General features: G+C 43.1%; 53 protein-coding genes, 2 pseudogenes and 1 CRISPR repeat array. Of the genes and pseudogenes, 15 read left to right on the forward strand and 40 right to left on the reverse strand.

Annotation, left to right across the window (positions count from 1 at the left end; all coding sequences use genetic code 11):
* Positions 1-697: pseudogene (locus ACERC8_RS04655) on the forward strand (transposase); the annotation flags it as partial.
* Positions 698-732: 35 nt separating this feature from the next.
* On the opposite strand, the gene ACERC8_RS04660 reads toward ACERC8_RS04655, so the two are convergent.
* The 14 genes from ACERC8_RS04660 to cps2T all read right to left on the reverse strand — a co-directional run bounded on the left by ACERC8_RS04660 (position 733) and on the right by cps2T (position 16,183).
* On the reverse strand, positions 733-1,500 hold the full coding sequence (locus tag ACERC8_RS04660) for a glycosyltransferase family 2 protein (protein WP_373658732.1): 768 nt from the start codon (positions 1,498-1,500) through the stop codon (positions 733-735).
* On the reverse strand, positions 1,490-1,846 hold the full coding sequence (locus ACERC8_RS04665) for a DUF2304 domain-containing protein (RefSeq protein WP_373658733.1): 357 nt from the start codon (positions 1,844-1,846) through the stop codon (positions 1,490-1,492). The genes ACERC8_RS04660 and ACERC8_RS04665 overlap by 11 nt, the downstream gene beginning before the upstream one ends.
* Positions 1,846-2,568, reverse strand: a complete 723-nt coding sequence (locus ACERC8_RS04670; RefSeq protein WP_373658734.1) for a glycosyltransferase family 2 protein — start codon at positions 2,566-2,568, stop codon at positions 1,846-1,848. Before ACERC8_RS04670 ends, ACERC8_RS04665 begins: the two co-directional genes overlap by 1 nt.
* A 24-nt stretch (positions 2,569-2,592) precedes the next feature.
* On the reverse strand, positions 2,593-3,579 hold the full coding sequence (locus ACERC8_RS04675; RefSeq protein ID WP_373658735.1) for a glycosyltransferase family 8 protein: 987 nt from the start codon (positions 3,577-3,579) through the stop codon (positions 2,593-2,595).
* Positions 3,576-4,715 (reverse strand): lipopolysaccharide biosynthesis protein, encoded by a 1,140-nt coding sequence (locus tag ACERC8_RS04680; protein ID WP_373658736.1) that lies wholly within the window; start codon positions 4,713-4,715, stop codon positions 3,576-3,578. Before ACERC8_RS04680 ends, ACERC8_RS04675 begins: the two co-directional genes overlap by 4 nt.
* Positions 4,716-4,835: 120 nt before the next feature.
* Positions 4,836-7,343, reverse strand: a complete 2,508-nt coding sequence (locus tag ACERC8_RS04685; protein ID WP_373658738.1) for an LTA synthase family protein — start codon at positions 7,341-7,343, stop codon at positions 4,836-4,838.
* A 10-nt stretch (positions 7,344-7,353) separates the two neighbouring features.
* A complete protein-coding gene (locus ACERC8_RS04690) occupies positions 7,354-8,841 on the reverse strand; it encodes a DUF2142 domain-containing protein (RefSeq protein ID WP_373658739.1) in 1,488 nt (495 codons plus the stop codon).
* Positions 8,842-8,850: 9 nt separating this feature from the next.
* Positions 8,851-9,828 (reverse strand): glycosyltransferase family 2 protein, encoded by a 978-nt coding sequence (locus ACERC8_RS04695; protein WP_373658741.1) that lies wholly within the window; start codon positions 9,826-9,828, stop codon positions 8,851-8,853.
* Positions 9,821-11,059: a glycosyltransferase family 1 protein gene (locus ACERC8_RS04700; RefSeq protein WP_373658742.1), complete on the reverse strand. Its 1,239-nt coding sequence runs from the start codon at positions 11,057-11,059 to the stop codon at positions 9,821-9,823. Before ACERC8_RS04700 ends, ACERC8_RS04695 begins: the two co-directional genes overlap by 8 nt.
* A gap of 1 nt (position 11,060) precedes the next feature.
* On the reverse strand, positions 11,061-12,071 hold the full coding sequence (locus ACERC8_RS04705) for a glycosyltransferase family 2 protein (protein WP_373658743.1): 1,011 nt from the start codon (positions 12,069-12,071) through the stop codon (positions 11,061-11,063).
* Positions 12,072-12,084: 13 nt separating this feature from the next.
* A complete protein-coding gene (locus tag ACERC8_RS04710) occupies positions 12,085-13,287 on the reverse strand; it encodes an ABC transporter ATP-binding protein (protein ID WP_373658745.1) in 1,203 nt (400 codons plus the stop codon).
* Positions 13,287-14,102, reverse strand: coding sequence for an ABC transporter permease (locus tag ACERC8_RS04715; protein ID WP_373658746.1), 816 nt, complete (start codon positions 14,100-14,102; stop codon positions 13,287-13,289). The genes ACERC8_RS04710 and ACERC8_RS04715 overlap by 1 nt, the downstream gene beginning before the upstream one ends.
* Positions 14,089-15,039, reverse strand: a complete 951-nt coding sequence (locus tag ACERC8_RS04720; RefSeq protein WP_373658747.1) for a glycosyltransferase family 2 protein — start codon at positions 15,037-15,039, stop codon at positions 14,089-14,091. Before ACERC8_RS04720 ends, ACERC8_RS04715 begins: the two co-directional genes overlap by 14 nt.
* Positions 15,029-16,183: a beta 1-4 rhamnosyltransferase Cps2T gene (cps2T, locus tag ACERC8_RS04725; protein ID WP_373658748.1), complete on the reverse strand. Its 1,155-nt coding sequence runs from the start codon at positions 16,181-16,183 to the stop codon at positions 15,029-15,031. The genes ACERC8_RS04720 and cps2T overlap by 11 nt, the downstream gene beginning before the upstream one ends.
* Positions 16,184-16,367: 184 nt before the next feature.
* Here cps2T and ACERC8_RS04730 point away from each other — a divergent pair, with 184 nt between their 5' ends.
* Together ACERC8_RS04730 and gorA are read left to right on the forward strand one after the other, a co-directional pair.
* A complete protein-coding gene (locus ACERC8_RS04730; protein WP_373658749.1) occupies positions 16,368-17,828 on the forward strand; it encodes an HlyD family secretion protein in 1,461 nt (486 codons plus the stop codon).
* A 115-nt stretch (positions 17,829-17,943) separates the two neighbouring features.
* Positions 17,944-19,296 (forward strand): glutathione-disulfide reductase, encoded by a 1,353-nt coding sequence (gene gorA, locus ACERC8_RS04735; RefSeq protein ID WP_373658750.1) that lies wholly within the window; start codon positions 17,944-17,946, stop codon positions 19,294-19,296.
* A gap of 65 nt (positions 19,297-19,361) precedes the next feature.
* On the opposite strand, the gene ACERC8_RS04740 is transcribed toward gorA, so the two are convergent.
* The 5 genes from ACERC8_RS04740 to galE all read right to left on the reverse strand — a co-directional run bounded on the left by ACERC8_RS04740 (position 19,362) and on the right by galE (position 24,728).
* Positions 19,362-19,691 carry a metal-sulfur cluster assembly factor gene (locus tag ACERC8_RS04740; RefSeq protein ID WP_373658751.1) on the reverse strand — a complete coding sequence of 110 codons (330 nt, stop codon included), beginning with the start codon at positions 19,689-19,691 and terminating at the stop codon, positions 19,362-19,364.
* A gap of 14 nt (positions 19,692-19,705) precedes the next feature.
* Entirely contained in the window at positions 19,706-20,182 is a 477-nt protein-coding gene (locus ACERC8_RS04745) for a GNAT family N-acetyltransferase (RefSeq protein ID WP_373658752.1), read from the reverse strand.
* Positions 20,183-20,697: 515 nt separating this feature from the next.
* Positions 20,698-21,807, reverse strand: a complete 1,110-nt coding sequence (rpoD, locus tag ACERC8_RS04750) for an RNA polymerase sigma factor RpoD (protein ID WP_373658753.1) — start codon at positions 21,805-21,807, stop codon at positions 20,698-20,700.
* 8 nt (positions 21,808-21,815) lie between these two features.
* The gene (dnaG, locus tag ACERC8_RS04755; RefSeq protein WP_373658784.1) at positions 21,816-23,600 is read right to left on the reverse strand and encodes a DNA primase; all 1,785 of its coding nucleotides are present in this window, start codon (positions 23,598-23,600) and stop codon (positions 21,816-21,818) included.
* 111 nt (positions 23,601-23,711) lie between these two features.
* On the reverse strand, positions 23,712-24,728 hold the full coding sequence (gene galE, locus ACERC8_RS04760) for a UDP-glucose 4-epimerase GalE (protein ID WP_373658754.1): 1,017 nt from the start codon (positions 24,726-24,728) through the stop codon (positions 23,712-23,714).
* A 192-nt stretch (positions 24,729-24,920) separates the two neighbouring features.
* On the opposite strand from galE, the gene ACERC8_RS04765 reads away from it, so the two are divergent.
* From ACERC8_RS04765 to ACERC8_RS04775, 3 genes are all read left to right on the forward strand, one after another.
* Positions 24,921-25,049 carry a DUF4044 domain-containing protein gene (locus ACERC8_RS04765; protein WP_018367432.1) on the forward strand — a complete coding sequence of 43 codons (129 nt, stop codon included), beginning with the start codon at positions 24,921-24,923 and terminating at the stop codon, positions 25,047-25,049.
* Positions 25,050-25,237: 188 nt separating this feature from the next.
* Positions 25,238-26,551, forward strand: coding sequence for a GTPase ObgE (obgE, locus tag ACERC8_RS04770; protein ID WP_373658755.1), 1,314 nt, complete (start codon positions 25,238-25,240; stop codon positions 26,549-26,551).
* Positions 26,552-26,866: 315 nt separating this feature from the next.
* Positions 26,867-27,025: a hypothetical protein gene (locus ACERC8_RS04775; protein WP_373658756.1), complete on the forward strand. Its 159-nt coding sequence runs from the start codon at positions 26,867-26,869 to the stop codon at positions 27,023-27,025.
* A 26-nt stretch (positions 27,026-27,051) separates the two neighbouring features.
* On the opposite strand, the gene ACERC8_RS04780 is transcribed toward ACERC8_RS04775, so the two are convergent.
* Entirely contained in the window at positions 27,052-28,539 is a 1,488-nt protein-coding gene (locus ACERC8_RS04780; protein WP_373658757.1) for an ATP-binding cassette domain-containing protein, read from the reverse strand.
* Between the two features lie 509 nt (positions 28,540-29,048).
* Between ACERC8_RS04780 and ACERC8_RS04785 the strand changes: the two genes are divergently transcribed.
* The 3 genes from ACERC8_RS04785 to ACERC8_RS04795 are packed head-to-tail and all read left to right on the forward strand — an operon-like array spanning position 29,049 to position 31,159.
* On the forward strand, positions 29,049-29,954 hold the full coding sequence (locus tag ACERC8_RS04785) for a permease (RefSeq protein ID WP_373658758.1): 906 nt from the start codon (positions 29,049-29,051) through the stop codon (positions 29,952-29,954).
* Entirely contained in the window at positions 29,951-30,766 is an 816-nt protein-coding gene (locus tag ACERC8_RS04790) for a TIGR03943 family protein (RefSeq protein ID WP_373658759.1), read from the forward strand. The genes ACERC8_RS04785 and ACERC8_RS04790 overlap by 4 nt, the downstream gene beginning before the upstream one ends.
* 15 nt (positions 30,767-30,781) lie before the next feature.
* Positions 30,782-31,159, forward strand: a complete 378-nt coding sequence (locus tag ACERC8_RS04795) for a glyoxalase (protein ID WP_373658760.1) — start codon at positions 30,782-30,784, stop codon at positions 31,157-31,159.
* 102 nt (positions 31,160-31,261) lie between these two features.
* Here the strand turns inward: ACERC8_RS04795 and ileS are convergent, their stop codons facing one another.
* The 20 genes and pseudogenes from ileS to ACERC8_RS04895 all read right to left on the reverse strand — a co-directional run bounded on the left by ileS (position 31,262) and on the right by ACERC8_RS04895 (position 52,773).
* Positions 31,262-34,024, reverse strand: a complete 2,763-nt coding sequence (gene ileS / locus ACERC8_RS04800) for an isoleucine--tRNA ligase (RefSeq protein ID WP_373658761.1) — start codon at positions 34,022-34,024, stop codon at positions 31,262-31,264.
* 454 nt (positions 34,025-34,478) lie between these two features.
* Positions 34,479-35,213: a DivIVA domain-containing protein gene (locus ACERC8_RS04805; RefSeq protein WP_373658762.1), complete on the reverse strand. Its 735-nt coding sequence runs from the start codon at positions 35,211-35,213 to the stop codon at positions 34,479-34,481.
* A 10-nt stretch (positions 35,214-35,223) separates the two neighbouring features.
* Positions 35,224-36,009 (reverse strand): RNA-binding protein, encoded by a 786-nt coding sequence (locus ACERC8_RS04810; RefSeq protein WP_373658763.1) that lies wholly within the window; start codon positions 36,007-36,009, stop codon positions 35,224-35,226.
* The gene (locus ACERC8_RS04815; protein WP_018367443.1) at positions 36,010-36,264 is read right to left on the reverse strand and encodes a YggT family protein; all 255 of its coding nucleotides are present in this window, start codon (positions 36,262-36,264) and stop codon (positions 36,010-36,012) included.
* 2 nt (positions 36,265-36,266) lie between these two features.
* Positions 36,267-36,917, reverse strand: a complete 651-nt coding sequence (gene sepF, locus ACERC8_RS04820) for a cell division protein SepF (protein WP_373658764.1) — start codon at positions 36,915-36,917, stop codon at positions 36,267-36,269.
* An 11-nt stretch (positions 36,918-36,928) separates the two neighbouring features.
* A complete protein-coding gene (locus ACERC8_RS04825) occupies positions 36,929-37,594 on the reverse strand; it encodes a YggS family pyridoxal phosphate-dependent enzyme (protein ID WP_018367445.1) in 666 nt (221 codons plus the stop codon).
* Between the two features lie 2 nt (positions 37,595-37,596).
* Positions 37,597-38,901, reverse strand: coding sequence for a cell division protein FtsZ (ftsZ, locus tag ACERC8_RS04830; RefSeq protein WP_373658765.1), 1,305 nt, complete (start codon positions 38,899-38,901; stop codon positions 37,597-37,599).
* Positions 38,902-38,922: 21 nt separating this feature from the next.
* The gene (gene ftsA, locus ACERC8_RS04835) at positions 38,923-40,296 is read right to left on the reverse strand and encodes a cell division protein FtsA (RefSeq protein ID WP_373658766.1); all 1,374 of its coding nucleotides are present in this window, start codon (positions 40,294-40,296) and stop codon (positions 38,923-38,925) included.
* A 146-nt stretch (positions 40,297-40,442) separates the two neighbouring features.
* A complete protein-coding gene (locus ACERC8_RS04840) occupies positions 40,443-41,132 on the reverse strand; it encodes a 5'-methylthioadenosine/adenosylhomocysteine nucleosidase (protein WP_373658767.1) in 690 nt (229 codons plus the stop codon).
* Positions 41,133-41,141: 9 nt separating this feature from the next.
* On the reverse strand, positions 41,142-41,366 hold the full coding sequence (gene macP, locus ACERC8_RS04845) for a cell wall synthase accessory phosphoprotein MacP (RefSeq protein WP_018367449.1): 225 nt from the start codon (positions 41,364-41,366) through the stop codon (positions 41,142-41,144).
* Positions 41,359-41,916 (reverse strand): NUDIX hydrolase, encoded by a 558-nt coding sequence (locus ACERC8_RS04850; protein ID WP_373658768.1) that lies wholly within the window; start codon positions 41,914-41,916, stop codon positions 41,359-41,361. Before ACERC8_RS04850 ends, macP begins: the two co-directional genes overlap by 8 nt.
* Before the next feature lie 32 nt (positions 41,917-41,948).
* Positions 41,949-43,328, reverse strand: coding sequence for a bifunctional UDP-N-acetylglucosamine diphosphorylase/glucosamine-1-phosphate N-acetyltransferase GlmU (gene glmU, locus ACERC8_RS04855; RefSeq protein ID WP_373658769.1), 1,380 nt, complete (start codon positions 43,326-43,328; stop codon positions 41,949-41,951).
* A 389-nt stretch (positions 43,329-43,717) separates the two neighbouring features.
* The gene (locus ACERC8_RS04860) at positions 43,718-44,047 is read right to left on the reverse strand and encodes a hypothetical protein (protein ID WP_373658770.1); all 330 of its coding nucleotides are present in this window, start codon (positions 44,045-44,047) and stop codon (positions 43,718-43,720) included.
* Between the two features lie 82 nt (positions 44,048-44,129).
* On the reverse strand, positions 44,130-45,095 hold the full coding sequence (locus ACERC8_RS04865; protein WP_373658771.1) for a Gfo/Idh/MocA family protein: 966 nt from the start codon (positions 45,093-45,095) through the stop codon (positions 44,130-44,132).
* 23 nt (positions 45,096-45,118) lie between these two features.
* Positions 45,119-45,835: a CPBP family intramembrane glutamic endopeptidase gene (locus ACERC8_RS04870; RefSeq protein WP_373658773.1), complete on the reverse strand. Its 717-nt coding sequence runs from the start codon at positions 45,833-45,835 to the stop codon at positions 45,119-45,121.
* A 91-nt stretch (positions 45,836-45,926) separates the two neighbouring features.
* Positions 45,927-46,181 carry a DUF3977 family protein gene (locus tag ACERC8_RS04875; RefSeq protein ID WP_373658774.1) on the reverse strand — a complete coding sequence of 85 codons (255 nt, stop codon included), beginning with the start codon at positions 46,179-46,181 and terminating at the stop codon, positions 45,927-45,929.
* A 97-nt stretch (positions 46,182-46,278) separates the two neighbouring features.
* Positions 46,279-49,347: direct repeats of the CRISPR family, unit length 36 nt; unit sequence GTTTTGGAGCCATTCGAAACAGCACAGCTCTAAAAC.
* Between the two features lie 131 nt (positions 49,348-49,478).
* Positions 49,479-50,176, reverse strand: a pseudogene (locus tag ACERC8_RS04880) (3-oxoacyl-ACP reductase).
* Entirely contained in the window at positions 50,169-50,405 is a 237-nt protein-coding gene (locus ACERC8_RS04885; RefSeq protein WP_373658775.1) for a DUF2829 domain-containing protein, read from the reverse strand. Before ACERC8_RS04885 ends, ACERC8_RS04880 begins: the two are co-directional and overlap by 8 nt.
* Positions 50,406-50,500: 95 nt before the next feature.
* Positions 50,501-51,646: a tyrosine-type recombinase/integrase gene (locus tag ACERC8_RS04890; RefSeq protein WP_373658776.1), complete on the reverse strand. Its 1,146-nt coding sequence runs from the start codon at positions 51,644-51,646 to the stop codon at positions 50,501-50,503.
* Positions 51,647-52,041: 395 nt separating this feature from the next.
* Positions 52,042-52,773, reverse strand: a complete 732-nt coding sequence (locus tag ACERC8_RS04895; RefSeq protein WP_373658777.1) for a helix-turn-helix domain-containing protein — start codon at positions 52,771-52,773, stop codon at positions 52,042-52,044.
* A gap of 161 nt (positions 52,774-52,934) precedes the next feature.
* On the opposite strand from ACERC8_RS04895, the gene ACERC8_RS04900 reads away from it, so the two are divergent.
* The 6 genes from ACERC8_RS04900 (at position 52,935) to ACERC8_RS04925 (ending at position 55,011) form a co-directional block, all read left to right on the forward strand.
* Positions 52,935-53,132, forward strand: a complete 198-nt coding sequence (locus tag ACERC8_RS04900; RefSeq protein WP_373658778.1) for a helix-turn-helix domain-containing protein — start codon at positions 52,935-52,937, stop codon at positions 53,130-53,132.
* A gap of 10 nt (positions 53,133-53,142) precedes the next feature.
* The gene (locus tag ACERC8_RS04905; protein ID WP_373658779.1) at positions 53,143-53,766 is read left to right on the forward strand and encodes a Rha family transcriptional regulator; all 624 of its coding nucleotides are present in this window, start codon (positions 53,143-53,145) and stop codon (positions 53,764-53,766) included.
* A 382-nt stretch (positions 53,767-54,148) separates the two neighbouring features.
* Positions 54,149-54,424, forward strand: coding sequence for a hypothetical protein (locus tag ACERC8_RS04910; RefSeq protein WP_373658781.1), 276 nt, complete (start codon positions 54,149-54,151; stop codon positions 54,422-54,424).
* Positions 54,414-54,644 (forward strand): hypothetical protein, encoded by a 231-nt coding sequence (locus ACERC8_RS04915; protein WP_373658782.1) that lies wholly within the window; start codon positions 54,414-54,416, stop codon positions 54,642-54,644. Before ACERC8_RS04910 ends, ACERC8_RS04915 begins: the two co-directional genes overlap by 11 nt.
* Positions 54,604-54,801, forward strand: coding sequence for a hypothetical protein (locus ACERC8_RS04920; protein ID WP_044758025.1), 198 nt, complete (start codon positions 54,604-54,606; stop codon positions 54,799-54,801). Before ACERC8_RS04915 ends, ACERC8_RS04920 begins: the two co-directional genes overlap by 41 nt.
* A gap of 3 nt (positions 54,802-54,804) precedes the next feature.
* Positions 54,805-55,011: a hypothetical protein gene (locus ACERC8_RS04925; protein WP_373658783.1), complete on the forward strand. Its 207-nt coding sequence runs from the start codon at positions 54,805-54,807 to the stop codon at positions 55,009-55,011.
* Positions 55,012-55,115 lie beyond the last annotated feature (104 nt).

The raw sequence follows: 55,115 nt of genomic DNA on the forward strand, positions 1-55,115 counted from the left end.
CGTGTCAAAGTCATCACCATGGACATGTTTAGCCCTTATTACGACATCGCTAAGAAACTATTTCCTATGGCTAAAATCGTTCTCGATCAGTTCCACATTATCCAACACATGAGCAGGGCCATGAACAGGCTACACATCCAAGTAATGAACCAGTTTGATCGAAATTCCCACGAATACAGAGCCCTCAAGCGCTACTGGAACCCTCGCTCTCTCGTTTTCCAGCTCGGGCTAAACTAGTCCCCTGGACTAGTTTACTCCAACAAGCCAGTCGAAAGCTCAGCGATAAACGCTTTTATCGCCCAACTTTTCGCAGGCACTTGACTAATCAGGAGGTTGTCACTAAGCTGCTCGGCTATTCCCAAGAGCTTAAAGAACACTACGATCTTTATCAACTATTCCTGTTTCATTTTCAAGAAAAGCAAGCTGAACAGTTTTTTGGGCTAATTGAGGAGACGATTTCAAGCGTTAATCCTGTCTTTCAGACAGTTTTTAGAACATTTTTGAAGAATAGGGACAAGATTGTCAATGCCTTGGAATTGCCCTACTCTACCGCCAAGATTGAAGCAACCAACAACATCATCAAGGTGATTAAGCGCAACGCCTTTGGTTTCAGAAACTTTGAAAAGACAAAACTCGCATTTTCATTGCCATAAACATAAAACGAGAGAAGACAAGAACTGTCCTCTCTCGGTGTTAAATTGGTCAACCCACTACAGTTGACAAAGAGCCCAACTAATTTGTTTCCTGACTCTTAACATAGTAACGAAGCAACAACTTAGCAAACCATTTAGGCCAAAAAAGTTTATACATGAAGTAGTCTTCAGCAGTACGGTTATTATTTTCAATGTTATTAGTCGTCTCCGACTCCTCATGGATTCTATGAAACATCAGAGGTTCTGAAATGTATTCAAATAGCCCTTGTCTTTGCGAGATTTGGTACCAAGCATACCAGTCTAGTGATACCTTTAATTGCTCATCAAACTGGAAATCTGTTACATTTTTCAAATCATAGGTTACTGCTGGGCAGCAAATGGGATTGCCAAAAGCCAAAATGCGGTATCGCCACCATTTTACCTGTGGAAACATGGCAAGGCATCTCAACATCAATCGCTTGATGTGTAAATTCGTGTTAGCAGGTATCTCCACACTATCTTTTAACTCAGCATAATCAGAATATAAAATCAGACTATCCTCTCTAGCTTGTGACAAAACTTTTTGACCGTATTCAGGAAGATAGACATCATCCTGATGTGCAATGGTAGCATAGCGTGTTTTAACAAAAGACAAGGCATTATTCCAGTCCTTACCGATACCGCCACCTTGACGAGTAAAGACGGGAATAGCTTCAGTCTCACAAATCCGATAAATATAATCGCTTGGCGTACTTGTGTAAAGAATAATCTCCGATTGTAGTGTCTGAGCTTTTAAGGAACGTATACAGTCCAACAAATAAGGGCTATCTCCATAAGCACAAATGACATAGGTATGATTAGTTGCCATTATTTTCTTCCACATCTTTCAACCGTTTTTTCAAGAGTGACACTTCTTGAACCAAGCATTTCAGGTCTTCTTTTTGCTTAGAAATCATCACTGTGTGCATGAAAACCGTCACTAAGAGAAAGAAAACCGCTAAAACAAGCAAGAAATTAGACACCAATTCAAAGCCAAGCAGTCGTCCAATCCAAATCGGAATGCCATTAAAGAGAGAAATAAGCAGTAAAACCAAGCCAATCACTAACCAGATAAAAGCCTGCTCAAAGAGCAAGGCATTTTTATTGATTTGCCGAATGACCAGATACAAAAAACCTAGCGCCACAAGAAACATGATCAGAGATAACATAGGCATTACTCACTCTCCTTCATAAAGGCTGCAATCAAGATAGAGGAGCAAACCTCTATCATATAGCAGATAGATTTAAGTGGTGTGATTGATGATTCGCCACCTTGACGTTCAAACATATTAGCAGGAGCTTCCATCACTCGGCATTTTCGTTTCAATAAGTGGACAATTGATTCAGGCTCTGGATATTTTCTCGGATAGCGTTTTGCAAAATACGCGATCACTTTTTTATTCCCTAATCGATAACCAGATGTTGTGTCATAAATTTTTTTACCAGTTGTCCATCTAATCATTTTTGAAATAACGCTAATCCCAAAACGACGCATCGTGGTTGTTTGAAATTCTGAGACCTCTTCTCCTACAAATCGCGACCCAATAACCAAGTCTGCTTGATCAGAAATAATAGGGTCTAGTAAGACACGGAGCGAGCGAATATCATGTTGACCGTCGCCGTCAAACTGAACAGCAACATCATAACCATTGTCTAAAGCATAACGATAGCCTGTTTGAACAGCTCCACCTATACCTAAATTCATGACGAGATGAACAGCATTTAATCTGTTGTCTTCTATGATTTGCTTTGTCCTATCGGTTGACCCATCATTGATGACCACATAATCTAATTGAAGCTCTGAGGACAATTCTTTCTGATGGTCTAAAATGGACTGAACCGTCTGTAAAATACTAGCCTCTTCATTATAGGCTGGGATAATTAACAAAATTTTCATTTTTTCTCCATTTTTTAGACAATACTATTTCTTTTTTAATTGTCTTTTACGATAAGACATCATTGCTGGAATAAGTGAATTTATAATTTTATAACGTAACATGGGAAAAAAACGAGTTACATTATTGAATAAATAAAAACATTTAAAATAAAATTCCCATCCAGTCTCCATTTCTGTATCTTTCCAAGGTGTTTTCGATAAATAACGGTGGTACTGGTTACTAAATTTATGATGATTCCCTCTTCTCCATGGCCGCTCTTCTCCTAAAAAATGGATAATAACCGGATTATTAAGTGCTAAATGATAATTCTGCTCAGACATGAAGTCTATAGGTTTCGTCAATTTTTTCAAGACATGATACGGATACGACCAATAAATATTAAAGAAATTATATCGAATAGATAGGACATAAACCTGTTCTCTTAATGCCCCATTCAAAGCGTCTTGATCATTAGCAAAAAGTCTACCTTTATGCTTCTCATAAAAAGATAACACTTGTTTCCCTATATTTTCATCACGCCATTTTTTTAAGTCAATTAATAATACCCCCGCATTACAATAAAGGCGATTATTTAATTTTAAATCTAATTTTCGCTGTTTGTCCACAGTTGGTTCAGGAGACATGCCGATTACATTTCCAAAAAGATTCGTTTCAAATAACTCTTCTAAATCATCTAAAACCAAAGTATCGCCATCCAAATATAAAACTCGTTCAATATCATCTGGTAATAATTTATCTAAAAATAATCTAGCTAATACAATTGGATGCCAGCCATTTGTATCCACTGTAAAATCCAAATAATTTTTTATATTGCCTAATTCAATAAAATATATTTGTTGCCCATATGACGACACAAAATTCTTCAAAAGATTTTTATTGATATCAGAAATACCGTCCGAAACTAAATAGAACTTTATTTTTTTTGAAAACTTATTATTTTCTAGAATAGAGCAGATACATGTTGCAACTTGTGGGACAAAACCATTATTTAATGTAAATAAAATATTCATTGGTTACCCTTTCTTAAATTCCATCGTACAATCGTATAAATCAAAATACTAAGCAATAAATAAAACATCATGACTAACAAAAAGGATTGTGCAGCTCCTAAAATACCTAAGCTAGTTATCATATTTTTAGTAATTATCTTAGAAACGATAAATGTTAATAAGTACGCCAGTAATAAATACCTTTGTTTCCTAAAAATTGTTAATATTATATCTACAATCATAGACAAAACGTTTAATCCACCTGCAACAAGCAACAAGGTCAAGGCTAATCTATTCTCTGATAAGTTTATACCATAAACTGCTCCAAGAATCTCAGGTCCAATAATAAAGCTTGAAGCTATTATTAATAAAGATAACAAAGCCATACCTCCAAAAAAGGTATTAACTTTCTTAAAAAAAATGGTTTGCTCATTATTTAACCAATGTTCTGAAAGTTGAGTTGTAAATGGTCTAAATATAAAAAATAGCAATGATAGAACAAATACCGGCATAAACAAAATATTAAAATCTCGTTGTATCCCTGAATTTAAGAGTCCCTGTTCAAGTAAATTATCAATAACTAATTTAGGCTCATTATATATAGCTGTTATCAAATACCCATTAATAAATAAAGGAAAGCAGGCTCCTAAAATAGACCAAGCTGATATTAAATGATGAAATTTAAAGCTTTTTAGAATATAATCTGGAAATTCTTTCTTTTGAATGGCAATATCTAGTGGAAAAATGAGAACAAAGTTAACTAAAAAAACTAAAAAACTAGATAGCAACAACTCATTCGTAAGTGCTAATCCAATTCCAAAAACAATCAATGTAGCAACATTTCTTACAAATTGGATTTTTCCTGATAAATCCGAACGCGACTGTTGTTGAAAAAAACCTTGGTAAACATCCGAGACTGCTTCACATGCTCTATAAAGAATTAACATTAAAATTACTACTACTTTATTATAGTTATAATCTGTATAAAATAAATATCCAATAGCAGTTATAACCATTACTAGAACCGTAAAAATTCTTGTTAGCAAATAAGCTTCAAAAGAATAAACTTCATTTGTATCCGTTGATTGAAAATTACGAATATAAAAATACCCTAAAACATAAAATTGTTGAGCTAGAGCATAAGCAAAACTAAACATGTCTGTTTGACTAGCTGATAAAAAACGAGTTGAAAATAATAACATTAAAATTGATACAACTGATGAGGATATTGTACCGATAGTATTCCAAATATAATTCTTTTTTTTGATAATTATTTCCTACTTTCTTGAAATTCTGCCACCTTTGACTTCAAAAAAATCTTTATGGCGACTAAGATAACCTTTGCCGACGGTGATATCATATTGGAGCAACTGCATATCTCGGCGTACCACCTCCTGTTCTTCCGTCAAGTTACTTGTCTGGCTACTTACCTCTTGCAAATAACGAGTCAATAGAGCCTGATAAGGTGTGACCTTAGAGTTCGTATGCTCTAGCAACTCTGCAATAAAGTTATTAGCCCCAACTTTCGGGTAATTAAGGCGACGCTTAGGGTCTCTGTTTGTCCAAATGAAGTAATCAGTAAGGTGCTGATTGTCTGGTTGATCTTTAAAAATATCCAGTGGATATAAGCCTGGTAAGTGGTCTCCATAGAAGACAACCGTCACAGTTTGATCAAAAGTTGATAATTTTTCTAAAAAATCTTTTGTTGCTAGATCTGTATGGGATAACAGACGGGCATAGCTCGTCAAATTATTATTTTCAGCTTCGGTGAATGCTGGTCCTTGTGCAGTCATAGCAGCAGGCTCACTAGCTGACCATGGCGCATGGTTTTGCATAGTGATAACAGAAAAAAATTGTGACTGATCTTTATCCAAAAGATTTAGGACGTTGTCATATGTGGTCTTGTCGCTGATATGAACACCAAGATACTCCGGATTCTCAATACTATCTTTTGAACCAGATAAAGCAAGAAACTTTTCAAATGTCAAGGAATTATAGAAGACCGAGCGGTTATAACCAGTCGCACCGTACGGGTGGATAACAAAGCGCTGGTCAGGAGCGTACTGGCGACTAATTGATGGTAGGTAATTCATCTTAGGCACAACCTCCGTATAGAGGATAGACACTGATGGTGAATAGAGTTCATAGGCCAATCCTGTGAGGGATTGAAATTCCAGATTGGCTGTACCACCACCATAGAAATCGCTCCACATCAATCCGCCAGTCGTCTGTTCTGTCAAAGAGGTGATATAAGGGAGGGCAGGCTTAGATAGGTTAATCCCTTCAATCCGTTCTGGATTTGCCAAACTTTCACTTAGCACAAAGATTACGGTTTGATCTTCTAGGCGATTTTGACGGTCCTCATTTATCTGTTCTGCCTCTTTGCGGTATCGTTCTTCCAAGTCAGCTAATGTTTCCTGACTATACTGCTCCGGTTTATCCATGACTGGCTTGGTCAGCTGTTTAACCCAAACAAAAGCCAATGATTTATAACGTGCCGCCATATCGAATCCAAGCCAGTTTAAATCAAGTTCATTGTTTAGGCGTGAGATAATTGGAACATTATCAGCAACCTTAAAATGCTCTTCTTTTTTGAAAACTGATGAAATATGATTAAAAAACAGGAGAAAAGCTACAGCGAGACTAATGCGCCCAATCCAAGTTCTGACTAACTTTCCTTTTAGCACACGTCGTCTTAGAAAGATATAAGCACCAACTGCTAGTAGCAGACCGATGATCAACTTGGCTTTCGTTGCAGGGGCAATAAATCCTGCTAAAAAGCTCAATTCTTTGACCCATGCAATATCTGTAATCAATAATGGTTCTGCCCTCATGGTGAACTTCATCTCATTGGCAACTGCTATAATAGCAGCCAAGGGCAATATCAAAAGAGTGCCAAGAAAATAACGATTGACCAGCAGGTAAATCATCAAGAAAGTAAGGGTGAAAAAAGTTATCTGAAAACTCATGGCACCAGGTGCCATAATGTAACCATAATAAGATCCGTCACCACGATAGGCTTCTTGAAGGGCAAGATTGAGCACAACTGCCGAGGCAAAACTAGTAAATAGAGCTAAGCCCAGATGACCACGATTTTGTCTCAGTCCACTAAGTCCTCTCGTTAGCGCATAAGCAAGAATGACAAACACCACATAAATCGGTAGAAAAACTTGCCAAATACCTTGAGATACGGTCATACCATCATCAAGTAATCGCATAAAGTTAGGCGATAAGATTGTCAGCAATCGGCCATCTTGTAACGGTAATAAGGCAAACAAAACAGCTAGCGCCAAATCTGATACAATCTCTCCTTTAACAAAGGAAAAACGTGGCAAAAAACGATGGCAGATGACTCCAAGCCCAATTAACAAAGAAAATAACAATAGTAAGTGCTGATGGTGTGACTGACTTGCTAACTCTTTCAAATTAGCTTCAGGATCATTAACGTAATAAGCGGTTGTCACTAGACCGCTCAACAAGGGATAAAGGTAATAAACAAAAGCTAGTTTTAACAGTTGAAAAAGCCATTTTCCACTCGATAGAGCTGTGGCTAATGCAACGATACCTAAGCAAAGAGGAAATAACCACTGACTAGAGAGTAGTTGTATATGACGAGAGGTAATGTCTAACTCTAACAGGGATTGGAGCACCTGGTAAACAAAAAGGGGGATAGAGGCTAGAGCAACAAAGCATAAACCAGCTAGGGTTGCTAAGTTCGAACGATTTAATAACAAATAATTAAGTAGACCAGGCAACTGACTTCTTTGCCGATCATCAATAAACATAAGAAAACTCCTAGAGCTGAGTATATAGGGCAACACTGATGGTCAAAATCATCAAAAATGTATTGACATACTGTAAAATGGCAACAAACTTCTGATTATTTTCCTCAGAAAGTGGCGACAAGTTAAAGTTTCGATGAATCCAATCACTCAAGAAAAGCGGCAAGATTGCCAAAGGAAAGAAATAGTAACGTCCCTGCACACCACCAACAAAAACATCACCTTTGTGATAAACACGCGGGTCACCTGTAATGGCATAAATCGTCAACAAAGAAATTCCGATAAGCAGTCCACCGGTTAACACTTGAAAAGACCACGGGAGACGAATTTGTGTTTTCAAACTCACCAAGATATACATGGTAAAAAATAATACAACTGTCATCGACATTAAGAAGCCTGAATCGTGGGTGATGTATTGCAGGGGACGACTGATAAAGTGATCAACAAGTACAAACGGTGCGCTAGCCAGTGTTCGTAAAATTGGCAAGGGATGTGTCAGAAAATAACCAATTCCTGGGGATTGTTCAGATGCAAATGTTGAGACCTTGAAAACATTAATTATCCCTGAGTAAACAACTGCTATAATCATGATTAGCAAGAAATTAATAGCAGCAAATGGCTTAACTTGTTTTTCCGAACAGTATTTATTAGGAACAAATAAGGGAAGCAAAGCTAATAAAACATAGGGAAATTTTGCAAAAACCAGTAAGAAGGCCAATCCTTGCAGAAGCATTGTTTTTTTCAGGGTTAACTTCTCATAACCAGCTAGGATATTGCTCAAGTGCGCGATAAACAGCAGACTAACGCCATAATATAAATAATCATAGTGAAAACCAGCTGTAACGTATAAAGCTGATGGCAAAGTTCCCAGTAGATAGATGCCTTCCTTATAGACTTTACTCGCGTGAATGGCAAAGAAAACTAATAAGGCATAAGCAATAACTGTTCCTATGCGACCGAGATAATAGGATACCTTTACCTTACTTGAAAGCAACTCACCCAAATTCCAGCCAATTGTACCTGGTAAGTAAGCGGGGTTATCAAAACCAACCGGTTCACCAGCTACTGTACTGTCTTGATGCTCGACTGCATCAAAATAATCCTTGCCTTGATAATTCGAAGCATTACGAATCGGATCATGACGAAAAACAGCATCGTAATCTTTCAGCTCTTCTTTATCATACTTGAAAAAAAAGCTGCCAGATAAACCAATCGTGTTCTTCAGATGCGTTTCTTCATCTAAGGCATACTGTACAGGTCTGATTAAGGCAACCACTGTTCCAAAAATAGTAATGAACAAAAAAGCATTTCTAGCCAATCTCTTTGCTTGAGTAAAATCAGTTACTAGAAAATAAAGTACAATACCTAACACCACCCAAGAAAAGCGGATATCATACTGAAAATCAAACAGTATTGGTAACGTAACTGGCGCAAGAAAAACAATTAGCAAACCAATGATCATAAAAATTGCTTTTTTTATTAACTGAGAAGATTGAAACACAGGATATTCTCACTTTCTTTGTTCTTCTAATGAATAACGGCTATTGTCCTTAGTCATATCCACTCGATTGGCTAATCGAATACCACGCCATTTCTCCAAGTGAAAGAGCGGATTAATAAAAGTCCAATAGAGTTTTCGTTTCCATGAATAATCTTTATCTTTGAGAATTTTCGACATATCTTTCAGACTACCTCTGAGTGTTTCCTTAATAAGAGACGCGAAAGAGACAGGATGAGCATGTCCGCCACTATTAAGACGAACATTATAGGTCTCATCAAAAATTCTCTGACGATACTCTGACAAAAGAACGTCATTGGAATGCTCGACAACAGCTTTACCGTTGTAAGCTTTGATATAACCAGCGTCTACAATGTCCTTGCCGTATTCATAATCTTCAGAGTACTTCACTGGGCGATAGCCAATTGTATCAACCAAAAATTTACGTGGCGCTGCCGAGCAAACATCACTATAAAAGGATTCTTTAGTGTATAGTCCTTTTTGCTCGGCATTTGTCCTAGTCCACAGAGTCACCGCATCATCAGCCCCCTGCTCTCGGAAAACAGTCTGAATATCATACTTCATGGCCGGAAAACAGCCTAACCGAGGTTGTTGACGCCCCAAAACGGCAACAATCTTATCATTGATAGCAAAAGGTGCAAGCATCTCTGTCAACCAATTAAAATTAGCCGGCACCGCATCTTGACTGAGGTAAACCATAATCTCACCTTGAGACACTTCGGCAGCCATCTGACGTGTACCTCCATGTGAGTATTCACTCTTTTCTAATTGAATCAGTCTGAGATTACCGTGCGTCTGAGCAAAACGTTCGATAATATCAACAGACCTGTCCTTTGACCCCGAATCAGTGATTAAAACATCCCAGTCAAAATCTGTTTGCTGCTGATAAAGAGCTGTCAAAGTCTCTTCCAAATGGTCATGTTCTCCATTGTAAACAGGGATAAATACCGTTGCTTTTATCTTAGACATCTAACACCTCACGACGGATAATAGCCTCCACTTTACGATAACTCTCCTCCCATGACAAGGTCTCGTACTTATCACTCATAGCCTTAGCGTAATCTTCTTTGTCCTCCCGCTCTGCAGCAGAGCAAAGTTGGTCAGCGAGTGCTGTTGGGTAGGCTTCCGCATAGGCGATGTCTTCTAGGTCACCTAGCACCATCGTGTTGTTGTCACCTGTATTCATGACAGGGACACAACCTGCTACCAAAAGCTCCAAAGGCAAGAGAGACACATTTGTCAAAGACAAGACCAAACACGCCACACTTTCTTGGTACAATTTGGCTAGCTCTTCTTTGTTTAGAATGCCTCGATCAACAAAATCAAACGGAATGCTGTAGCCAGACATATCTTGACCAAAAAACTCAATGGTGTAGTCAGGGTGCTTATCTTTAAAAATTTTCAAGGCCATCACTCCCAGCTCAAAACCACGTCGTTCAGTATGAGCACGAGCATAGAAAGCAATTTTCTTTTCTTTTTTAATAATACCTTTTGGACGATAAATATTACTATCTGCCCCAAAATCGAAATAGTCTGCAGGCATACCATATTGACTGATTTTCTGCGTTAGCCATTTGCCGGCTGTAATCCCATAAAAACCAAACTTGTACGTTGCCTCAGCTAGCATGTAACGTGAACCAACCCCAAAAAAGATTGGTTCAAAATCTTGAACAAAATAAAATTTGTGAAGGTTTGATCCCTTAAGGTTAAAAACAGGATAAGCTGTTTCCCAGCTAGTAGCAAAGACCACATCATGTTCACCAAAAGACGAGAGATCACCAACAGCAACATCAATGCCATACGAACGTTTGAAAATCTCCTGAGCTTCCTTTGAAGACTGCTCAATCGTATTATTGTGGTAAATATAGAATGTGACCTGATGTCCTTTGCTCTGCAGGTAGTTAACAAAACGCGAAATCGTCGTATGCCCTCCCCCTCCAGGACCAACAGGAGGAGATACCCATGCGATAGATAGGTTATCTTTTTTTACCTTAGAAGGCCGCTGATAAGGCTGATTAAGGTAATCAGCAGCAATAATATCCTCAAATTGGGGCATAGCAGGTAATCTGTCTATTGATACTTTTGAAGGTGTCGATACAGCTTGACCAATCAGACGGTGTTTAACTTGCCATTTTAACTTTCGTAAAACAGCCTGCCCCCCCTCTTGACGATAGGTTTTAACAATTTTATCAAATACCATTCTAATCCTCTCCGCTTTGTCCTTTTAAAAGAGCTATAATCCGACTTGGGATTGCCCATCGACGAGATGTAATCACACGATTATATTTGCCCAATAAAATGCCGTATTGGTCAGTCAAACGTTGACATTCTGTCTCGGCATTTAGGAGTTGCTCTTTAAGATTCAGAATATCTTGATCACGATAGGCAATCATATCAGCTTGTTCAAAGGCTCTCATCTCTTGCCATGCTTCTCTCTCCACTTGCAGACGAGCGATTTCTAAAATATCCTTATCTGGATATTTTTCTAAGTACTCCAACTGTGTCTTCTTCAAACCTTCAACACGATAGCGAATCTTCTCACGGTCAGTCGGTCTAGAATCCGAATTTTGTGTCATGCGATAAGCCACTGTTGCTTCTGGCAAAAAGAGTGGCTCTATATGTTGAAATAATTCCAGTTGAATATTAAATGTATCATCAACCGCATTCGGATCAATCGTTGCATTTACCATTTGCATAAGCCGAGTCTCCACTAACCAAGATGATGGTAAGGTCATGCCTTTAGTGGCCAACATTTTCGCATAAGTGTTAGCATAGTCGATTGGCCCATTGATAAAGACATGCTCGTAAACAATATTCCCATATTCATCAACTATATGAAAATCAGTATTACACCACTTGGACTGAGGAACGGCTTCTAACAAGTCTACTTGTTTTTGTAACTTCAACGAGTCCAACCAATAGTCATCCGCATCACAACGTGCAATGTATTTGCCACGCGCCTCTTGACAAATAGCAACCCATGTTTTGGTAATTCCTAGATTACTGTCATTAAAAAATAAGCGAATAAGATCAGGGTGCTTACTGGCATAATCTGTTAGTACCTCCCTTGATTGGTCTGTAGAACAGTCATCAACAACAATAATCTCGTAGGGAAACGTTGTTTCTTGCGCCAAAAAACTATCCAGAGCTTGTGGCAAGTATTGGGCATAGTTATAGCTCGTACAAATAATTGAAACCATGACGTCTGCCATCTCAGGAACCTCCTTACCCTTCTATCTGCCAGTGACCGTTGCGCTGAATCATGCCTGTAGCAGAGTCTAAACCTGACAAATCATCAGGTGCCAAATCTTTGCGACGAACAAAAATTGTCGGACTGTTCTCATAATTTGCAAATGCCAACATCTGACGATTTTCACCCAACACCGTCACTTCCAAGCGTAGATTGGCATCGTTTAGTGCTGCCAATGAGCAAGTATATCGGTAACTTTTTTGTCCTTTGGTATAACTCTTTTGATCCCAACTGTTATCATTATAGATCCAAATCTTCCGATCAATATCTGTCAATGAAAAAACAACAAAATTTTCAATATTTTGTGTCACCGTGTAAGTCACAGAAAATTCGACAAAATCCTCTGGGCTGATTTGCTGGTTCGACAACAGTTTCACTTGTAAATCCGTTACAACATTGTCACTTTCTGTCTCATGACTATCGTTTTGTTCAACCGTAACGTTATCCACACTATACTGATTAGCCACATCAAACGGATCGCCGTAGGCCTTGACCAGACCATTTTCGACTAAGACCGCTCGGTTGCAGTATTTCTTGACCGCACCCATATCGTGGGTGACGAGAATGGTCGTCTTTCCACTATTCTTACGCTCAAGGAAATAATCGTTACACTTGCGCTGAAAGGCCTCATCTCCGACCGCAAGAACCTCATCAAGAATCAGAATATCACCTTGCGCCTTGATGGCAACGGAAAAAGCCAAGCGTACCTGCATGCCGCTCGAATAGTTCTTGAGTTTCTGGTTCATAAACTCTCGGAGCTCAGCAAAATCAACGATGTCATCATACATGGCGTCAATCTGTTCGGTCGTAAAACCCAACATGGCACCATTCATATAGACATTTTCCCGACCTGTCAACTCTGGGTTGAACCCAACCCCTAGCTCGATAAAGGAGACGAGCTTGCCATCAACCGTCACCGTGCCCTGCTCAGGCACGTAAATCTGAGAAATAATCTTGAGCAAGGTTGACTTGCCTGAGCCATTTCGTCCGACAATGCCAAAGAAATCGCCTTCCTTGACCTCAAAGTTGATGTCTCTGAGAACATGCTGCTCCTTGTAACCTTTGATGCCTTTAAAACGGTTGACCAGAGCTGTCCGTAAACTTCTGGTCTCCTCGGTCGGCAGTCTAAAAAATTTGCTGACGTGGTCTACTTTGACCACTGTTTTTCTATCTGTCATTACAAAATCTCCGCAAAACGCTTGGCTTCTTTTTTGAAAATAGCAGAGCCTATCACTAGAACAAGGACTGGCAAAAGATAAGACACCAGACCCAACCATGACCCCTCGTAGAGTTGCCAGCCCCGAAAAGATCCACTGTAAACAATAAAATGCCTAATGTCCTGAATAATCTGAGCCATAGGATTGAGCATCATGACTTTTGCCATGAGTGGTGTCCACGGATTCTCACGCTGTAAAAAGAAATTAAGCGAGTAAATCACTGGTGTAGCATACATGCCCGCCTGCATGATGACTTCCCAAACCGGTCCAATATCTCGGTACTTGACAAAGAGACTAGACAACATCAAGGCTAATCCTATGGCTAGAACAAACAATTCAAGAAAGAGAGGCACCAAGACCAGAACAGACCAGCTAAGTGTAACTCCATTGAGTAGAGCAAAGACCAAAACAACAAGCAAGTTGATGCTGTAGTTAATAGCTGCCCCGACCACTGCTGATAAGACGATAATTTCTTTAGGAAAATTGAGCTTACGCAACAAATCCCCCCGTGACACAATAGACATCATGCCCATATTGGTCGCTTCCGCAAAGAAATTCCACGTCACCATGCCAAACAAGACGCCAATAGCATTATGTGGTGTCCCATCATCCAACCGTAAAAAGCGGATAAAGACCACATACATGATAGAAAAAAGCATCATCGGCTTCAAAATTGACCACAAATGCCCAATCACACTCCCTTGATAACGGAGCTTAAAGTCTGTTTTAACCATCTCCCGCAAGAGGATACGGTGTTCTTTGCTAAATAGATTCATCTCTTTTCTCACTTAAATAACCAAACTTGGTTAAGATTAGGGTCGTAAAGACCAGGGTATGAAACCAGCGGTTCTTGGCAAAACCATAACGCCACAAGGTCGCCCAGCGTTGCCTCAAAGGCTGGTTCATCAGTCCAACATAGGCTTCAACCATTGCTTTTTTGTCTTGGGGCAATGGCAGAGCTAGGAGTTTCGCCGCCTGTGCTTGACTGCTTTTGATGAGCCACCAGTATTTGGCCACTAAAACCTGCGGTCTTAGCCAATTTTTCATGCGCTTGCGCCAGGTTCTCGCCCCAAGGACATTGTTGTCGTGCTGACGATAGAGCTGAGTAACTTGGTCAACATAGACCAGTTTGCCCATGCTGCTGGCTACTAGAGCCAGATACCAGTCATGCATGAGCAGATCATCAGCTATTTGCCAGAGCTCCGCCAAAGCATGGTTAATCATCATGGTGCCACCAGTCACCGTATTCTCCGTCAACTCCTGATGGAGCTCGGTGTTCGCATGATGCGACTGAGTGGCAATCATGCTCTCATGAAGAACCGTTAATTCCTGATTGACAACCTTGAGGTCTGTGTAGACCAGGAGCGGTTTAGTCATGTCTTCTTGTTTCGCCTGTGACAGGGTCACTCCCAGCTTATCGGGCAACCAAACATCGTCTTGATCGCTGAAAAAATAAACATCTGCAGGCTCATGCTTCACCAAGCTGTAGAAGCTTTTAATAACACCCAGATTACGCTCCTCATCTGGATTGACCCAGCGGATGCGCCTGTCCTTAGCAACAAATGCTGCTATCACGGTTCTTGTATCGTCGCTTGAGCCGTCATCTCGGATGAGAAGCTGCCAGTCAGCATACGTCTGCGCTTGAATGCTCTCGATTTGCTGGGCTAAAAAACGTGCCCCGTTGTAGGTTGATAAGAGAATATTAACCTTCATTTAAAAACAAGTCCTCATACTCTCCAACAATTTTTTCCCAAGTGTACTGGTCACGGATAATGCCCTTAGCCATCTGTCCCAGAACTGTAAAATCAGTCTGACCATCCACGTCGTCAATCAGACCAGCTAAACTGCCATCTTGCTTGGTCCAGTAATGGCTACTTTGACCTGCCACCGTGCGGTTGAAGGACACATCTAACACCAAGTTTAGGTCAGTCTGTGCTAAGGCTTCTAGCAGACTAGGATTGGTTCCTCCGACCTCATGACCATGGATATAGGCAAAGGCCTGCTGGCGGATATAAGCCACAAGAGGCTTGTCATAAACTGTCCCGACAAACTTGATCCGAGAATCACGGTCAAATCCTGTCGCCTGCTTCAACCGTTCAAAATAAGCACTGCCCTCTTGGTTACAAATAATGACCAAATCTCTCTGGGTACGACTTTCCATAAACTCGCGAATAATGGTTTCGTAGTTATTTTCAGGGACAAAACGCCCCAAGATCAGATAGTAATTTTTTTCTCTCAAGTTATGCTGGTCAAAGTAAGCCCGCACCTGCGCATCTGTCGGCGTCAGAGGGGTTGGTTCCACTGTCGTGCCATAGGCGATGCAAGTCGTCTTAGCTTTGGGATAGGCTTGCTTAATGTAATCTTCTATACCGATATTGTCAGCGATAACTAGGTCAGCCGTCTGGCACATGAACCGCTCAGCCAGTTTCAGGTAGGCACGAACAGGACGCGGCCACTTGGTGCGTCGCCATTCCAGACCGTCAGGGTTGATGTAAAACACTCCCCCTACTGACCAAATCTGACGAGCTAAGAGAGGCATGATGCCACCTATGGTATTACCCAAAAGGTAAAAAATCGGGCGCTCCCAGCCTTTTGTTTTGACTAGTTTTAGGGCGTATCGGACCGCCATCAAGTCATAAGCCATGACACGTGCTGCTCCCAGTTGAGGTGGATTGATGGTAAAGCAGTCTGCCCCTCGGTAGGAGAAATGAGTGCCATGGTCGCTATCAGACAGGCAGGCCACATGATAGGTTACGTCTTTTGATTGCTGGTGAGTCACCAATTCCTCAACAAAGGTTTCAAAGCCACCGTACTTAGCCGGCAATCCTCTGCTGCCGATGATAAACACATGACGCATCCGCTTCTCCTTTCTTTGTTGATTAAGCAGAATATCACTCTATTATACCATAACATTAAGCCATAGAACAAGTTAAAAAGTTATCACGATAAAAACTGAACAAACAGATAAAAGTCACTGTCTTTTTCGGTCATAACCTCCTAAAATATGGTACAATAGGGTCATTATATCTATGGAGGAAAATGTGCCAAAACGAATCAATCGCGTCAGGAGACGACGACAAGTTACTCTTAACATCACCTTACTAAGCCTGTTGCTTGTCAGCTCACTTACCCTTTACAATGTCGTTCGTCAAATAGAGAACGGGCAAACCCCCAGTGTCAAAACCCTCTGGCAAATCAAGTTACAAGACCCAAAACCTACTTTTGCAGTTGGGCAACAGGTTATTCTCCTTAAATCAGCCAGCAAAAACACCGACGGCACTCCCTTAGATACCCTGAAAAATAACATAGCGCAGGTCATTTCCAGTAAAAAAGTAACGATTGATGGGAATAACCTGATTGTCTATGATTTGAGCTATAACCAAGGCAAGATGATGAGCGGGGTCGCCGAAACTCAATTACGTGCCATTGATACCGCCTATCGTCTCGGTGAGACAGTGACTATTGCCAATCATCCAGAAGACGGTGAAAAGGAAGACGGACAAGTCAACGGTATCCAACTCAAAGAGATTGATGGCAAGGTGCAATACCGCTATGATGCCACTTTCCCAAACCTCGGTCAGCTAACTGACCTTGCTGAAGAAGATTTCGTTTGGGTGACCACCTTAGGGTTTCGTGAGGATAACACAGCCACTGAAAACAACAAAATTCTACAAGAGGCTTTGAATACTGCCCAAACAAAATCAAGCTCACGTTTGCTCTTTCCTCCTGGTCGCTTCGCCATTGGAAGCCAAACCCCTGAGACAGATTATATTACTTTGACCTCAAATGTAGAGCTCCGTGGTCAGGACACAACCTTAGTTGTTGACGGCTCAGCACGCTGGTTCGGGCTGACAACAGGCCCTGAAGCAACCGATGGGCTCTCACATTTTACCATTCAGGGGCTAACAGTCGAAGCCAAAGATTTAACACAGGGCAATCAGTTTATCCTCATGGCCAATCATGGCTACGATTGGCAGATTTTTAATAACCGCTTCACCATGGTACAGCAACTATCCAGCCATATTTTTGATCTCGGTGGGGTACAACAGGCCGTCTTTTCGGACAATGTGTTTGAAGGCTACGCTCCCGAACTAACAGCTGTCACAGAAATTGGCAACCGTAGCATCCATAATTTTATTGCAGAAGCTATCCAGCTAGACGCATCATCAAACAATGGCGAATGGGATGGTGGGATGCTAAAAGCTATCGACCCAAATTATCAGGTCAACAACCCTAACCAACTGGTGAGTAACCACATTACAATTCAAAACAATCACTTCCTGCCCTATATCGGTTCAGACGGTCAGATTATTGCCTACGGCGGGAGCGTCGGTCAACATTCGTCAGAGGTTGGTCAGGTAACCATTACAGATAATACCTTCACCTCAACCTTATCCCGACGGTTCATCACAAGTGTCCTCGAGGGCAATCGTTGGGTCTTTGAGCCCATCCATCTCCAGTCCAATGCTGATAATCTCATCTACGCCAATGTCTTTAACTAATCAGACCACAAAGATGGACTAACCACAGATGAACAATCATAATCGTAGCAGAAAATTGTCTGCGATGATTTTTTGTGCTAAAGTAGATTTATTAGTAAAGTAAGGAGACGTTCTCATGGTAAAAGAATATGATTACATCGTGATTGGAGCAGGTAGTGGTGGTATCGCTTCTGCCAATCGTGCTGCAATGCACGGTGCCAAGGTTGTCCTATTTGAATCAAAAGATATTGGTGGCACCTGTGTCAACCTAGGCTGTGTCCCTAAAAAAGTCATGTGGTATGGGGCTCAGGTGGCCGAAGCCATCAACCACTACGCTGCCGATTACGGTTTCGATGTGACGACCAACAACTTTGATTTTGGGACGCTAAAAGCTAACCGCCAGGCCTACATTGACCGTATCCATGTGTCTTACGATCGTGGGTTTGACAACAACGGTGTTGAGTTAGTTCAGGCCTACGCTAAATTTATTGATGCCCATACGGTTGAAGCCAACGGTGAGCGCTACACTGCTCCCCATATCCTAATTGCAACTGGTGGTCATGCGGTCGTTCCTGATCTACCAGGAGCAGAGTATGGCATCACCTCTGATGGCTTCTTTGAGCTAGATGCCGTGCCTAAACGAGTAGCAGTTGTTGGCGCAGGCTACATCGCCGTTGAAGTGGCTGGTGTCCTCCACGCCCTGGGGGCAGAGACCCATCTCTTCGTCCGCCAGCACGCGCCATTGCGGAACTTTGATAGCTTTATCATCGACGGTCTAGTCGAGGAGATGGCTAAAAACGGTCCGAGCCTCCATACTTTTTCTGTGCCTAAAGAGGTGGTCAAAAACGCCGACGGTAGCCTGACACTTTTTTTGGAAAATGGGCAGAGCTACACTGTCGATACCCTCATCTGGGCTATCGGTCGCAAACCAAACATCTCAGGATTCAATCTGGAGGCCACTGGCGTAGCCCTCAACAATCGTGGTTATATTGCGACTAACGAGTTTGAGGAGACCAACATTGACGGCATCTACGCTCTAGGTGACGTCAATGGTAAAATCGAGCTGACACCAGTTGCCGTGGCTGCAGGTCGTCGTTTGTCTGAGCGCCTCTTTAACGGTCAAACAGGATTGAAGCTAGATTACACCAACGTTGCCACTGTCGTCTTTAGCCACCCAGCTATCGGCACTGTCGGCTTAACTGAGGAAGAAGCTAAGAACACCTACGGAGAAGACCAGATTAAAGTCTATACCTCAACCTTCACCTCCATGTATACCGCTGTCACCAGCCATCGTCAAATTTGCAAGATGAAGCTGGTTGTGGCAGGTGACAAGGAGAAAGTAGTCGGTCTTCACGGTATCGGCTATGGGGTCGATGAGATGATTCAAGGTTTCGCCGTGGCGATTAAGATGGGAGCAACCAAGACAGACTTTGACAACACTGTTGCTATCCACCCAACTGGTGCAGAAGAATTTGTCACCATGCGTTAAATATCTCAAGAACGATCAACAAAAAATGAACCTAAGTCACCTGTAGGTTCATTTTTATCATAGCTTTATAATGTTATTCCCAGAGCAATACGTGCGTAACGGCTCATGCGCTGAGGTGACCAGGCGGGGTACCAGACCAACTTGACCTCAGAAGAGGTCACCTCTGGTATGGTTTTCAACACATCATACATCTGGTCTGTAATCAAATCAGCTAAAGGACAACCCATGGTCGTCAAGCTGATATCAATTTCTGATCGGCCATTTTGCTCAAAGCGAATCTCATAAACCAGTCCTAAATTGACAATATCAATGCCTAATTCAGGGTCGATCACCTCTTCTAAAGCCTGCAAAATGCGGTTTTTGATGTCTTCAATCTCTTGGTCCGTGTAAGCCATTTCCTCTTCCTCTTCTAATGTGTCTTAACCGTTTCCTCAGCTAACAAAGGCTTCCCCATTGTTAATATTTTTTGCTTGCCACTCAATGTAAAGCCCTGAGTGTTGTAAAAATCAACAGCTCGGCGATTGTCAGCCAAAACCCAAAGAAAAATTTTTGAACAGTTTGACAAGTGCTTTATCCCTGCCTCTAGCAATAATGTGCCTATCCCCTGTTTCTGGTGTGAAGCTAGAATGCCAATCGCTGAAATCTCACCCTCGTCAGCCGAAACTTGACGACAAGTCATAAAACCGATAGGCTCCTGATTCAGCCAGGCCAAAAAAGTAGTTTTAGTGTCTAATCTATCCCTCGTGCGCTCCATGAGCTGAGGCAAACTAAGGGAGTTTAAGTAGTCACCACCAACCAAACCTTGATAGGTCTCTTGAAAAATTGCTAATTGGATAGCAGCTTTCTGAGGAATATCAGACACAGACATAGGGCGTATGCTTATCATTATATCTACTCCTAAAAAACAGGCACAAAAAGAATAAATTAAGGTCTTAAGCTGTCTTCGATTCGCTCAGCAGTACAAGGGTTTTCTGACATGAATCGCACTTTCTAACGCTAAGGGTTCCCTAGCCAACATTTTTCGGGGTAATCCGGATAATGTTGTGACAGGCGATAACGCCACACTTTCGTCAGACGAAATTGAACGCTAAAATGTTACAATTTCTACCTTCGGTTCGCTACCAACTTTCTAAGCTCATCGCTCAGAAGGTTCTCTAGAATAATGACATCGTTCTAGACCATGACTATCATCAGCTAAACAGGCCTACCTCAAATAACATGACGCAGTAGTTGGCTGGACTTTCTACGCCCTACAGGCTATGAAAACCCTAAAAGAATGAGGGAAATATTGCTTCCCTCATTTCCAACCTCAAACAGTCACTTCCCTGACTGTTTGAGCCTTGCGGAGGTAAGGCGACGACATCCAGCCCTTCCCTTAGGCTACCGATGTGTGTTTCACTCTCACTCATCAATAAAGTCTTTGAGTTGCTTGCTACGGGACGGATGGCGGAGTTTGCGTAGCGCTTTTGCCTCGATTTGACGAATGCGCTCACGGGTCACGTTAAAGACCTTGCCCACATCTTCCAGCGTGCGCATCTTGCCATCGTCCAGCCCAAAGCGCAGACGCAGCACGTTTTCCTCGCGGTCAGTCAGGGTATCTAGGACTTCGTCCAATTGCTCGCGCAGCACCACGCGCGTGGTGTAGTCAACAGGGTTCTCAATCACTTCATCTTCGATGAAATCGCCCAGATGGCTGTCATCTTCTTCGCCGATTGGAGTTTCAAGAGACACAGGTTCTTGAGCAATTTTCAAAATCTCACGCACCTTATCAGGAGTCATATCCATCCGCTCTGCGATCTGCTCAGGTGTCGGTTCCGTTCCTAGTTCTTGCAAGAGATTGCGTTGTTCCCGTACCAGCTTGTTGATGGTTTCAACCATGTGAACAGGAATCCGAATGGTTCTGGCCTGATCGGCAATGGCACGGGTAATGGCCTGACGAATCCACCAAGTGGCATAGGTTGAAAATTTGAAGCCTTTGGCGTAGTCAAACTTATCGACGGCCTTCATGAGCCCCATGTTGCCCTCTTGGATCAAGTCGAGGAACTGCATACCCCGACCAACATAGCGCTTGGCGATGGACACCACTAGACGCAGGTTGGCTTCTGCCAGACGTTGCTTGGCTTCGACATTGCCTTCCGCAACCAGGAGAGCCAGTTCTTTTTCTTCTTCGTTGGACAAGAGCGGCACGACACCGATTTCCTTGAGGTACATGCGGACAGGGTCATTGACCTTGGCAGAATTACTACCAAGCAATTCTTCGTCGCTCAATTCTTCAGGTTTGATTTCTTCAATTTGGTAGGTAGTTGACGGATTGCCTTCCTTATCGGTGATCGCAAGACCACCGTCAGTCAGTCTTGTCAAGAGGTCATCAATCTGATCCGCATCCAAGCTAAAGGGAATCACGAGCTGCTCAGTGACCACATCGTCTACAGCTGTCCCTGCTGCCTTATGTTTACGAATAAATTCTGCAACTTGAACGTTAAAGGTTGAAATGTCTTGTTGTTTTGTCATACAAACTCCTATTCTAAACGCCTTTTTTGGGCGATGAGGGCTGCCAGAGCATCTTCTGCCTCTAGCAAATTCCCTTGTTTACTGTGTTCACGAACAGCACGCTGGTGCTGGGCAAGTTCTTGCTGGCTCAAATAATGTTGCCGCCAGTAGAGCAACTCTTCAATCTCACCCTCGGGCATGACCTCTGGAAAATGTTCTGCTTGAACATCATAATAGGCCTGTCGACTGTCATCAGAAAGCTCAGACAGCATCTGGGAGTCAATCACCTCCTCAGCCAACAAGTTCTCATATAAGGTTTGAAGAGCGGGTGTTACAAAGGCAAAATCCTCGTTATACCTGAACTCTTGCAAGAGATGATGCTGAGTCGATAAGCGATAAAACAGCTGTTGCTCAGCCCTGACTAGCCCTCCTTTTTGCGAAGAAGTTTGAGGAAGCTGCTGCCAGCTAGCAGGCAAGGGCTTAGCAGGTGACCGATTAGGCTCAGGTTGCTGTAGGCGCTGCTGATTGACAGCTTGCTCAACCATAAAATAATCAAAGTCAGGCAGCAAATCCGCCACTAATTGGCAGTAACTAGACTGAGCTATGATTGACGACTCACGAGCAATGAGCTGTGCCATCTGCTCCACATAAGCAATCTGGGCTTGAAGATTGTCTAGATTATCTGGCAACCAATAGTGAGCATAGAACTCTACTTGACTGATTCGGGATTGGGTCAGAAAACGGGCCAATTCTTCTTCAGAATGCTTTTGTAAAAAATCATCAGGGTCCAGCTGTTCAGGCAGTCGAACAATTTCTGTTGTCAGATTGGTTAACAGAGTTAAGGACTTGTCGATAGCAGCTTGCCCAGCCTGATCGCCATCATAGGCTAAAATGACTTTCTTGATATAAGGCTTTAGGTGCGCAATATGTTCTGGTGTCAAAGCTGTTCCCATGGTCGCTACAGCGTTTGTGACCCCAGCCCGATAAGCAGCGATAACATCCATGAACCCTTCCATCAGATAGAGTTCACCTGTTTTTTTCGCCACGCTTTTAGCCTTATCTAAGTGGTAGAGTTCATAGGATTTATTAAAAATGGGCGTTGAACGCGTATTTTTATACTTAGCCTGCTGATTCGCTCTGCCATTGTCCCGCCAAATCCGCCCTGAAAATCCAATAGGTCGACCACTATCATCAAGCAGAGGGAACATAATCCGATCACGAAAAGCATCAAAAGCACGATCCTCACTCCAGTTAAATAGCCCTGAATCACTCAATGTTTTTTCATCATGCTTTTTGGATAGGTTTTGATAAAGGTAGTCAGACTCATCTGGCGCAAGACCGATGCCAAAATACGTCAGCAACTCATCTGTCAAGCCTCGCTTAGCAAGGTAAGCTTTGGCGGCTGCTCCTTGCGTGGTTGTCATCAGAACCGCCTGATAAAATTTAGCGGCATCGCGATTGATGTCATAGAGCTGTTGATGAGGGTGCTGTGATTGCTGCTGAGGTAACGACTGCTGCCTGACTAAAGGAATCCCAGCCCGTTCCGCCAAAATGTGAGCTGCTTCGGTAAAACTAACTTGCCGATACTCTTCCAAGAATTTGAAGACATCGCCTGACTTGCCACAACCAAAACAGTGATAAAACTGCTTATCCTCCAAAACGTTGAAAGAGGGTGTCTTTTCTTTGTGAAATGGGCAGAGCCCCAAAAACTGTCTCCCCTGTTTAACAAGCGGCGTCACCTCGTTAATCACATCAACAATGTTAACACTAGCCTTGATATCCGCAATTTTTTCCTTGGTTAACAGGCGAACCACCTCCTCCAACAGCTGTTGATGTTTTATATTCAATTATACCACAAGGAGAGGTTTTGGTAAACGAACAAGCGGTGACGATGAAAAACAGGACAAAATGCCCTGTATCATCCATCAGTCTTCAAACCCTTGAGGGTGTTTGCTCTGCCATCTCCAGGCGTCATCACACATCTGCTTGATGCCAAGCGTCGCTGTCCATCCTAGCTCACGACTGGCCTTATCGACCTTGGCATAGCAAGTTGCAATGTCCCCTGGACGTCTTGCCACAATCTGATAAGGAATGTCGCGACCCACTGTTTCTGACATCTGTTGAATAATCTCTAGAACTGAATAGCCCTGACCTGTCCCAAGGTTGTAAATCGATAGCCCGGTCTCGGGTGCTAGGCGCTTCAAAGCAGCAACGTGTCCTTTAGCTAAATCCACCACATGAATATAATCTCGGACACCAGTGCCATCAACGGTATCATAATCATCCCCAAAGACACTGACTTGCTTCAGTTTTCCAACAGCCACTTGGGTAACATAAGGCAGGAGATTGTTTGGAATCCCACGTGGATCTTCTCCCAAATCACCGGATACATGCGCTCCAATCGGGTTAAAATAGCGGAGCAACACGATGTTCCAACTCTTGTCAGAATGGTAGAGGTCCGTTAGAATCTCTTCCAACATCAGCTTTGTTCGACCATAAGGATTGGTCGCTGACAAGGGAAATTCTTCCGTAATTGGAACGGTATGAGGGTTACCATAAACAGTTGCCGATGAGCTGAAAATGATATTTTTGCAGCCATAATCTGCCATCACCTTGAGCAAGTTAACTGTCCCTGAGATATTGTTATCATAATAGTCCAGCGGAATCTGTGAAGACTCTCCGACAGCTTTTAGACCCGCAAAATGAATCACATGGTCAATCGCTTCTTTTTCAAAAATCTGGCGCAAGAGCTCCGCATCTCGAATATCTCCCTGATAAAAGGTGACCTGCTGTCCAGTCAATTCTTCAACAACAGCTAAACTTTTAACGTTTGAATTACGCAGATTGTCCAGCACAATCACTTGATGCCCGATTTCTAGAAGTTCCACACAGGTATGGGAACCGATATAGCCTGTTCCCCCTGTCACCAAAATCCTTGCCATGCCAACCTCCTTATGTTAACTGATTTTCTTATCTCTAGTATATACAATTATCCCTTGATTTGTCAATCTAAAACCATGCTTCCCTACTTTGAATATCCCAATTTTAAGAGGCTACTTTAGCATTTTGCTTTGCGATTTTTTTAAAATTATGGTAAAATGGCAGAGTATAGTAAACAATGAATGAGGTGACACATGGCTTTTGGTGATCAAGGTCCACGTAAAAAAACATGGTTCGAACGCTTGACGCTCTTCGTCGTTCTTTTGATGGTTCTAGTAACCATTGGGAGCTTGATTTTGAGCGCTTATTCAGCCATCCGTTAAAACGCTACCCAGCGTTTTTTCATTGGTGTGGACAATAGCAGAGCAGCAACAGCTCAAGAAAGTTGTCGGCTCGACACGCTAAAGACCAGATTGGCTTAACAAGATTAGTTAAGTCATCAAGTGAAGCAAAACTCAGACTTGCTGTACTTGTCCGACCAGACTTCAACTAAAGAAAGAATAACTAAACTATGAGTATGTTTTTAGATACTGCCAAAATCAGCGTTAAAGCTGGACGTGGTGGTGATGGAATGGTGGCTTTTCGCCGTGAGAAATACGTGCCAGATGGCGGTCCTTGGGGCGGTGATGGCGGTCGTGGGGGCGATGTGATTTTCATCGTTGATGAAGGCTTGCGGACCCTGATGGATTTTCGTTACAACCGCAAATTTAAGGCTCCATCCGGCGAAAAAGGCATGACCAAGGGCATGCACGGCAAGGGCGCTAAGGATCTCTATGTGCGTGTTCCTCAAGGAACGACCATCAAGGACGCAGTGACTGGCAAAGTCATCACAGACTTGGTCGAACACGGTCAAGAATTTATCGTTGCCAAAGGCGGTCGCGGAGGGCGTGGTAACATTCGTTTTGCAACACCACGCAACCCTGCACCAGAGATTGCTGAGAATGGTGAGCCTGGTGAAGAGCGAGACCTCGAGCTGGAATTGAAGATTTTGGCTGATGTTGGTCTGGTTGGTTTCCCGTCCGTCGGCAAATCAACCCTGCTCAGTGTGGTTTCTGCAGCTAAGCCTAAAATTGGGGCTTATCACTTTACCACCATCGTGCCTAACCTTGGCATGGTCAGAACCAAGTCTGGCGATAGCTTTGCCATGGCTGACCTACCAGGTCTGATTGAAGGTGCTAGTCAGGGTGTGGGCTTGGGTACTCAGTTTCTCCGTCACATCGAGCGGACACGCGTCATTCTTCATGTGATTGACATGTCTGCTAGTGAGGGGCGAGATCCCTATGAGGACTACGTCGCCATCAACAAGGAGCTAGAGACCTACAACCTGCGCCTCATGGAGCGACCTCAGATTATTGTGTCCAACAAGATGGATATGCCAGAGGCTGAGGACAATCTGGCTCTCTTCAAGGAGCAACTCGCTGCCAACTACGATGAATTTGATGAGTTACCACAGATTTTTCCAATTTCAGGGATTGCTCATCAGGGGTTGGATGCTCTTTTAGAGGCAACCGCTGACTTATTGGCCAAGACAGACGAGTTTCTCCTTTACAACGAGGACGAGATGTTGGATGAGGAAGCCTACTACGGCTTCACCGAAGATCAGAGACCATTTGACATCAGCCGTGACGACGATGCGGCTTGGGTGCTGTCTGGTGAAAAACTGGAACGCCTCTTTGTCATGACCAACATGGAACGCGACGAATCCATCATGAAATTTGCCCGCCAGTTGCGTGGTATGGGGGTCGATGAAGCCCTCCGAGAACGCGGTGCCAAAGACGGTGATACCGTCCGCATCGGCAACTTTGAGTTCGAGTTTGTGGATTAGTGAAAGAGTCCAGTGGACTCTTTCAGCTACTCGCCCTAAAATGAAAAAGCGAGTAGGGCTTCGTGGGACCTTATCAACCCGAGCCTAAAAATTGGAGAGCGAGCCTAGAAGCGACAAAATAAACAAAGGCTGTAACAACCTAATCAAGCGCGTTGCCTAAAAAACAAGAGCAATGAGAGATTTGTTTGCAAAAAAGGCTCCTTTGACTGATGCTATGGCAAATATATTGGCTGAAATTCTCGCTCATCGTCTCGTTTTTCATTGAGTAAATGGCAAAATAACTTGTGCTAAAATCTTATCAAGGGAGGGTCAAGCATGGGCGATAAACCGATATCTTTTAAGGACAAGAATGGTAATTTTGTGTCAGCTGCTGATGTTTGGACAGCTGAAAAATTAGAGGAGCTGTTCAACACGCTCAACCCCAACCGTAAACTGCGTTTGGAGCGCGAGCGATTGAAACAAGATAATACCTAAGCAAACGGTTGGACTTCCCAACCGTTTTAATGATGTTCCAAATCTAATAGTTGCCAGTCCAGAGCGTTTAGCAAAGCTCTATCGTGCGTCACGACAATAATGGCACCCGGATAAGCTTGTATGAGTCTTCTAAACTCTTCTTGAGATGTCGGAGACAAATGCCGAGTCGGTTCATCTAGCAAAATAATCTGGTTTTTCTCTAAGACCATTTTCGCAAGACAAAGTTTGGCCTTTTGTCCGCCAGAAAGCTCACCGACAGCATGCTGAATTTCCTGTCTCGTGAACTGGAGGCTAGCCAACAGGCTTCTAGCCGCCTCTTCGCTCACTCGCTCTGTTAATACCTCTAAGGCGGACGTCTGTTCTGGCAAGATTTGATGGTAGTCCTGCGGCATATAGCCCACTGAAAGATGTTCTCGCTCAATCAGTTCATCTCTAATAGTCATCAGCAATCTTGTCTTACCGACACCATTTTTTCCGATAATAGCAAGCCTATCCTGCCCTCGTAAGCTCAAACTAAGGCATTGCCCTGTCAATAAAGGCTTGTGTTCCCAGAACAAGAGTTTTTTTTGTTTTGGAAGAGGGGTAACGTCAGAAAAGAAAAGGTTAATGCTATCCGTGTCCTCAGGAAAATCTATAAATTCTTGACTTTCTCGGTCAAATCGCTTCGCCTGAGATTTCAACGACTTCATCTTCTTAGCTAAAAGACGCCCAGCGACATCATTTTTAGTCTGACGCAGCTGATGCTCAACACGTTGTTGCAGTTGTTGGTTTTTCATGAGGCGTTTGGCAGACTCATCTCGCTGTTTGGTGGCAACCTGAAGCTGTTTTGTTAGGGCTTCGCTACGCTCTTTTTTATAGTTATCATAGGTCCCCTTATAAAGTGTCCAGCGAGCCTCACGGCGTTTTTTTACTAATTCTAAATGAAGAATGTGACTGGCTGCTCTGGCTAATAATTCTTCATCATGAGAGATAAAGATAACTGTCTTATCTGTTTGTCGAATAAAATCTTCTAACCAAATCAAGGTTGCCAAGTCCAAGTCTCCACTTGGTTCATCAAGCACCAACAGATCAGGATTCCCAACTAATATCTTGAGAAGTTGTAACTTGATTTTTTCACCGCCAGATAAGCTAGACAGGCTCTCCTGCTTTTCCTCGAAACGCTCTATCGGTAAATCAAAACGTTCCACATACTTCCAAAAAAGAGCAAAATCAAATTGTTCAATAGCCATATCGGCATAAATAAAATCTGTCACTGTCTGGTTTAGCAACTGTTCAGGCAACCTCTGCGGAAGATAGCCGATACGGTTAAAGTGACTGCTGATATGCCCTGTCACATCAGCATAAGACTCAGTGAGATGAGAGGCAAGTATTGCTTGAATTAAGGTTGATTTACCCGTCCCCTCCTCACCGATAATAGCTAGTTTGTCACCAGGATTGACAACTAAGGATAGGTTTTCAACAATAACTTGTAAATCTTTTTTATGGGTAATAGTAACATCTTTCAGTTGTAACATCGTTCCTCCTTTGGTGTGTCTCAACATAAAATTCCCTACTTATCCAGTAGGGAATACGTCAAAAATCATGCCAAAAGAGGCACTCTATGGACGCACAAACAAGCCTAGTCAAACTAGGAAAACCTACCAGATAACACTTATCAGTAGACTTACTTGTTCACGTCCTCTTACCTCCGTCTAGTATTAACAATAGTCTAGCAGATTAAATAAGTCCTGTCAAACAAAATCCTATCTGAAAATAATCTCCCCTATTTTACCACAAGCTGAATCGTTGACTGTCGCTTGCCATCAGGTTAGCTGTCCTAATAAGCAATATTCCTCACATAGCATACTCTTCCTTTTGACTCAAGCAGAAAAAACAGCATTCATGATACCTGTCCATTCATCCGTTTTAATAGTTCTTTTCGACCCTGTGTTCTCTCAGTAGTTTAACTTTTATTAGCTAAACAAGCCTTTTTTAGTGTATAATAGGTTTAATCATTATAAGGAGGCTAGGAGATGTCCATTTTATGACCATTTTTTCTCAACTTCCCCATTCAGTCTTACAATTATTTGCCATTTTTTTATCAATCATTATTGAAGCTCTGCCATTTGTCTTTTTAGGCGCTATTTTGTCTGGTTTTATCGATGTCTTTGTCACCCCTGACCGTCTTCAATCTTGGTTGCCAAAAAACAAAGTGCTTAGCATTATCTTTGGTACCTTTATCGGTTTTGTTTTTCCATCGTGTGAGTGTGGTATTGTGCCGATTGTTGGTCGTTTTCTCAAAAAAAAGGTCCCTAGTTACACTGCTATTCCCTTTATGGCGACAGCTCCTGTTATTAACCCCATCGTCTTATTTGCAACGTACTCGGCTTTCGGGCATTCTTTTAGGATCATGTTCTTGCGTTTCTTGGGCTCAAGTCTGGTCGCTATTGTTTTGGGGCTTTTACTTGGCTTTGTTCTTGAACCTGATATTCTAGACAAGCAAGCAGAAATCCCCCACCTACACCACTATAGTCAGCTAAGTGTCGCACAAAAAGTATTTGCCGCACTGGCACATGCTATTGACGAGATTTTCGATGTCGGTCGTTACTTGGTTTTTGGAGCCTTATTGGCCGCAAGCATGCAAATCTATATCCCTACTCGGTTATTCTTTGCTATTGATAATCATCCGCTGATAGCGATTCTCTTGATGATGCTGCTAGCTTTTGTCATGTCGCTCTGTTCAGAAGCAGATGCCTTTATTGGGGCTTCCTTGATGTCAAATTTTGGACTTCCTCCTGTTATTGCATTTTTACTTTTTGGACCAATCATCGATATAAAAAATCTCTTACTCATGTTTCGGGTCTTCAAAAAGCGCTTCATTGGGCAATTTATCGGTGTTTCTGGGGGAGTTGTCTTAATCTACTGTCTTATCTTGGAGGTCATTGGATGAAACGTTTTATTATTCTAGCAGGTTACTGTGAGTTGGGGATGTACCTTTACTGGACTGGTAAACTGGATCAATACATCAATACCCGCTACACTTATCTCGCCTTTTTGTCAATGGGAATTTCCTTCATTTTAGCTGTGGTGCAACTCATAATATGGGTTAAACAGTTAGATAAGCATCAGCATAAACAGCTGGGCTGGGGAAGTCTGCTGACTTTAGCTATTCCTTTACTTATTGGTTTTTTCATTCCAACAGTCACTCTTGATGCCACTACCGTCGCTAGCAAAGGCTATCAGTTCCCCTTGGCGGCAGAAGTTGATGCGGATAGCCAATTGCAAAGCGCTGATGGTACAGATATTCAGTATTTAAAGCCAGATACTAGCTTATTTTTTACAAAAAAGAATTACGAGCTCCAGATGGCAAAGAGCCTCTCGCGCTACCAGCAGAGAAACCATATTACGATTACCAATGACAATTACATGGAAGTCATGGAGCTAATTTACCTTTTCCCAGATTACTTTATGGGGAAAACAATCAGTTACTCAGGTTTTGTCTACAAGGACCCCGAAGCCGAAGGGCAGCAGTATCTCTTTCGGTTTGGCATTATTCACTGCATCGCTGATTCGGGTGTTTATGGTCTCTTGACAAAAGGCAATGAAATGAGTTATGATGATAATACTTGGATACAAGTGAGTGGTCAGCTAACTAAAGCTTACAATCAAAGATTAGATTTTTACCTGCCCGCCTTAGATATCACAGAAAGCTCTGCCATATCACCACCAGAAAATCCTTATGTTTACCGACAGTTTTACTAGATTAAAGGAGAAATGATGTTTAATAATCCATACAAAACCATGATTTATGTGGCAGATGTTGAAGCCGAAAAAAATTTTTGGAGTAAGATGGGATTTATCATTGTCAAAGAAGATATCATCTTAGAGTTTCCGACATTTGAAATGAAAATCTCACCGGATAGCCAAACTAGTTTTGTGGTCTATTCTACAGCTTTCATTGAACAGTATTCGCCAGAGTTGCTTGGTAATCAGCCTAATTTGCTCTTTTTCACTCATAACATCGAGATGGTTTACCAACTTGTCAAAACGATTAGTCCAGCGGTGAGTGACTTAAACGAACTACCTTATAAAAACTTTAGTTTCGAGTCACCAAACAGGCAATTTTATACTGTTCGCGAAGAAGAAAGCTATTAAATTTTTCTATTTACCAATAAACAAGGCAACTATTGTGTTGTAAAAAGTTACTATCTAATATCAAAAATCAGGGAAATAATATTTCTCTGATTTTTATTTATTTTACCCTTCAAATCCTTCTGCGACTGCTTCTGGAAATTCAGCTTCGATGATAGCGGCACAGTGGTCACAGATGGTGGCACCGTAGGCACGCTCTTTGGTCGTTTCATCAATGCGGCGGCAACGCTGACAGACCTCACCTGCAGCACGCTCGACACTAAAGTTGTTTTCAGTAGCTTCTACAAGGGTTAGCTTGGAGACGATAAGAAGCTGGGCTAGATCACAGTTGAGGGCTTCCAGCGCTGCTTTTTCACTGGCTGTCACTTGAGCCGTAAGGTGGGCTTCTAGCGATTTACCGATGATTTTCTCATTGCGGGCTTCTTCCAAGGCTTTTTGGGCTCTGGTGCGGAAGTCCATAAAGTCGGTCCACGCTGCTAAAATAGCGGCGCTATTGTCATATTCAACCGCCTCTGGCAGGTCGGTCAGCTGAACAAAGTCTGCGGTCTCGTGCTCCAGATAAGACCAGATTTCCTCTGCGGTGTGCGGTAAAATTGGGGTCAAGAGCTGGGTCAGCTTCACCAAGATATCGTAGAAGACTGTCTGCATCTGGCGACGCGCTGTGCTATTTTCCGCTTCGATATAGACCACATCCTTGGCAAAATCCAGATAGAAAGCGGACAATTCAACCGTGATGAAGTTGACCACGCTCTTATAGATGGTCATAAAATCATAGCTGTCATAGGCCGCACGGACAGTTGCCACAAGCGCATTAAAGGCTACGGTCATGTACTGGTCAACGCTACGAAGGTCATCAAAGGCGACTGTATCTGTCGCAGGATTGAAATCGCTGGTATTAGCCAGTAGGAAACGCAAGGTATTGCGGATTTTACGGTAGGTTTCAGACACCTGACCGAGGATGTCCATCGATACCCGCACGTCGTTTGAGGTATCAACCGAAGTCACCCAGAGGCGGAGAATCTCAGCCCCGTATTGCTTAGCGACATCGTTTGGCGAGATAATATTGCCCTTGGACTTGGACATTTTCTCGCCCTTACCATCAAGGACAAAACCTTGAGAGAGAATGCTCTTGTACGGCGCATGCCCATTGACAGCGACAGAAGTGATTAGAGACGAGTTGAACCAACCACGGTACTGGTCTGAGCCTTCAAGGTAAAGATCCGCTGGATAGGCAAGGTTGTCACGGGCATTCATCACCCCATTCCAAGAGCTACCAGAGTCAAACCAGACGTCCATGATGTCGGTTTCCTTGGTAAACTCCCCGTTTGGTGAGCCTGGGTGGCTAAAGCCTGCTGGCAGGAGGTCTTTGGCATCACGCTTCCACCAGATAATCGAACCTTCTTTTTCAAAGAGGTCTGCCACGTGGTCAGTGACTTCCTTGCTCAGGATTGGTGAGCCATCTTCGGCGTAGAAAATCGGTAGCGGGACACCCCAAGCTCGTTGACGGGAGATCACCCAATCCCCACGGTCACGGATCATGTTGTAAAGGCGGGTTTTACCCCAACTTGGGTTGAAGGTCGTTTTCTCGATATTATCCAGGATGTCCTGACGGAATTTAGACACAGAAGCAAACCACTGCGGTACTGCCCGCCAGATAATCGGCTTCTTGGTCCGCCAGTCAAATGGGTAAGAGTGGTTGATGACTTCCTTGGCAAGAAGCAAATCACCCAACTTCTCCACAACCGCCGGCACGACCTTGTCATAAAACTGCCCCTCAAAATCAGGACCCGCCAGCTCATTCATCAGCCCACGCTCGTCAACCGTCACATAGACCTCAAGACCGTACTTGACACCGACATTGTAGTCATCCTCACCAAAGCTCGGTGCCGTATGGACGACACCTGTACCAGACTCGGTCGTCACATGGTCACCCAGAATCACCAGCTCATCCACTTGGGCATCCCACGGGTGCTCGGTCACGATATACTCCAGCTCTGCTCCCTTATGCTGTTGTATAATAGCAAAGCTGTCCCAGCCAAACTTGTCTGCCAGTTTGTCAACCAAGGCTTCAGCAAGGAGGTACTTTTTAGAAGAAGCTTCTGGCTGTACCACCACATAGTCCATGTCCGGTCCGACAGTCAAGCCACGAGAGGCTGTGATGGTAAATGGGGTCGTTGTCCAGACCACGATGTAGGTATCCGTATCCAGCACGCCTTTGCCGTCCTTGACCTTATTGGCATAATAGAGCGAGGTCGAGTCGAGGTCGTGGTATTCAATCTCTGCCTCTGCCAGAGCAGACTCAGATGACCATGACCAATAGACAGGCTTAGCACCACGGTAAATATAGCCCTTGTCCGCCATCGCACCAAAGACACGGAGCTGAGTGGCTTCAAAGTCTGGTGTCAAAGTGATATAAGGATTGTCCCAGTCTGCAGATACGCCCAGACGCTTGAAATCCTCTCGTTGTTTGTCCACCTGCGACAGGGCATAGTCACGACACATTTCGAGATAAGTAGCAAGATCTAACTCCTTGCGTTTAACGCCTTGTTTGGACAAGACCTGCTCAATCGGCAGACCATGCGTGTCCCAACCTGGAACATACGGAGCAGAAAAACCTGACATGGACTTGCTACGAACGATGATGTCCTTGGAAATCTTATTGAGAGCATGGCCAACGTGGATATTCCCGTTAGCATAGGGAGGACCATCATGGAGATGGAAGGCAGGTTTTCCTGCATTTAACTCCTGACGGCGTTGGTAGATCTTGGCTTCTTCCCAAGCTTTTTGCCATTCAGGCTCTTTTGTCGGCAACCCAGCCCGCATAGGAAAGGCTGTTTGACCGAGGTTAAGGGTTTCTTTTAATTTCATAATGTTCTCACTTTCTGTTGCTTTACACGATTGTCGATGAGCCCTAAAGGGCAATCCGACTAGGAGATAGTTTGGTTGTGGTCAGCTATATCAGTGGTTTAGCCTTGGTAGGCAAGCCTCTCAATACTTCTTAACTCACGAATGAAGTCTGAAATTTAGCATTCTCAGAAACAGACTTCCAGACTAGTTTACTTACCATCTCGGACTACTTTAGAAACTATCAAAAAGAAAAAAAGCCTTCATCTCAAAGGACGAAAGCTCGTGGTACCACCTTTTTTCAGACAGGTCAAAAGACTCTGTCCCTTATGTAGCTAGTAAGGTTAGCCAAACCTTCTGACCTACTCACATTCAGTCAAAATGCTATAAAATGATGGACCAATCATCAGTGATAGCAGGGCTCGCACCGTCCCCTGCTCGCTTGGCATATCATGATTGGTTCGTGTTTTTATGTCGCTTAAATATTCAGTTTGAAGGTTTGAGTGTCACCAGAGACAGTTCCATCAGGAACTGGTCCTTGCTGTTCTAACTGAGCGTTAGCTTCTGCAATACGGCGCTGTAGCTCTGCCATTTCTTCTGGAGAAAACTGGCGTGTCGCATCAATGGAGGCAGTGTCATCTATTTCAGGGACATGCTCACCAAGTACTTTTTCTACCACTTCCTTGAAGGCTGCATCAGAGTTTTGCAGATAAACCACTGTCGGTTGCAACAGCTCCTGCCACTCAGGAGCATTGACCAGTCCCAGCTGTGCTTCTACTGTAGCTTGTAGACGTTGATGGAAAATGCGCGTCTGGCGTTTTAGATCTTCTGTCTCAACAGCCACTCGCTTGGCGTCATCTGAAGCATCTCTAAGCAGTTGGTTCGCTTTTACTTTAGCTTCTTCAATCATCTGCTTGGCATCATGAGTAGCTTTGTTCAGGATGTTATCCGCTTCTGTACGCGCAGACAATTTTACCTTTTCAGATGTTTCTTGGGCCAGTATAACCGACTGGGTCAGAGATTCTTTCATATCCCCAAAGTAGGCTAATTTTTCTTCCAAATCACGGATACGCTGTTCCTGCTCCCGATTAAGGCGAACTAGGGTTTCATAATCATCGATGACAATGTCTAAAAATTCATTGACCTCATCTCGATGATAACCGCGAAATTCATTTCGAAATGTTTTATCTTTAATATCAAGTGCTGTTAACACATGTTCCTCCTTAACTGTTTACTATTTTGGCAATCATGACTTTATGTTTACCACTTTTGCTGATACCAATATGCTCTGTCAAGTGATAGCGACCAGAACCACGAATACTCAATAAATCTCCAATAGCAATCTCTTGCGTGACTTTTAAGCTCTCCCGATGATTAACCTTAACTTTACCACTGGTAATCATCACCTGCGCTTGTTGACGGGACTGACCAGTCAAGAGAGCCACCAGTTTATCCAAGCGCAAACTAGAAACTAGATAAAGAGTTGTTGCAGTTTTTTCTTCAGACCTTATCAGCTGTTCAAAGTCAATTTGGCGTAATTGCACACCTGTTCTTGCCATCTTTCTTGTCTCTCGAACAGCATAATCAGCCATCTGCTGGTCTAGGACAACTTGAGCATAACCCTTTGCAACGATGATGTCGCCAATCACCTGACGCTTCAATCCTAAACCGTTTAGCAGAGAGCCCAGTATTTGGGAATGGCTGAGCTGGGCAAATTTGCCATGATAGGAAATCTCGACTAGAGCCATCTCAAAATCCGTCAACTCCAACTGGTAATAATCCGGCGCTAAAATAAAGCGTGCCTGCTCCAGAGGATAATAGTCCTGGCTAGAATAATACCTGACCCCAGCTTGTCTTAAAATACTGTGAGCAATCTCTTGCTGTCTAGGGTCAAGAAACCCCGTTAGCTGATGACAGTAATAGGTCTCTAAGCGATCGACTAAGTCCAGTATCTTCTCGACAGTCTCATATTCGCTAGGATTAAAATGTTGATAAAGTTGCTTTGCCATTTAATATAAAAACGAAGATAAGAAACTAGAGGCAAGCTCAATCAACAATAGGGCAAGAAAAACGGTAAAGTCTAATCCACCAAACTGCAAGTTGAACCGACGAAGCGGTGCTAAAACCGGATCGACAAGAAAGCGAACAAAACGTCCCACTGCGCTGTCATACAAGCTTGGAAGCCATGATAAAAGTGCATACGCAATGAATAATTTAGAGTAAAGAGACAAGGTCAAGAGTAGAAATCGAATCACTAGCCCCATCGTTATCGCCTCTTCATGTCGTAATCGTAGTTAACTTCTTGTATCCCTTGATGTGATGATAGAACATTTTCCATGGTAACAACAACATTTTCAGGAGTGAGCAAAAACATGGTTGCCCCAACCCTCTGCAAGGTACCATTAGCAACGACACAAGCACCTGTCAAGAAGTCAATACAACGACGCGCTTGCGCATCGTCCTGCATATACTCAAAATCAACAAGCAGACATTGCCCCTGTGTGAAGGCATCTGCAATCGCAGATGCATCTTCATAGCGCAAGGGGTGCTTGATAGCGATTTGAGTTTGACCTGGCTTAATCGTCTGTTCTTTTGGACGAATAATCGGCTGGCTCGGTTTACTTGTAGGTGCCTGTGGTCGCTCTGGTAAGCGAGGACCTACTAGTCGCTCTCTACCTTCACGTCCAGCATCGTCAACTGAACGAGAATTTGCTGATGCTGATGGATACTGACGAGTCGGCTTTGTCGTTGGTGCTTTCGGGCGATTTGAACTCACGTTTTCTTGTTTTTCTGGCAAATTAACCTCCTGCCTTGGTTGAATATCAGGTTCCACTACATCAACATCTGTTTCAGTGTCACTGACATCATCGGTATCAAAATAAGAGATAATTTTGCTAAATCTATCGCGAAATGCCATAGGTTTCTCCTTTACTCAAAGAATAAAGAGCCAATACGGACAAAACTAGCACCTTCTTGAATAGCGATGGCAAAATCACCACTCATTCCCATGCTTAATTCAGTCAATGGCATATTCTTTAATTGTTTGTCTTGTAATTGGTCTCTCAGCTGTCGTGTCGCTGCAAAAATCTGATGGAGTTGGTTAGGGCTGGCTTCAAAAGGCGCCATGGTCATCAAACCAACAACCTCAATTTTATCCAGCTCTGCGATTGTCGGCAAGGCCTCTAAAACCTCCTGAGGCGTAAAACCGTGCTTACTCTCTTCACCTGAGATATTAACCTGAAGAAAGCATTTCACCACTTTCGAGGCCCGCTTTTGAATCTCTTGAGCCAAGGTTAGGCTATCAAGGGCATGAAAATAATCAATGTAATCAATCACATCTTTAACTTTACGACGTTGAAGACTACCGATAAAATGCCATGTGAGGTCTGGATGATGTATCTGCTGGTATTTATCAAGAAACTTATCAACACGATTTTCACCCAAATGGCGAACGCCCGTGTTGATAAGATCTTGTGTGGTTTCTACATCCATATACTTGCTCACAGCCACGACTGTGACGTGATCAGCTCGACCAGCTCGCTCCATAGCGGAGCGGACAGCTCGATTGACCTGTTCTGTTTGTAGCCGTGTCATGTTTAGCGATTTCTGAAGAATGGTGGAGTCTCTAGCTCGTCATCCCCATCAAAGCGGTCTGAAAAAGTTGAAACAGACAATTGACTGTCCAATTGACCTTCTTTTGGACGAGCGATATTGTCACGCTTCAAGTCCCAGTTACCAAAAGGTGATTCTTCTGGACTGTGCTGCCCTTGTTGTCTTGATGAGCTAAAGGTTTCTGTTGTTTCACGATTAGTAGGCAAATCAAAAGTTGAACGTTCTGTACGATTAACTTGTTCACCTGTGTAGTTGGCACCTGGTTGTTGAGCTACAGGACGAGCTCCAAATGTCCGTGGTCCACGATTAAAACCCGCCACTTGGTTCACCTTGTCTTTGCGAACACCTGTCGCTACAACAGTCACACGGATTTCATCGCGCATGCTCTCATCAATCGACGTGCCCAACCAGATGTTTACACCGTTGCCAGCTGCTTGACCAACGATTTCAGAAGCTTCTTCTGCTTCTGTCAAGGTCATGTCAAGACCACCGGTCACGTTGACGATAACATCCTCTGAACCATCAATTGTTGTCTCAAGAAGCGGAGAGTAAATTGCCTTGCGAGCTGCCTCGACAATGCGCTCTTCCCCAGTACCGATACCGATACCCATGAGGGCATTCCCTTTATTTGCCATGACTGTTTTAACGTCGGCAAAGTCAAGGTTAATGAGGCCTGGACTGGTAATGAGGTCAGTGATCCCTTGCACACCTTGGCGAAGAACATTGTCTGCTTCACTAAGCGCTTCTAAGAGCGGTGTCTTCTTGTCCACGATTTCAAGCAAGTTATTGTTTGAAATAATCAACAAAGTGTCAACTTGTTCACGCAGTTCTTCAATCCCTTGAATGGCAAAGGTGCTCCGCTTGTTGCCCTCAAATCCAAAGGGACGTGTCACAACCGCAACAGTCAAAGCTCCCAAGCTCTTTGCAATACGTGCGATAACTGGTGCAGCACCTGTACCTGAGCCACCGCCCATGCCAGCTGTGATAAAGACCATATCTGCACCTGCAAGGGCATCTGTCAAAACTTCTTCACTTTCTTCAGCCGCTTTGCGACCTACTTCAGGCTGACCGCCTGCACCCAAACCACGGGTCAATTTTGGCCCAAGTTGAATAACCGTTTCAGCCTTAGACGAGCTGAGTGCTTGAATATCAGTATTCGCTGCAATAAACTCCACGCCTGCTACACCTTCATCAATCATACGGTTGATGGCATTGCCACCGCCACCACCAACACCGATAACTTTAATCACTGCACCTTGAACAGATGCCGCATCAAATGAAAATACCATAATTCACCTCGTTTACTGCTTTTAATCAAATAGATGGAGATTGTCAAAAAGTCCTCTGAAACGGTCCCCTAGTTTTTTCTTAGGTGCCGCCGTTTCTTCCGTTGCTGAATAGTCAGACTGTGCACTGTCTTGTTCGGCAACAGCAGGCTCTATCGGCAAGATTTTGCTTGCTAAACGTTCCACTGTTGAGGGTGAAGTCGTCACCTCAATTGGTTTACGTCTCAGCAACTCTTCACCTGATACGGCCGCCTGAGCAATGATATCAACATCACTCATCTGACCAACTGTCTCAACCAAGCTGATAACCGTTGAAAATATCGGATTGCGAACACCAACCTGATGTGGGATATGAAGCTTCACAGGAACACCGAAAATTTGTTGAGCTAAGTCAGACACACCTGGTAAAATAGCACCACCGCCTGTCACAACTATCCCACCAGGCATGTCAAGTAAACGCGCCTGATTAAGCGTCTGATAAACGCGGTCTAAAATATGACGAATGCGGGCAACAATAATCTCAGCCAAATAGTGTTCTGTGACCTCAAGCGGTTGTGATGAACCGACAACATCAACCTGTACAACATCTGTTTGACTAGCCGTTTCTAAATCAGCACTGCCAAAGTTAAATTTCAAGGTTTCAGCTGTCTGAATAGACGTTTTCAGAACTTTGGAAATATCCTTTGTCACATAGTCGCCTCCCTCATGGAAGACTTCATTATGCTGCAATTGTTGATTTTTTATGACAGAAATGGTTGTCTGTCCAGCCCCCATATCGATAACAGTTGCACCGAATTCGCGTTCGCCTTCGTTCAAAATCGCACCGGTCAAGGCTAAAGAAGAAATTACCGTGTGTTCAAGTTTCAGACCAGCACGTTCGATGGCCTTGCGTAGGTTATGAAGAACTGTTGACGGTCCTGTGTAAAGTGTCCCTCTCATCTCAAGACGAATTCCCATCATCCCACGAGGGTCACGAATCCCTTTGAAACCATCAATCGTAAACTCCTCTGGAATCAATGAGATAACCTCACGTTCAGGGGCGACATTTTTCATTAAAGCAGATTTGATAACATTCTCAACATCTTCATCTCTGATTTCTTTGCTGCTACCTGCGATGGGAATCATGCCCTGCGTTGGCTCCATCTGAATCTGTTGAGCAGGAAGGGCAACACTGACCTTATCAATCGATACGCCTGCTTTTTCTTCAGCTTGCTCAATCGCCTCACGCACGCTTGCTGCTGCTGCTTCAATATCAATCACGATACCATCTTTAACACCTGCACTTGGAACATTACTAGCCCCAATCACATTCATCTGACCATTAACGAACTCTGCAACGAGTACCTTAATCGAGCTGGTTCCTATATCTAATCCTGTAAAAAAGCCATTTCTAGCCATTAACTCGACCTCTCCGTTTCAACACTTTAATAAAAGACTTTATTTATATAGTCTTATTCTAGCTTATTATACCACAAAAAAACACAAAATGTCATCATTTTGTGTCAGTCTTTCGGAAAAAAAGCCCTTGTCATGAATTTTTAATATTAGAGCTTGGCCAGACCTGCTAAAACCATCTGGGCAGAACGTTTTCCCGCCTCGATGATAAAGGTATCAAAGCTGATATTGGCCTCATGATCTGCTGTATCACTCATGGCACGCACCACAAGCACTGGTAAATCAAGGCTATGAGCTGCCTGGGCGATAGCAGCCCCTTCCATCTCCACTGCCAAAACCTGCGGAAAATGTGCTTTAATCTCTTGGATGATGGCTGAGCTAGCAATAAAGCTATCTCCTGTCGCAATCAGACCAACCCTGCTCGTCAAATCCTGCTCCGCTATGGCCTCTGAAAAAGCCGACCGCAAACGCTCGTCCGTGTCGAAATAAAGGGGTTGCCCAGACATCTGACCGTAGGCATAACCAAAAGCAGTCAAATCGACATCGTGGTAGACCAGCTGGTCAGCCAAAACAACGTCACCGACCGCAAGACCTTGGGCAACAGCACCGGCTGAGCCAGTATTGATGACGGCAGTCACCCCAAAATGGTCTGCCAAAGCAGCGACTGACATGGCTGACATGACCTTGCCGACGCCAGATTGCACCAGAACGACAGATTGACCAGAGAGGCGACCTGTGTGGTAGGTGCGTCCAAGAACCGTCTCGTCTAAGCGATTATCCAGATGCAACAACAACTCAGCCAGCTCTTGTGGCATGGCTGCAATAATTCCAATGGTCATCATTTTCTCCTATAACTTGAACATGGCGTAAATTAGTGCGAGTATCAGCAAAATCACAACCACAAGCAGGCGATTGAGTTTGGCACGAACAAGTCCTCGCTTGGTGTTTTCAATCCGCCGGCTTTTGTAAATCTGACCAGTTGCCCGATCAGCTGATACCTCTGTGTGCTTGTCCCAGTTCGCTTCTTTTTGCGCCTCTGCAATCATGTCATCGGTCAACAGTGGCTTACCCATGACGACCTCCCTGTGTTAAGGCATAATGCTGAAGAGCAATGATGGTCTTGGCATCGACAATCTGACCAGACCGCACCATCTCCATGCACTCATCATAGGTCAACTCCAAGAGATCAATGGTCTCGTCCGCATCTTTTGGACGGGGATTGTCTACCTTGACCAAATCCGTCGCCAGATACAGGGTCAGCTTTTCATTGCAAAAGCCGATCGCTGAGTAAAAGGCATAGAGATAGTCCAGCTGACCGGTATAGCCTGTCTCTTCTTCCAGCTCGCGCAGGGCTGCCGCTGCTTCGCTACCCGCCTCACCGACTTCCAGCTTACCTGCTGGGATTTCGTAGCTAATGCTCTCTATCGCCTTGCGATACTGCTTGACGAGGATGATTTTCTCCTCTGGCGTCACCGCAAGCACACAGACTGCACCCTTATGGAAAATCAGCTCCCGCTTGGTCTGACCCAGCCCGTTTGGCAGTTCGACATCATCAACCGCTACAGTAAAGATATGACCTTCAAAAATGGTCTCCCGATGGAGAGTTTTTTCTTCAAATTCCATGCTGTCTCCTATTGGTTGAGAAATGGCAGAGCTTATTTGCTGGTTGGGTGATGGGGTAGGCGTTTGGCGTAGCCATCTTTATTTTCCTGACGAGCCCGTCCGATAGCAACTGTGTCTGTACCCACATCCTTGGTAATGGTGGATCCAGCCGCTGTCAGGGCATTGTCTTCGATCGTCAAGGGAGCAATCAAGGTCGAATTGCTGCCGATAAAGACGTTATTGCCAATCACCGTCTTAAATTTATGCTTGCCATCGTAGTTGACCGTGATAGTGCCTGCACCGAAATTGACATCTGACCCAACCTCTGCATTGCCAATATAGGTCAGGTGGCCTGCTTTGCTATTTTCTCCGATAGACGATCCCTTAACCTCGACGAAGTTGCCGATATGAACGCCTGTCGCAAGACTAGAATCTGGGCGAATGTGGGCATAAGGGCCGACGGTGACATAATCTGCGATGACCGCATGCTCAATGTCAGAATTGCTAATCACTACATCGGCACCAATCTGGCTGTCCACCACCCGTGTGCCATTGGTCAATACTGCCCGCTCACCGATGGTGGTCTGTCCCTTGAGAACGACATTGGCCTCGATAACCGCTTCTGCTCCAATCGTGACATCAATATCAATATAGGTCGCATCAGGTTGGGTGAAGGTTACGCCATTCACCATGTGGGAGGCGTTGATGCGTTTGCGCATGACTTGTTCCGCTGTCGCCAGAGCAATGCGGTCATTGACCCCTAGGCTCTCATCAAAGTCCCGCAAGACATAAGCGCCGACCTTCTCACCTGCCTGACGGAAGATAGAAATCACATCGGTCAGGTAGTACTCGCCTTGAGCGTTATCTGTATTGAGCTCCTTCAGGGCTTCAAAGAGGCGTTTATTGTCAAAGAGATAGGTTCCTGTGTTGATTTCCTTGATTTGCTTCTCGAAGTCGTTGGCGTCTTTTTGCTCGACAATCTTGAGGACTTCGCCGTCGGTATTGCGGATAATCCGTCCGTATCCAAAAGGATTGTCCGCTTGAGCAGTCAAAATCGTTGCGACGTTTTTGTGGCTGATGTGGAAATTGATGAGATTTTGCAGGCTCTCTCCTGTAATCAAGGGGGTATCTCCTGCAATGACCAAGGTATGCCCTTCCAGTCCTGCCAAGGCAGGATCTGCCATCATGACCGCATGCCCTGTCCCTAACTGCTCGCTTTGCAGGGCAAAGTCAGACTGCCCAGCCAAGACTGCTTCGACCAGCTCTGCCTTGTGACCGACAATGGTCTGAATCTTTGCAGGCTGGATGGCTGATACCGCACGAAAAACATGCTCCAACATGGAAATCCCTGCCACCTTGTGCAAGACCTTGGGCAAATCAGACTTCATGCGGGTTCCTTTACCCGCTGCGAGGATAATAGCGTAATTTGACATGTGTGTTTCTCAATTCTGTATAAAATTAGAGAGTGAAAGTGAAACAGAAATCGGTAGTTCGCAAGAATTCGATTTCGTCGTCCCACCTCCGCATAGCTCAAACGGTCAGGAAAATGACTGTTTGAGGTTGGAAATTTGGGAAAGACATTTCCCTCATTCGTTAGGGCTGTAAAAACTGATAAAATCAGCGTATTAGAGCCCGCTAGCAGTGGTTCATTGGCGCTAAAGCGCCTAATGAACTGTGCAGGGGCAACTCTAAAACTGGCAAAGCCAGTGAGAGTTACTCCCAACCACTGCGTTTTGTTTAGTTGGTTATAATAAAAAATGCAGAAACTAGGACTTTTGCCCCAGCCTCTTGCATTATACCATAAAATAGTGAAAGTGTTAAGCTAGATACCAATCCCGATACCGTAAAGGTGAAGATTGCCTTGTACCTGATCCATGTGAAAGGCATCGTAGGCTCGCCAAGCTTGCCTAGCAGGTTCAGTCAGCTCTGCCGCCCCTAGCCCAACTGAAACCGAAAAACTCTTATGAAAACGCTCAAGAGCAATCAGAACCTTATTGTCTGCTGTTTTGCTTTTTCGAACAATAGCTAGTACCTCATCCAGCAATTCGCGCATACGACGGTCATCGTAAGAATTTGGTGCCGTTGTTGCAAACTGACTTTGTAGGTCTTCCAAGAGGCGCAAGGCGTCTCGAATCACTTGTGTATCTACCATGATAAACACCTCTTTCATTAATTGATGGCTTTATCATACGCCTTTGTGATTGAAAGGTAAAGCAAAAAGAGGTAAAGAATGACTAACCGTTCGCACTTGTCGCCATCTCCAAGACTGCCATCACAGCTCGGCTATGATCGAGGGAAGACTTAGCTACAGTGGTATCCCCTGTGCGAATCATCTCTTCAAAAGCCACAAACTCGGCATACATGCGATGATGAGGGCTGTTTTGGTCACTGGTCTGGCTATCCTGCCCATTGAGGGTTAGGGTAACTGATGGCATGGCGTTGGTTGCCCCATTTACCATCAGCGATCCCTTATCACCTTGGATGGTGGAGCTGATGACCGCTGAGCTATCTTTTGACCCGATACAGACTGCCTTGAACTGCCCGTAATTCATGGTCAAAATACCTGACGTGTCCACGCCCCGCTCCATATTTGGCAGATAGGTGGCTGACAGGGGCTTGCCAAAAAGCCCCACGACCAGATGAATGTTGTAGATATTTAAGTCACGAAGAGCCCCGCCACCCATCTCTGGGTTGAAAGCTGGAGCAATTTCCCCTCGCTTAAAGGCATCATAGCGGGAGCTATACTGAGAGTAGTTGCAGGTCACGATTTTGATGTCCCCCAGCTGGGCAAGCCGCTCTTTCATGTACTGGAAATTCCCCAGATACTGGTTGGTAATGGCTTCTAGCAAAAAGAGCTTGCGCTGCTCAGCTATGGCCACCAAATCCTCCAACTCGTGCGCACGCAGGGTAAAAGGCTTCTCGCAGATGACGTGCTTGCTTGCCAGAAGTGCCTGACGGGCATAGTCGTAGTGGGTGTGATTGGGCGTGCCGATGTAGATGGTGTCAATGGCAGAGCTGGTCAGGAGGTCTTGGTAGTCGCTGGTCGCAAGCGGTATCCCATACTGGCCAGCCAGCTCCTGAGCAGTCGCCAAACTGCGTGGCGTGGACAAAATCCCCCCAAGCTCAATGCCCTCAATCGTCGTTAAAACAGGTAAGACCTCCTTAACAATCATGCCTGTGCCGAGTAATCCTAGTTTCATCATTTCTCCTCTTTAATTTGTTATCATTTAGTGATTTTTGCCACTCGTCGTGCCATGATGATGGTCAGCACAATGCGAAGTAGCAATTGTGCAATCAACAGCCACATGAACAGGGGCGTTGAAGCTGCTGTTTTGTTAAAAACAATATAGTCCCATAGCCCATGATCCACTGCACACCAAGCAATTTTTTGCGTAAACAAGTAGAGGTGGGCATAGTAAAATCCAAGTACAGTCGTCATAATGACTTGGGCAACGACTGCCTTAATATCGCTACCGGCAAAAATGTTGATGGCATGGAAGGCACCAAATGCTAGTGCCGAATAAATAATAGCTTTTCGAGTTGGAAACTGTTTTAGAAAATAAGGCAAAAGCACTCTTCTGAAGAGAAATTCCTCGCCGAAACCAACTAATAACGTTCCAACAAGAGGCAATAAAACAGCGACGTTAAATTGAGATTGCCCCAGCCACACAAGAATCAAGGTCACCACTAGCGGTAAAAAACCACTCAAAAAATAATGGCGCTGAGGAGAGATGTCGTTCGGCAAAGTCAATCTTTCGTGATGCTTCCAAACATACCAACTCGTCATAGCAACCAATACTAGCAAGAACGGAATCTCAGCTACAATAAACCCACTATCCTGATAGGAAATTCTTTTGATGTGGAGATTGTAGATAAAACTCAATAACATGACAGCAACATAAGCTGTTGCTAAGCTATATACACTTTTTTTATCAGACATCAGCGTCTCCTTTTTGTTTTATTTTTCTAATACTAATCTATCAAAAATAAAGCAAAAAGTCTACCCATCAAAAAAGTCTGATAAGGTTTCTTTAAGGTTGGGTAGTGGCCTTGGAGCGAAGACCTAAGATGAACTTTAGAGAGTTACGCGACTTTAGACCGCATTTTATCCCATCTTTACTATCCCAAATAAAGACACGGGAGCCAATCCAAAAACGAAGGTAAATAGACTGAGGTGCTATGGGTCTGACCCAGCCTTTTACCTCGTACTCTGTACCATCGCTTGCCTCAAATTCTGTCCTCATGAACCAACGGTTGCCAAAGCCAATTTCAAGATATTTTGTCATTTCAATCCCCAATTCCCAGCAAATCGAACACTTCATAGCCCAACTCACTCTAACCTTGCCTCTTCAGACTATGGAGAGACAAAAACTCGCTAGCATTAATGTACAGCTATTTGAAACAGCACAGCTCTAAAACAGGTAACACAGTTCAGATAGTCAGAAAGAAGTTTTGGAGCCATTCGAAACAGCACAGCTCTAAAACAAGCAAATCGTAAATCAACCATAAATAACGGTTTTGGAGCCATTCGAAACAGCACAGCTCTAAAACTAATGGTATCTCTGTCAAGTTGCCCAAAGGGTTTTGGAGCCATTCGAAACAGCACAGCTCTAAAACATAAATGACGTAAACTTTCTTCCCACGGCGTTTTGGAGCCATTCGAAACAGCACAGCTCTAAAACTATAAACACGAATATCGTCATATAGGGTAAGTTTTGGAGCCATTCGAAACAGCACAGCTCTAAAACTAAACATAGATTCTTATATCGTTATCGGGAGTTTTGGAGCCATTCGAAACAGCACAGCTCTAAAACAAAGCCTCTTTCAAGTAGCCAGCAATATTGTGTTTTGGAGCCATTCGAAACAGCACAGCTCTAAAACGAACAGGACGCATTTGCTCTTTTACAATGGGTTTTGGAGCCATTCGAAACAGCACAGCTCTAAAACGACATTGTTTCGGTGTTTTTTAGCAGGTTCGTTTTGGAGCCATTCGAAACAGCACAGCTCTAAAACACCAAATCGCCCCCTTAAATGGTGTATTCAGTTTTGGAGCCATTCGAAACAGCACAGCTCTAAAACGTTATTGGCTGTTGCCAGCTCAGTGTTAGAGTTTTGGAGCCATTCGAAACAGCACAGCTCTAAAACCTTGTAATTGTTTATATGCAACCTTATATGTTTTGGAGCCATTCGAAACAGCACAGCTCTAAAACTAAAAGAATAGTTAAAATACACATCGATAAGTTTTGGAGCCATTCGAAACAGCACAGCTCTAAAACAGTATCTTTGCGTTATCCAACACAAAATACGTTTTGGAGCCATTCGAAACAGCACAGCTCTAAAACGCGTTGATTGTATGGTCATTTCTATCCTCTGTTTTGGAGCCATTCGAAACAGCACAGCTCTAAAACTCACGGGTGACGAGGCTTGAGAAGTCTGTCGTTTTGGAGCCATTCGAAACAGCACAGCTCTAAAACTCCGTAACTCCATTTAGTAGAATCAGGTCTGTTTTGGAGCCATTCGAAACAGCACAGCTCTAAAACATGGTCATTGATTCTGCGTTAATGATTGAAGTTTTGGAGCCATTCGAAACAGCACAGCTCTAAAACGGTGATACCGGAGTTTCTGAGCAAACTGAAGTTTTGGAGCCATTCGAAACAGCACAGCTCTAAAACATATCAGCAACAATATGGCCTAAAATATCCGTTTTGGAGCCATTCGAAACAGCACAGCTCTAAAACTGAGCTTTAAGGTTGCGCCGTTAGGCAGCGTTTTGGAGCCATTCGAAACAGCACAGCTCTAAAACAAACTGGATAATCTTTGGGTTAGCCCTGCGGTTTTGGAGCCATTCGAAACAGCACAGCTCTAAAACGCTGATGTTGTAGAAGATGACCGCTCCTGGGTTTTGGAGCCATTCGAAACAGCACAGCTCTAAAACGTATGTGGACGAATTACTAGGAAAATCAGAGTTTTGGAGCCATTCGAAACAGCACAGCTCTAAAACTGGTCGTATAGGTGGATACCAACTTGGCATGTTTTGGAGCCATTCGAAACAGCACAGCTCTAAAACTATACGTTAACTTGCCAGCCTTTGCCGAAAGTTTTGGAGCCATTCGAAACAGCACAGCTCTAAAACTCTTCGGCATGGACTGCCTAACGATGACCGTTTTGGAGCCATTCGAAACAGCACAGCTCTAAAACAACACTGTCAGCGTCTGGTCAGGCTATTTTGTTTTGGAGCCATTCGAAACAGCACAGCTCTAAAACTTTGATTAAGGCATTTAGCTTATTCATTTCGTTTTGGAGCCATTCGAAACAGCACAGCTCTAAAACAAATCTCCGAAAATCTCCAACATGGAGGCAGTTTTGGAGCCATTCGAAACAGCACAGCTCTAAAACCAATTTGAAGTTCTTCGATGTCCATTCCATGTTTTGGAGCCATTCGAAACAGCACAGCTCTAAAACTTTGTGCAGTGAAATCCAATTGTTTAAAAGGTTTTGGAGCCATTCGAAACAGCACAGCTCTAAAACTGCTTTTAGGTAAATCTGTACCATAATCTTGTTTTGGAGCCATTCGAAACAGCACAGCTCTAAAACTATACTGTCGTCAAGAATGATATTGGCTGTGTTTTGGAGCCATTCGAAACAGCACAGCTCTAAAACAGGTAAGTCCACTTCCTTGACTCAATATAGGTTTTGGAGCCATTCGAAACAGCACAGCTCTAAAACATAGCAGGCTCATTGACCTTCTCGGCAGCCGTTTTGGAGCCATTCGAAACAGCACAGCTCTAAAACAAGGTTCCAGCAATAGCCAGAACCAGACCAGTTTTGGAGCCATTCGAAACAGCACAGCTCTAAAACTAATAAGTAATTTCTCCTTTACTCATTCTTGTTTTGGAGCCATTCGAAACAGCACAGCTCTAAAACGATTGATTGACGCTGTTATTAAGCTCTGTGGTTTTGGAGCCATTCGAAACAGCACAGCTCTAAAACGCGACCAGTCACGGTCATCGTTAGGCAGTCGTTTTGGAGCCATTCGAAACAGCACAGCTCTAAAACAGAAGTCGGGCGACCTTTTAGGAATACCTAGTTTTGGAGCCATTCGAAACAGCACAGCTCTAAAACTCAGGCTTCGGATGCATAGGGAGTCCATTAGTTTTGGAGCCATTCGAAACAGCACAGCTCTAAAACAGGGAGGTGGCAAGGTATGAGCATGGATAGGTTTTGGAGCCATTCGAAACAGCACAGCTCTAAAACATCTCTCTGGCAATCTCAGCATCCGTCATAGTTTTGGAGCCATTCGAAACAGCACAGCTCTAAAACAGCTTTCTGGCTATGTTGCCGTACCGAAGGGTTTTGGAGCCATTCGAAACAGCACAGCTCTAAAACGAGCAGTAATCTCGCCAATCCTACTCTATTGTTTTGGAGCCATTCGAAACAGCACAGCTCTAAAACCTCGTAGACAATCTTTTTCCTTCAAGATTTCGTCATCGCACTGCTCGTCTCAGCCAGACTTCAGTTTCGTCCGGCTCCTTTATAAATACTATTATACCATATTTTCTGTAATTAAAAAGCAATCCTTAGCATTATTTCAACCCCCAGCCGCCGTCAATGCGTATAATCTCTCCCTGCATGGATTGGGCTTTGCCAGAGGCGAGAAAGAGGGTCAGCTCTGCGATTTCCAGAGGCTGGGTATAGCGACCGATAGGGGTTTGATCTGCGACCCAGCTAGCTAGACCTCCCGGTTCAAAGTCTGCCTGCGTCATGGCTGTCTGCACCGCTCCTGGGGCAATGCCAAAGACCTGAACCCCATCCCGAGCGTAGTCAAGAGCCAGCTGTTTGGTAAAGCCTGCAAGGGCGTGTTTGCTAGCCGTGTAAGCAGAACCACCCCCCCTGCTAGAAAACTCGCAATGGAACACATGGTGATGATGATCCCTGACTGACTCGCCACCATCTGAGGCAGATAGAGACTGACCAACCGTGTCACACTGAAAACATTGGTCGCAAAAATCCGCGCCATGTCCGCCTCCGTCGTCTCCAGATGAGGCTTATAATCGTCTAAGACCCCCGCTGTCAGGCACAACACATCTGGACAGGGACAAAAATCCACAACTCCTGCCACATCACCTGTCAGATCCAGCCGCAAAAAATGAAAGTCTCCCTGCAAGTCAGGAGCAAGAACACAGTCCACCCCATAAACTGTCCAGCCATTTTCTAAAAATAGCTGAGCTTGAGCCAGACCGATGCCTGAGGAGACACCTGTTACGAGGACTGTTTTAGTCATGGACTTCCACCCAATCTGTCGCCAGCACATCGCACGGCGTCGGGCTCCACATGGAGAAGCCCTCTCCCTCACCCGTCACATGGATGAGAAAGTAGGGCGTTGCTTCCAGCTTTTGCCCATTGACCTCAATGGTGTCAAAGAGCTGGACATAATTTTCAGCCCCACCCCAGCCTGTACGAACGTATTTCTTCTTGGCCTTTAGCCCCGGTAAAATCTCTTCAAATGTCATGATTGTCTCCTTTATCGTCTGTAATCGTTGATTTAATAGGCTTTTCAATTAGCCTATGAGTTCTAAAATATAAATTTGTTCACCTTTTTGTGGACTTATAAAGAATTTATGGCTTTTTCGTAATAGGAAACAACCTCTTTTTCTTTGTCTTTTGATAGGTGTCCGTAAATATCCATAGTCATAGCTAAAGTAGCATGACCTAGACGATATTGTAATTCTTTATAGCTGATACCAGCATTGAGCAATAAACTAGCGTGAGTGTGTCGGAAAGCGTGAAAGGTAAATCTAGGGATAGCAATTTCAGCACACCGCCTGTCCAGACTGTCCTGTCTAGTCGCCATGTTTTGGTATTCTTTCGTAGCGGTCGCAAGCACCACAGCAGAAACACGCGCCCCAGTCTCTATAAATAATTGTCGTTGCCTATTCTTGTAAAGGCGTAGCAGATTGATTGTTTTCTTGTCTATGCTTATGACCCTTACCCCTGCTTTACTTTTTGGCGTACCAATTAACTTTAATAACCTACTGTAATTCTTGGTTATGCTAATAGTACCGTTATCTAGGTCAATATCAGACCATTCTATGGCTACTACTTCCCCAAAACGGCAACCAGTAGCAAGTAAAACGCTGTATAAGACATAATCAAAGAAATGGCTAAATTTCTTATTGGCTAGCTTTTCCATGTAAGTCATTAACGCTTTTAAATCTTCTGGAGCTATGAACTTAATAGCCTTATTTTCCCTTTTTGGTACTTTAGGCAATATAACATCACGCGCAGGATTGAATGGCAATAACTGGAGAGATACCCCATATTGTAAGACACGCCTATTGATAGAGTGGACAACGCCATAATGTACCAACTCTCTAGATAAATCATTAATAAAACCTTGAATATAGCTAACAGATAGCTTATTTAATTTCAAAGCGCCAAAGACTGGTATTAAGTGATTATAGAGCATTCTCTTAGTTGCTATGAATGTCTGAGGCTTTACCGTAAGCTGGTAACTTTCTAGCCATAACTCAGCCAATTCTTGATAATTCTTTATTGGCACAACTTTAGTAACCGTGTAGCCATTAGAAATGAATTCATCTTGCGCGTGCTTTGCTTTTTGCTTAACCTCTTTTCTTGTCCTACCTGTTACGCTTGTTTTAGCTTTCTTACCCGTTACCTGATCAGTACCTAAGTAAACATTAGCTCGGTACACGATAGTACCGTTTTTCTTTGTAATTGGTTTGATTTTCATGATAAAAACCTTTCTAAACATCAGCAGGCAAGCCGTTATTAAAAAGATTTTGAATTATTAGGTTTATATCATGCTGAGGCTTACGAGAAAGCCCCTATTTTCGTTTATTTGGGGTAGATAGTCTATTTATATTGATTGAGGTTAAAACGCTATACAAAGCATTTGAGCGCCTTTATGAAATGGTAAGGGTGAGATAATTTTGTATCACGCGCAATTTACTAAAAAATACTAATTTGCTGAAACACATTGAAAGGCGTATTTACAAAACTAGACAAAACTAGACATTTTTTAAGGTGTAGCACGCAGAAAACTTGAAAGAAAACCTAGAAAAACCTATCTTTCAGATTTTGAAATGTTGGAAAATGTGAGCATAAAACCCTATATAGGCGCGTGGGTTAATCTTTATTTTCAATATCAATCATTTTTTGAATTTCTTCATCATTCACTTTGTAAACTCGAGTACCTTCACCAATCCACCAATCTAATGATTTTAAAAATCCATATTCTTCTTTACTAACTTTTCCATATTGATTTTCGAACCAATCAGAATAATTAGATTGAATTTTTGAAATTATTTCACGCTTAATTTTTTTGAATAATTCTCCCTTATCATAAGGTGCAATATATTTTTTTAGAAAACCAATACTATCATCGTCAATATCTATGCTAACAGTAAAAGAATTATAATCCAAATCATAAAAGTAAGCTGAGATATACCAGATACTATAATTATCTCCCATAGGGGTATTCATAAAATTAACTTCTAGCCCAAAATCACAACTAACTTCAATATCTATATTATCAGCTTGATGCTGATAAAAATCTAAGCTCTCTATTTGAGAACTGTTCGGTTTTTCATCTAATTCAAATGATTTTAGAGAAACTTTTATATCTTTATTTTCGTACATACTTTCTACTTCATAATCATAGGGTAAAAAGTCAAAAAAATCCTTGGGCTCTATTTTTAACGCCAAACAAATTTTATTTAATGTTATGTAATCTATTTTTGTACTACTGTTATTAACAATTTTAGACAAGGCTGCTGGAGTTATCCCAGTTTTAACCGATAGCCATGCAGCTGTTTTTTCTTTTGTCTTCAAGATATTTGCTAAATTATTTTTTATCACAACCATCCCTCCTTTATATTCATTTTACAATTATCTTCCAGAATACTCAACAAAAAATTATCGCGAAGAATAATTTTTTTGTTGACAATTTATTTTTTATTGGATATTATTATTTTGTGCGATAATTATTTCATAGAATAATTAAAAGAGGGGTTGACGATATGAATAATAATTTTCGTGTCATATTGGCAAAACAACGTAAAAAAGTTAGTGACGTTCACGAGGCAACAGGTATATCAAAAAGCGAACTTATCTCACTATACTATGAGCGTACTAAGCGCCCGGATATTGAAACCTTACAAAAGGTATCTGATTATCTAGGTGTAACTATTGATGAACTGCTGACAGTAGAAAACTAGGAGGCACAGAATGAACATTGTTTACATGGACGGCAAGAAAGAGCCGTATACAACAAGCGATATAATCGCTGAATGCGCAGAGGTACAACACCACACCATCACGCGCTTAATTAGAGAGCATAGAGTAGATTTTGAGGCTTTGGGAATACTTGGATTTGAAATCCATAAATTAGACACTAGAGGACAGCCTAAAAAATCCTATATTTTGAATGAGCAACAGGCTACTTTGCTGATAACCTATCTCAAAAATACAGAACCCGTTAGAAAGTTCAAGAAGAACCTAGTCAAAGCATTCTTTGAACTACGTCAAGAGGTGGCAGAATTTCGCTATCAGAGAGCTTTAGAGAAGCCTAAGCGCAAGACTTTACACGATAGCATAGAAACATGGGAACAAGCACCAAAACACGCGCACCCAACCGTTAACAACTTACTACTAAAAGGCGCTAGCGGATTGAATAAAAAGCAACTTATGGCACAACGTGGCGGACATAATGGCATTGATAGCTTAACAAGTGCTGAGCTAGTCAGATACCAAGCATTAGAAGACATGGCTATTGCTATGATTAACCTAGGCATGAGTTACCAAGATATAAAAACAATGGTATTCAGACAGAAAACGGAGGTATCACAATAGGCGTACTAACAGCACTACTACACCTTTTACTATGGGCATTTACCACAGATAGCCCAGAAGATGATTAAAAAAACGCACCTTGTGGGCGCGTGAGAGCAACAAAAAAGGCTTTGATAGCGACCAAACTTCCAAGCCTTTTCACACAATTAAACTAAATCCAATAACAGCAGGCAAGCCGTTATTAAAGGGATTTTAGTAATTTATTGATACCTAGATTATACCATGATTTAGGTATCTTGACCATACGGAGAGACATAACTCTTAAAAATGACAGACGCAAGAAACCAATTTGAAAAGAACCTATTACAGCCTATGCTTACAAGTTGGGCGACCGAGAGCATGAGGCAATTACCCAGAAAATATGATAACGAGGTATCAAAATATGGCATTAAGCACACGAAACATCAAGCAACAAGGCAACCAAATCGCTGAGTTGCTCCCACGTATTGAAATTATCCAACAACTAGGCAATGCTTTATTACTTGCTGATAATTCTGGAGCAGATAACACAATTTTACATCATCAAATGAAACAAACATTTAGCGTTATTTTTGAAATGACTGAACAGCTATATAAAGACTTAGATTTAATCGCTTGTAAGTTGATAAATTGTGATGATGATAAAGAATTGGAGGTTATTAGACAATATGAACGATAAGATTTTAAGTAACTATGAATTGCTATGTACAAAGCTAGAAAATGTTATCAGCACTTTAGAGATAGCTATTAGTGATATTAACCCAGCTAAAGCAATATCCCTTGTGACAGTAGCAACCAATGGGCTAAAGTATCTTGTTTCAGAACACACAGAATTATCAGATAAATTTTTCAAGGAGTATGGCAATGAATTTAAACGACATGACACAACAAGAATTTGATGAACTTCTAGCAGAGGTAAAAGAAAATACTCCTAATCTATTTCAATTTATCAAGGATTTTGTAGATAAAAAAGTGACACACGAAGAAGTTAGTGTTTATTTATCTATGACCTCTGACCAGCAACAAAACTATATTGACAACTATCAAGCGAGATAAGACATGCAAAATGAACTAAATCTAACACCAACACAAAGTATTATCTTGATTGTCGTATGTTTGGTTATTCTCGTCTTGTTATGGCGTTATGAGAGCTATATAGAGCTTGATATTAGCCCACAAACTGATAAGGCAGAGGAAAACACCACAGACCACGTAAAAGAGCGCTACGATGCTTACCTATGGCTTGCAGGTAAGAGATTTAACTAGGAGGCATTTCATGATTTACACAATAGATTGAAAAGGCACCCCTTTTCTGTACAATTTTTATAAAGTGTTTTTGTTAAGCGATAACTCGCTTAACCATAGGTGTT

Origin of the sequence: Streptococcus sp. E29BA, from assembly GCF_041807805.1 — a bacterium.
Classification (GTDB): Bacteria; Bacillota; Bacilli; order Lactobacillales; family Streptococcaceae; genus Streptococcus; species Streptococcus entericus.

Bases quoted from the DNA above. Each gene is read 5' to 3' on its own strand.
- ACERC8_RS04660 (WP_373658732.1), bottom strand. From the start codon at position 1,500: ATGGCAACTAATCATACCTATGTCATTTGTGCTTATGGAGATAGCCCT.
- ACERC8_RS04665 (WP_373658733.1), bottom strand. From the start codon at position 1,846: ATGCCTATGTTATCTCTGATCATGTTTCTTGTGGCGCTAGGTTTTTTG.
- ACERC8_RS04670 (WP_373658734.1), bottom strand. From the start codon at position 2,568: ATGAAAATTTTGTTAATTATCCCAGCCTATAATGAAGAGGCTAGTATT.
- ACERC8_RS04675 (WP_373658735.1), bottom strand. From the start codon at position 3,579: ATGAATATTTTATTTACATTAAATAATGGTTTTGTCCCACAAGTTGCA.
- ACERC8_RS04680 (WP_373658736.1), bottom strand. From the start codon at position 4,715: ATGTTTAGTTTTGCTTATGCTCTAGCTCAACAATTTTATGTTTTAGGG.
- ACERC8_RS04685 (WP_373658738.1), bottom strand. From the start codon at position 7,343: ATGTTTATTGATGATCGGCAAAGAAGTCAGTTGCCTGGTCTACTTAAT.
- ACERC8_RS04695 (WP_373658741.1), bottom strand. From the start codon at position 9,828: ATGTCTAAGATAAAAGCAACGGTATTTATCCCTGTTTACAATGGAGAA.
- ACERC8_RS04700 (WP_373658742.1), bottom strand. From the start codon at position 11,059: ATGGTATTTGATAAAATTGTTAAAACCTATCGTCAAGAGGGGGGGCAG.
- ACERC8_RS04705 (WP_373658743.1), bottom strand. From the start codon at position 12,071: ATGGCAGACGTCATGGTTTCAATTATTTGTACGAGCTATAACTATGCC.
- ACERC8_RS04710 (WP_373658745.1), bottom strand. From the start codon at position 13,287: ATGACAGATAGAAAAACAGTGGTCAAAGTAGACCACGTCAGCAAATTT.
- ACERC8_RS04715 (WP_373658746.1), bottom strand. From the start codon at position 14,102: ATGAATCTATTTAGCAAAGAACACCGTATCCTCTTGCGGGAGATGGTT.
- ACERC8_RS04720 (WP_373658747.1), bottom strand. From the start codon at position 15,039: ATGAAGGTTAATATTCTCTTATCAACCTACAACGGGGCACGTTTTTTA.
- cps2T (WP_373658748.1), bottom strand. From the start codon at position 16,183: ATGCGTCATGTGTTTATCATCGGCAGCAGAGGATTGCCGGCTAAGTAC.
- gorA (WP_373658750.1), top strand. From the start codon at position 17,944: ATGGTAAAAGAATATGATTACATCGTGATTGGAGCAGGTAGTGGTGGT.
- ACERC8_RS04740 (WP_373658751.1), bottom strand. From the start codon at position 19,691: ATGGCTTACACGGACCAAGAGATTGAAGACATCAAAAACCGCATTTTG.
- ACERC8_RS04745 (WP_373658752.1), bottom strand. From the start codon at position 20,182: ATGATAAGCATACGCCCTATGTCTGTGTCTGATATTCCTCAGAAAGCT.
- rpoD (WP_373658753.1), bottom strand. From the start codon at position 21,807: ATGACAAAACAACAAGACATTTCAACCTTTAACGTTCAAGTTGCAGAA.
- galE (WP_373658754.1), bottom strand. From the start codon at position 24,728: ATGGCAAGGATTTTGGTGACAGGGGGAACAGGCTATATCGGTTCCCAT.
- ACERC8_RS04765 (WP_018367432.1), top strand. From the start codon at position 24,921: ATGGCTTTTGGTGATCAAGGTCCACGTAAAAAAACATGGTTCGAACGC.
- obgE (WP_373658755.1), top strand. From the start codon at position 25,238: ATGAGTATGTTTTTAGATACTGCCAAAATCAGCGTTAAAGCTGGACGT.
- ACERC8_RS04775 (WP_373658756.1), top strand. From the start codon at position 26,867: ATGGGCGATAAACCGATATCTTTTAAGGACAAGAATGGTAATTTTGTG.
- ACERC8_RS04780 (WP_373658757.1), bottom strand. From the start codon at position 28,539: ATGTTACAACTGAAAGATGTTACTATTACCCATAAAAAAGATTTACAA.
- ACERC8_RS04785 (WP_373658758.1), top strand. From the start codon at position 29,049: ATGACCATTTTTTCTCAACTTCCCCATTCAGTCTTACAATTATTTGCC.
- ACERC8_RS04790 (WP_373658759.1), top strand. From the start codon at position 29,951: ATGAAACGTTTTATTATTCTAGCAGGTTACTGTGAGTTGGGGATGTAC.
- ACERC8_RS04795 (WP_373658760.1), top strand. From the start codon at position 30,782: ATGTTTAATAATCCATACAAAACCATGATTTATGTGGCAGATGTTGAA.
- ileS (WP_373658761.1), bottom strand. From the start codon at position 34,024: ATGAAATTAAAAGAAACCCTTAACCTCGGTCAAACAGCCTTTCCTATG.
- ACERC8_RS04810 (WP_373658763.1), bottom strand. From the start codon at position 36,009: ATGGCAAAGCAACTTTATCAACATTTTAATCCTAGCGAATATGAGACT.
- ACERC8_RS04815 (WP_018367443.1), bottom strand. From the start codon at position 36,264: ATGGGGCTAGTGATTCGATTTCTACTCTTGACCTTGTCTCTTTACTCT.
- sepF (WP_373658764.1), bottom strand. From the start codon at position 36,917: ATGGCATTTCGCGATAGATTTAGCAAAATTATCTCTTATTTTGATACC.
- ACERC8_RS04825 (WP_018367445.1), bottom strand. From the start codon at position 37,594: ATGACACGGCTACAAACAGAACAGGTCAATCGAGCTGTCCGCTCCGCT.
- ftsZ (WP_373658765.1), bottom strand. From the start codon at position 38,901: ATGGTATTTTCATTTGATGCGGCATCTGTTCAAGGTGCAGTGATTAAA.
- ftsA (WP_373658766.1), bottom strand. From the start codon at position 40,296: ATGGCTAGAAATGGCTTTTTTACAGGATTAGATATAGGAACCAGCTCG.
- ACERC8_RS04840 (WP_373658767.1), bottom strand. From the start codon at position 41,132: ATGACCATTGGAATTATTGCAGCCATGCCACAAGAGCTGGCTGAGTTG.
- macP (WP_018367449.1), bottom strand. From the start codon at position 41,366: ATGGGTAAGCCACTGTTGACCGATGACATGATTGCAGAGGCGCAAAAA.
- ACERC8_RS04850 (WP_373658768.1), bottom strand. From the start codon at position 41,916: ATGGAATTTGAAGAAAAAACTCTCCATCGGGAGACCATTTTTGAAGGT.
- glmU (WP_373658769.1), bottom strand. From the start codon at position 43,328: ATGTCAAATTACGCTATTATCCTCGCAGCGGGTAAAGGAACCCGCATG.
- ACERC8_RS04860 (WP_373658770.1), bottom strand. From the start codon at position 44,047: ATGGTAGATACACAAGTGATTCGAGACGCCTTGCGCCTCTTGGAAGAC.
- ACERC8_RS04865 (WP_373658771.1), bottom strand. From the start codon at position 45,095: ATGAAACTAGGATTACTCGGCACAGGCATGATTGTTAAGGAGGTCTTA.
- ACERC8_RS04870 (WP_373658773.1), bottom strand. From the start codon at position 45,835: ATGTCTGATAAAAAAAGTGTATATAGCTTAGCAACAGCTTATGTTGCT.
- ACERC8_RS04875 (WP_373658774.1), bottom strand. From the start codon at position 46,181: ATGACAAAATATCTTGAAATTGGCTTTGGCAACCGTTGGTTCATGAGG.
- ACERC8_RS04885 (WP_373658775.1), bottom strand. From the start codon at position 50,405: ATGACATTTGAAGAGATTTTACCGGGGCTAAAGGCCAAGAAGAAATAC.
- ACERC8_RS04890 (WP_373658776.1), bottom strand. From the start codon at position 51,646: ATGAAAATCAAACCAATTACAAAGAAAAACGGTACTATCGTGTACCGA.
- ACERC8_RS04900 (WP_373658778.1), top strand. From the start codon at position 52,935: ATGAATAATAATTTTCGTGTCATATTGGCAAAACAACGTAAAAAAGTT.
- ACERC8_RS04905 (WP_373658779.1), top strand. From the start codon at position 53,143: ATGAACATTGTTTACATGGACGGCAAGAAAGAGCCGTATACAACAAGC.
- ACERC8_RS04910 (WP_373658781.1), top strand. From the start codon at position 54,149: ATGGCATTAAGCACACGAAACATCAAGCAACAAGGCAACCAAATCGCT.
- ACERC8_RS04915 (WP_373658782.1), top strand. From the start codon at position 54,414: ATGAACGATAAGATTTTAAGTAACTATGAATTGCTATGTACAAAGCTA.
- ACERC8_RS04920 (WP_044758025.1), top strand. From the start codon at position 54,604: ATGGCAATGAATTTAAACGACATGACACAACAAGAATTTGATGAACTT.
- ACERC8_RS04925 (WP_373658783.1), top strand. From the start codon at position 54,805: ATGCAAAATGAACTAAATCTAACACCAACACAAAGTATTATCTTGATT.